The organism is Streptomyces sp. NPDC004610, from assembly GCF_040609715.1.
Classification (GTDB): Bacteria; Actinomycetota; Actinomycetes; order Streptomycetales; family Streptomycetaceae; genus Streptomyces.
The window spans coordinates 115343-173013 of the sequence record NZ_JBEXLA010000019.1 but is presented as its reverse complement, the minus strand read 5'-3'; the positions used below and the strand labels follow the sequence as shown (position 1 = coordinate 173013).

General features: G+C 71.9%; 47 protein-coding genes and 1 pseudogene (1 of these 48 cut by a window edge). 25 read left to right on the top strand and 23 right to left on the bottom strand.

Going from position 1 to position 57671, the window contains the following annotated elements:
- On the bottom strand, positions 1-941 hold the 5' portion of the coding sequence (locus ABZX40_RS22260) for a cytochrome P450 (protein WP_355740697.1). It extends 403 nt beyond the left edge of the window; 941 of the gene's 1344 nt are visible here — the first part of the coding sequence; its start codon is at positions 939-941; its stop codon lies beyond the left edge, outside the window.
- A gap of 319 nt (positions 942-1260) precedes the next feature.
- On the opposite strand from ABZX40_RS22260, the gene ABZX40_RS22255 reads away from it, so the two are divergent.
- Complete coding sequence (locus ABZX40_RS22255; protein ID WP_355740699.1) at positions 1261-2442, top strand: LLM class flavin-dependent oxidoreductase; 1182 nt, start codon at positions 1261-1263, stop codon at positions 2440-2442.
- 152 nt (positions 2443-2594) lie between these two features.
- Here the strand turns inward: ABZX40_RS22255 and ABZX40_RS22250 are convergent, their stop codons facing one another.
- From ABZX40_RS22250 to ABZX40_RS22235, 4 genes are read right to left on the bottom strand one after another with little or no spacing between them, the layout of a single operon-like run.
- On the bottom strand, positions 2595-3680 hold the full coding sequence (locus tag ABZX40_RS22250; RefSeq protein WP_355740701.1) for a hypothetical protein: 1086 nt from the start codon (positions 3678-3680) through the stop codon (positions 2595-2597).
- Positions 3681-3730: 50 nt separating this feature from the next.
- The gene (locus tag ABZX40_RS22245; protein WP_355740703.1) at positions 3731-4687 is read right to left on the bottom strand and encodes an N-acetylneuraminate synthase family protein; all 957 of its coding nucleotides are present in this window, start codon (positions 4685-4687) and stop codon (positions 3731-3733) included.
- Positions 4688-4703: 16 nt separating this feature from the next.
- A complete protein-coding gene (locus tag ABZX40_RS22240) occupies positions 4704-5954 on the bottom strand; it encodes an N-acylneuraminate cytidylyltransferase (RefSeq protein WP_355740705.1) in 1251 nt (416 codons plus the stop codon).
- A gap of 26 nt (positions 5955-5980) precedes the next feature.
- Positions 5981-7342, bottom strand: a complete 1362-nt coding sequence (locus tag ABZX40_RS22235) for a DUF6716 putative glycosyltransferase (RefSeq protein WP_355740707.1) — start codon at positions 7340-7342, stop codon at positions 5981-5983.
- Between the two features lie 198 nt (positions 7343-7540).
- On the opposite strand from ABZX40_RS22235, the gene ABZX40_RS22230 reads away from it, so the two are divergent.
- The 10 genes from ABZX40_RS22230 (at position 7541) to ABZX40_RS22185 (ending at position 20906) form a co-directional block, all read left to right on the top strand.
- Positions 7541-8527, top strand: a complete 987-nt coding sequence (locus ABZX40_RS22230) for a glycosyltransferase family 2 protein (protein ID WP_355740709.1) — start codon at positions 7541-7543, stop codon at positions 8525-8527.
- The gene (locus ABZX40_RS22225; protein WP_355740711.1) at positions 8527-9873 is read left to right on the top strand and encodes a polysialyltransferase family glycosyltransferase; all 1347 of its coding nucleotides are present in this window, start codon (positions 8527-8529) and stop codon (positions 9871-9873) included. Before ABZX40_RS22230 ends, ABZX40_RS22225 begins: the two co-directional genes overlap by 1 nt.
- Positions 9874-10168: 295 nt before the next feature.
- Positions 10169-11425, top strand: coding sequence for a hypothetical protein (locus tag ABZX40_RS22220; protein WP_355740713.1), 1257 nt, complete (start codon positions 10169-10171; stop codon positions 11423-11425).
- Positions 11422-13638, top strand: coding sequence for a polysaccharide pyruvyl transferase family protein (locus ABZX40_RS22215; protein ID WP_355740715.1), 2217 nt, complete (start codon positions 11422-11424; stop codon positions 13636-13638). The genes ABZX40_RS22220 and ABZX40_RS22215 overlap by 4 nt, the downstream gene beginning before the upstream one ends.
- Positions 13639-13788: 150 nt before the next feature.
- Complete coding sequence (locus ABZX40_RS22210) at positions 13789-14754, top strand: glycosyltransferase family 2 protein (protein ID WP_355740717.1); 966 nt, start codon at positions 13789-13791, stop codon at positions 14752-14754.
- Between the two features lie 3 nt (positions 14755-14757).
- On the top strand, positions 14758-16101 hold the full coding sequence (locus ABZX40_RS22205; RefSeq protein WP_355740719.1) for a polysialyltransferase family glycosyltransferase: 1344 nt from the start codon (positions 14758-14760) through the stop codon (positions 16099-16101).
- Between the two features lie 68 nt (positions 16102-16169).
- Positions 16170-17282 (top strand): acyltransferase, encoded by a 1113-nt coding sequence (locus tag ABZX40_RS22200; protein WP_355740721.1) that lies wholly within the window; start codon positions 16170-16172, stop codon positions 17280-17282.
- Positions 17283-17502: 220 nt separating this feature from the next.
- Entirely contained in the window at positions 17503-18432 is a 930-nt protein-coding gene (locus ABZX40_RS22195) for a class I SAM-dependent methyltransferase (RefSeq protein ID WP_355740723.1), read from the top strand.
- Positions 18433-18638: 206 nt separating this feature from the next.
- Complete coding sequence (locus tag ABZX40_RS22190) at positions 18639-19796, top strand: acyltransferase (protein ID WP_355740725.1); 1158 nt, start codon at positions 18639-18641, stop codon at positions 19794-19796.
- Positions 19797-19964: 168 nt separating this feature from the next.
- Positions 19965-20906: a class I SAM-dependent methyltransferase gene (locus ABZX40_RS22185; RefSeq protein ID WP_355740727.1), complete on the top strand. Its 942-nt coding sequence runs from the start codon at positions 19965-19967 to the stop codon at positions 20904-20906.
- Between the two features lie 9 nt (positions 20907-20915).
- Here the strand turns inward: ABZX40_RS22185 and ABZX40_RS22180 are convergent, their stop codons facing one another.
- Both ABZX40_RS22180 and ABZX40_RS22175 read right to left on the bottom strand, forming a co-directional pair.
- On the bottom strand, positions 20916-21491 hold the full coding sequence (locus ABZX40_RS22180) for a Uma2 family endonuclease (protein WP_355740729.1): 576 nt from the start codon (positions 21489-21491) through the stop codon (positions 20916-20918).
- Between the two features lie 92 nt (positions 21492-21583).
- On the bottom strand, positions 21584-23167 hold the full coding sequence (locus ABZX40_RS22175; protein WP_355740929.1) for a methylmalonyl-CoA mutase family protein: 1584 nt from the start codon (positions 23165-23167) through the stop codon (positions 21584-21586).
- A 179-nt stretch (positions 23168-23346) separates the two neighbouring features.
- On the opposite strand from ABZX40_RS22175, the gene ABZX40_RS22170 reads away from it, so the two are divergent.
- Positions 23347-24168 carry a L,D-transpeptidase family protein gene (locus tag ABZX40_RS22170; RefSeq protein WP_355740731.1) on the top strand — a complete coding sequence of 274 codons (822 nt, stop codon included), beginning with the start codon at positions 23347-23349 and terminating at the stop codon, positions 24166-24168.
- A gap of 253 nt (positions 24169-24421) precedes the next feature.
- Here the strand turns inward: ABZX40_RS22170 and ABZX40_RS22165 are convergent, their stop codons facing one another.
- The 3 genes from ABZX40_RS22165 to ABZX40_RS22155 all read right to left on the bottom strand — a co-directional run bounded on the left by ABZX40_RS22165 (position 24422) and on the right by ABZX40_RS22155 (position 27360).
- Positions 24422-25660, bottom strand: a complete 1239-nt coding sequence (locus ABZX40_RS22165) for a hypothetical protein (protein ID WP_355740733.1) — start codon at positions 25658-25660, stop codon at positions 24422-24424.
- The gene (locus ABZX40_RS22160; RefSeq protein WP_355740735.1) at positions 25660-26322 is read right to left on the bottom strand and encodes an RNA polymerase sigma factor; all 663 of its coding nucleotides are present in this window, start codon (positions 26320-26322) and stop codon (positions 25660-25662) included. Before ABZX40_RS22160 ends, ABZX40_RS22165 begins: the two co-directional genes overlap by 1 nt.
- Before the next feature lie 396 nt (positions 26323-26718).
- A complete protein-coding gene (locus tag ABZX40_RS22155; RefSeq protein ID WP_355740737.1) occupies positions 26719-27360 on the bottom strand; it encodes a hypothetical protein in 642 nt (213 codons plus the stop codon).
- A gap of 298 nt (positions 27361-27658) precedes the next feature.
- On the opposite strand from ABZX40_RS22155, the gene ABZX40_RS22150 reads away from it, so the two are divergent.
- Positions 27659-30343, top strand: coding sequence for an N-acetylmuramoyl-L-alanine amidase (locus ABZX40_RS22150; protein ID WP_355740739.1), 2685 nt, complete (start codon positions 27659-27661; stop codon positions 30341-30343).
- A gap of 19 nt (positions 30344-30362) precedes the next feature.
- On the opposite strand, the gene ABZX40_RS22145 is transcribed toward ABZX40_RS22150, so the two are convergent.
- From ABZX40_RS22145 to ABZX40_RS22130, 4 genes are all read right to left on the bottom strand, one after another.
- Positions 30363-30776 (bottom strand): hypothetical protein, encoded by a 414-nt coding sequence (locus ABZX40_RS22145; protein WP_355740741.1) that lies wholly within the window; start codon positions 30774-30776, stop codon positions 30363-30365.
- Between the two features lie 138 nt (positions 30777-30914).
- Positions 30915-31463 (bottom strand): hypothetical protein, encoded by a 549-nt coding sequence (locus tag ABZX40_RS22140; RefSeq protein ID WP_355740743.1) that lies wholly within the window; start codon positions 31461-31463, stop codon positions 30915-30917.
- 181 nt (positions 31464-31644) lie between these two features.
- On the bottom strand, positions 31645-32172 hold the full coding sequence (locus ABZX40_RS22135) for a hypothetical protein (protein ID WP_355740745.1): 528 nt from the start codon (positions 32170-32172) through the stop codon (positions 31645-31647).
- A 138-nt stretch (positions 32173-32310) separates the two neighbouring features.
- On the bottom strand, positions 32311-33891 hold the full coding sequence (locus ABZX40_RS22130) for a glycoside hydrolase family 20 protein (protein WP_355740931.1): 1581 nt from the start codon (positions 33889-33891) through the stop codon (positions 32311-32313).
- Between the two features lie 257 nt (positions 33892-34148).
- On the opposite strand from ABZX40_RS22130, the gene ABZX40_RS22125 reads away from it, so the two are divergent.
- The 5 genes from ABZX40_RS22125 (at position 34149) to ABZX40_RS22105 (ending at position 38282) form a co-directional block, all read left to right on the top strand.
- Positions 34149-34712 carry a 2-oxo-4-hydroxy-4-carboxy-5-ureidoimidazoline decarboxylase gene (locus ABZX40_RS22125; RefSeq protein WP_355740747.1) on the top strand — a complete coding sequence of 188 codons (564 nt, stop codon included), beginning with the start codon at positions 34149-34151 and terminating at the stop codon, positions 34710-34712.
- Positions 34713-34878: 166 nt separating this feature from the next.
- Positions 34879-35259: a succinate dehydrogenase, cytochrome b556 subunit gene (sdhC, locus tag ABZX40_RS22120; RefSeq protein WP_355740749.1), complete on the top strand. Its 381-nt coding sequence runs from the start codon at positions 34879-34881 to the stop codon at positions 35257-35259.
- A 5-nt stretch (positions 35260-35264) separates the two neighbouring features.
- Positions 35265-35747, top strand: a complete 483-nt coding sequence (locus ABZX40_RS22115; protein WP_355740751.1) for a succinate dehydrogenase hydrophobic membrane anchor subunit — start codon at positions 35265-35267, stop codon at positions 35745-35747.
- A 19-nt stretch (positions 35748-35766) separates the two neighbouring features.
- Positions 35767-37521, top strand: a complete 1755-nt coding sequence (gene sdhA, locus ABZX40_RS22110) for a succinate dehydrogenase flavoprotein subunit (RefSeq protein WP_355740753.1) — start codon at positions 35767-35769, stop codon at positions 37519-37521.
- Positions 37521-38282, top strand: a complete 762-nt coding sequence (locus ABZX40_RS22105) for a succinate dehydrogenase iron-sulfur subunit (protein ID WP_355740755.1) — start codon at positions 37521-37523, stop codon at positions 38280-38282. Before sdhA ends, ABZX40_RS22105 begins: the two co-directional genes overlap by 1 nt.
- A gap of 71 nt (positions 38283-38353) precedes the next feature.
- Here the strand turns inward: ABZX40_RS22105 and ABZX40_RS22100 are convergent, their stop codons facing one another.
- Together ABZX40_RS22100 and ABZX40_RS22095 are read right to left on the bottom strand one after the other, a co-directional pair.
- Positions 38354-40969 carry a DUF4132 domain-containing protein gene (locus tag ABZX40_RS22100; protein WP_355740757.1) on the bottom strand — a complete coding sequence of 872 codons (2616 nt, stop codon included), beginning with the start codon at positions 40967-40969 and terminating at the stop codon, positions 38354-38356.
- Positions 40969-41361, bottom strand: a complete 393-nt coding sequence (locus ABZX40_RS22095) for a hypothetical protein (RefSeq protein ID WP_355740759.1) — start codon at positions 41359-41361, stop codon at positions 40969-40971. Before ABZX40_RS22095 ends, ABZX40_RS22100 begins: the two co-directional genes overlap by 1 nt.
- A gap of 68 nt (positions 41362-41429) precedes the next feature.
- On the opposite strand from ABZX40_RS22095, the gene ABZX40_RS22090 reads away from it, so the two are divergent.
- From ABZX40_RS22090 to ABZX40_RS22080, 3 genes are all read left to right on the top strand, one after another.
- Entirely contained in the window at positions 41430-41867 is a 438-nt protein-coding gene (locus tag ABZX40_RS22090; RefSeq protein ID WP_355740761.1) for a VOC family protein, read from the top strand.
- A gap of 67 nt (positions 41868-41934) precedes the next feature.
- Positions 41935-42726, top strand: coding sequence for a TetR family transcriptional regulator (locus tag ABZX40_RS22085; RefSeq protein ID WP_355740763.1), 792 nt, complete (start codon positions 41935-41937; stop codon positions 42724-42726).
- 103 nt (positions 42727-42829) lie between these two features.
- Complete coding sequence (locus tag ABZX40_RS22080) at positions 42830-43441, top strand: Uma2 family endonuclease (RefSeq protein ID WP_355740765.1); 612 nt, start codon at positions 42830-42832, stop codon at positions 43439-43441.
- Here the strand turns inward: ABZX40_RS22080 and ABZX40_RS22075 are convergent.
- Positions 43434-45863, bottom strand: coding sequence for an MMPL family transporter (locus ABZX40_RS22075; RefSeq protein ID WP_355740933.1), 2430 nt, complete (start codon positions 45861-45863; stop codon positions 43434-43436). The two genes, ABZX40_RS22080 and ABZX40_RS22075, sit on opposite strands and share 8 nt — an antisense overlap.
- A gap of 159 nt (positions 45864-46022) precedes the next feature.
- Here ABZX40_RS22075 and ABZX40_RS22070 point away from each other — a divergent pair, with 159 nt between their 5' ends.
- Positions 46023-46712 (top strand): response regulator transcription factor, encoded by a 690-nt coding sequence (locus ABZX40_RS22070; RefSeq protein ID WP_355740767.1) that lies wholly within the window; start codon positions 46023-46025, stop codon positions 46710-46712.
- A 107-nt stretch (positions 46713-46819) separates the two neighbouring features.
- Positions 46820-48205, top strand: a complete 1386-nt coding sequence (locus ABZX40_RS22065) for a HAMP domain-containing sensor histidine kinase (RefSeq protein ID WP_355740935.1) — start codon at positions 46820-46822, stop codon at positions 48203-48205.
- A 54-nt stretch (positions 48206-48259) separates the two neighbouring features.
- Here the strand turns inward: ABZX40_RS22065 and ABZX40_RS22060 are convergent, their stop codons facing one another.
- The 3 genes from ABZX40_RS22060 to ABZX40_RS22050 form a co-directional block, all read right to left on the bottom strand.
- Positions 48260-49816, bottom strand: a complete 1557-nt coding sequence (locus tag ABZX40_RS22060; protein WP_355740769.1) for an ABC transporter substrate-binding protein — start codon at positions 49814-49816, stop codon at positions 48260-48262.
- Positions 49817-50111: 295 nt separating this feature from the next.
- Complete coding sequence (locus tag ABZX40_RS22055; RefSeq protein WP_355740771.1) at positions 50112-51581, bottom strand: metallophosphoesterase; 1470 nt, start codon at positions 51579-51581, stop codon at positions 50112-50114.
- Between the two features lie 106 nt (positions 51582-51687).
- Positions 51688-51927 carry a hypothetical protein gene (locus tag ABZX40_RS22050; RefSeq protein WP_355740773.1) on the bottom strand — a complete coding sequence of 80 codons (240 nt, stop codon included), beginning with the start codon at positions 51925-51927 and terminating at the stop codon, positions 51688-51690.
- A 91-nt stretch (positions 51928-52018) separates the two neighbouring features.
- Here ABZX40_RS22050 and ABZX40_RS22045 point away from each other — a divergent pair, with 91 nt between their 5' ends.
- Positions 52019-53320 (top strand): D-alanyl-D-alanine carboxypeptidase, encoded by a 1302-nt coding sequence (locus ABZX40_RS22045; RefSeq protein WP_355740775.1) that lies wholly within the window; start codon positions 52019-52021, stop codon positions 53318-53320.
- A 559-nt stretch (positions 53321-53879) separates the two neighbouring features.
- Here ABZX40_RS22045 and ABZX40_RS22040 read toward each other — a convergent pair.
- Positions 53880-54716 (bottom strand): annotated as a pseudogene (locus ABZX40_RS22040) (YihY/virulence factor BrkB family protein); the annotation flags it as partial.
- Positions 54717-55032: 316 nt separating this feature from the next.
- Between ABZX40_RS22040 and ABZX40_RS22035 the strand changes: the two are divergent.
- On the top strand, positions 55033-55788 hold the full coding sequence (locus ABZX40_RS22035) for an SDR family NAD(P)-dependent oxidoreductase (RefSeq protein ID WP_355740937.1): 756 nt from the start codon (positions 55033-55035) through the stop codon (positions 55786-55788).
- A 34-nt stretch (positions 55789-55822) separates the two neighbouring features.
- Here the strand turns inward: ABZX40_RS22035 and ABZX40_RS22030 are convergent, their stop codons facing one another.
- The gene (locus tag ABZX40_RS22030) at positions 55823-56404 is read right to left on the bottom strand and encodes a 2'-5' RNA ligase family protein (RefSeq protein WP_355740777.1); all 582 of its coding nucleotides are present in this window, start codon (positions 56402-56404) and stop codon (positions 55823-55825) included.
- Between the two features lie 250 nt (positions 56405-56654).
- Entirely contained in the window at positions 56655-57668 is a 1014-nt protein-coding gene (gene trpS / locus ABZX40_RS22025; RefSeq protein ID WP_355740779.1) for a tryptophan--tRNA ligase, read from the bottom strand.
- Between the last annotated feature and the right edge of the window lie 3 nt (positions 57669-57671).

The following is a 57671-nucleotide window of genomic DNA, read 5'->3' as shown; positions in this document are numbered from 1 at the left end:
GCCGGGGTCTGCACCCGCAGGGTCTCCCGGACGACCCGTTCGGTGAGGGGGAGGGAGGGGAGGTCGTCCCAGCCGGCGGCGCGGCCGTTCAGTACCTCGTCCACCTCGGCGCGCAGCGCGCGGGACACCTCGGGGTGGCGGTCCAGCAGATACAGCGCCCAGGTGAGCGTGGTGGCCACGGTCTCCGAACCGCCGGCCAGCATCGTCATGATCTGCTCCTCGATCTGTGTGTCGCCGAGCCCGGCGGCGATCAGCAGGGAGAGCAGGTCGCCGTGGTCCTCGTCGTCGCGCCGGTAGTCGGCGACGATCCGGCGCACGGTGCCGCGCAGGGCGGCCAGGGCCCGGCGGTGGCGCTGATGGGCGGGGAGCGGCAGCCGGTACAGGGCCTCCGGGAAGAACATCCACTGGAAGAAGCCCGCGCTCAGCGTCTCGAACGCCTCCCGCAGGGTCTCCACCGTCTCGTCGTCGGCGTGCGCCGCGAACTGGGTCCGGATGATCGTGCGCAGGGTGAGGCGGTTCATGGTGGCGTAGCAGTCGATGCGTTCGCCGCCGGACCAGGAGCGGGTGAGCTCCTCGATCTCCTCCTGCATGACGGCGGCGTACTGGGCGATCCGGCCGCGGTGGAAGGCGGGTTGGAGCATTCGACGCTGGGCGCGGTGCTCGGACTGCGGGCAGGTTCCGATGCTGTCGCCGAATAATTCCCTCGCCTTTTTGTAGAACGGGCCGCCCTTGTCGAAGGTCCGGTCGTCGGCCAGAATGCGCCGGACCAACTCGGGGTGGCAGGGCACATGCGCACGGGTCGGGCCGAGCCGCACCTCCACGAGATCTCCGTACTCCGACAGTGAGGCCAGGAATTCAACGGCGTTCCGCACCAGGGGCAGGGCGTGCCCGGCGATCGGAAGTGCGCCGGGCGCACGACCTCCGGTAAAGGGGGGCGTCATGGCAGAGGGCTCCTTGAGAGGGGGGTGGTGACACAAGTCGGGGCGCCTTGGGGTAGATCAGGGCAGGTCAGAGGCGCCAGTCGGTGGGAGAGGAGGGAATATCGTATTAATGGGCGGGGGATTTCGGCGAGTGCCATGCCGAGTGGCCAACCGGGCGGAACTCCCTGATCCTCTCTGCCGCCAAAAGGGTGGTGATCATCCCTCGGCACCGGAATGCTTCACCATTTCCCTCGGGAATCTTCACCGGAGATCAGGCCGAGTTCGGGCCGAGATCAGGCCCTCTTGTTCCGCAGGACCGGCGTCGATACGCTCGATCGTCGTGCGTAAATTAGATGTGCGGTGCGGGGTTTTCACGCCCCCCTGGTCGCTTCCGCTGACCGGTGATCCGGCTCTCGCGATCCGGCGGGAGATCGACCTCATCACCTTCCTGGACCGCCTCGGATATGACGAGGCATGGATCGGCGAACACCATTCCGGCGGAATGGAGATTGTCGGATCACCGGAATTAATTGTCGCGGCAGCCGCCGAGCGCACCCGGCGGATCAGACTGGGTACCGGGGTCATCTCGCTGCCGTTCCACCATCCCCTCGCCGTCGCCGACCGGATCGTCCAGCTCGACCATCAGACCCGGGGGCGCGCGATGTTCGGGTTCGGGCCCGGACTGCTGCCCGGCGACGCCCATATGTTCGGCGTCCCCGCCGGGGAGCAGCGCGCCCGGATGGCCGAGGCGCTGGAGGTCGTCGTACGGCTGCTGGACGGGGAGGTGGTGAGCGGGCGGACGGGTCCGTATGTGCTGCGGGACGCGCGGCTCCAGCTCGGGACCTACACCCGGCCCCGGCCCGAGCTGGCCGTGGCCAGCGCGATCACCCCCTCCGGCGGCCGGCTCGCCGGGCGCTACGGCATCGGCATGCTCTGCCTCGCCGCGGCCACCGGACCCGGCTACGACGTGCTCTCCGTGAACTGGGCGAACGCGCTCGCCGCCGCCGCGGAGCACGGCCGGATCATGGACCGCTCGGCGCTGCGCCTGGTCGCCCCGTTCCATCTCGCGCCCAGCCGGGACCAGGCCATCGAGGAGGTCGAGGCCGGTTTCCGGCGGTGGGCGGAGCATGCGGACGAGGTGATCGAGGGGGGCGCGGCGACGGTCGGGTACGGGGACTTCGACGCGTTTCTGGCCAGTCCGGGGGTGACGGTCGGCACCCCGGCCGACGCGCTCGACGCGCTGGAGCGGTACTGGGCCGCGTCGGGCGGCTTCGGCGCGATCCTGCACCAGATCACCCGGTTCGCCGACGATGCTGCGGGGCGGCGGTCGCTGGTGCTGTTCATGGACGAGGTGATGCCGGTCTTCACCGGCCGCTGCGCCGCCCGCCTGGCCTCCCATTCGTGGTCGGCCGCGCATCGGGGGGTCTGGTACGCCGGTACGTTCGCGGCGGCGGAGGCGGAGATCCGGGCGCATGAGGAGCGGGAGGGGCGGGAGGGGAGAGAGGGACGGTTGCGCGGCTGACGACAGTCACCTCAGGGGCGCCGACCGCCACCCTTTACGCCGGGCCCGCCTCGGCCGAGGAGACCCCTACGCCGGGCCCGCCTCAGCCGGGAAAGTCCGCCTGTGCCGGGCCCGCCGGTTACGCCGGGCCCGCCTCGGCCGAGACAACCCCCCTACGCCGGGCTCGCCTCCGTCGACAGTCGGTGGACGTCCCGGGCCGTCCCCGTCACCCCGGACAGGAAACCCTGGGCGCGTGGTGAGGCGTTCTCGGTCAGCCAGGCCGGGTCGATGTCGCAGACGGCGACCTTGACCTCCGTACCGGCGAGGGCCAGGGGGAGGGTGTGGACGACCGTGGAGGGGAAGCTGAGGATGGTGCGGCCCACCGGGCCCCGGCGGGCGATGAGTTCCAGGGGGAGTTCCGGGCGGACGATCTCCAGGCCGGTCTCGGCGTGGAGGCGGTGGAGTTTCTCGGCGCTCTCGCGGCGGTGGGCGAAGTAGCGGGCGGCGTGGTGGGTCTTGGCGAGGGTGCGGACGGCGTCCACATAGCGCTCGCCGTCCACCACCCCGGTCTCCACCAGGGAGGTGCCGACCAGGTCGGCGCCCTTGGTGATGCGGGGCGGGCCGAAGCGGGCCCGGGTCCAGGCGAAGTCGTTGGCGGTGACCGTGACCCCGTCCGGGATCTCCTCGATCGGCATGGAGGAGAAGATCTCGACGCGGCGGTCGGGTTCGGGGGTCAGTCTGCGTCTCGCCGCCGAGGACACCGGGGCGAACATCAGGTCCCTCGGGCCCTGGCGGCTGCCCTTGCGGTGCCAGCGCACCAGGCGTTCCCCGCGCGCCAGCTGGGTGACGAACTCCATCGTCGCCGTGCCGTCGTCGACCACGACGAGATCGCGGGCCCGGGTGATGGTCAGCAGGAGCTGGACATAGCGGGAGAAGGGGTCGCCCATGACGATGCGGTCCGCCTTGCGGAGGGGGCCCATCAGGCCGCCGACCGTCTGGAAGGGGGCCGTGCTGCCGCCCCTCGCCTCCTCCCAGCGGACCTCGTAGCCCTCGTCGCGGGCCAGCTCGGCCATCCGGCGGAGCTGACCCCGGGTCATGGGGTCGACCGGGGACAGCACGACGAGGGTGAGGCCCGCGCCGGGGGCGTGCCGGTGCGCCCACTCCAGCACATTGAGGAGCTGTACCGGGCTCTCGACGAACGCGAGTGTGCGGTGCTGCTCGGCGGAGCGGGGGCCGGGCACTGTGGCGCGGGGGCTCATCCTCGTACGACCGTCCAAGGGAGGAGGAAAAGGGGGAGGAGGTGAGTCTGTCAGACCTGGACGGGCTCGCCCGCCGCCGCCGCGATCTCCGCCTCGGCCACGACGCCCTGCACCCGGCGCAGCTTCTTCATCGGGCCCAGCTCGGACTCGTAGACCTCCTTGATGCCGTTGCCGAGGGACGCCTCGATGGTGCGGATGTCGCGGACCAGGCGCTGGAGGCCCTGGGGTTCGACGGAGGCGGCCTGGTCGGAGCCCCACATCGCGCGGTCCAGGGTGATGTGGCGCTCGACGAAGGTGGCGCCGAGGGCGACGGCGGCGAGGGTGGTCTGGAGGCCCGTCTCATGGCCGGAGTAGCCGATCGGGACGTTCGGGTACTCCTTCTCCAGGGTGTTGATGACCCGGAGGTTCAGCTCCTCCGCCTTCGCGGGGTAGGTGGAGGTGGCGTGGCAGAGCAGGATGTTGTCCGAGCCGAGGACCTCGACCGCGTGGCGGATCTGGCGGGGGGTGGACATCCCGGTGGAGAGGATGACCGCGCGGCCGGTGGCGCGCAGGGCGCGCAGCAGCTCGTCGTCGGTGAGGGAGGCGGAGGCCACCTTGTGGGCGGGGACGTCGAACTTCTCCAGGAAGGCGACGGCCTCGGTGTCCCACGGGGAGGCGAACCAGTCGATCCCCTTCTCCGTGCAGTACGCGTCGATCTGGCGGTACTCGGCCTCACCGAACTCCACGCGGTGGCGGTAGTCGATGTAGGTCATCCGGCCCCAGGGGGTGTCGCGCTCGATGTCCCACTGGTCGCGCGGGGTGCAGATCTCCGGGGTGCGCTTCTGGAACTTGACCGCGTCGCAGCCGGCCTCGGCGGCGGCGTCGATCAGCTTGAAGGCGTTCTCCAGCTCACCGTTGTGGTTGATGCCGATCTCGCCGCAGACGTAGACGGGGCGGCCGGGGCCGACCTCGCGGGTGCCGAAGGAGCGGACGCGGGAGTGGGCGGAGGGGGCGGGGATGATGCTCATGACAGGGGGGGGTTCCTTAGGTGTCGAGGGTGTCGAGAGAGGGACCGAGGATCCAGCCGGCGATCTCCCGGATGGCGCCGTCACCGCCGGGTAGGGAGGTGACCGCGCGGGCGGCGCCGCGCACGACGTCGTGGGCGCTCGCGACCGCCACCGGCCAGCCGACGAGGGCGAAGCACGGCAGGTCGTTGACGTCGTTGCCGACGTAGAGCACGCGCTCGGGCGCGATGCCCTGTTCCTCGCACCACTGCTTGAGGGCGAGGTCCTTGCGGTCGATGCCGTGCAGGACCGGGATCTTGAGCTTCCGGGCGCGGGCGGCGACGACGGGGTTCTGTTCGGTGGAGAGGACGAGGAGCTTGAGGCCGCTCTTGCGCAGGGCGGCGATGCCGAGGCCGTCACCGCGGTGCACGGCGACGAACTCCCGGCCGTCGGAGTCGATCAGCACCCGGTCGTCGGTCTGGGTGCCGTCGAAGTCGAGGACGACGGCATCGATGTCGTCGGCGGTGGGCAGGGCGCCGGGGCGGTCGGCGTCGAAGATCGTGGCGAGGGCGCGGGCGCGGGCCAGCTCGTGCGGGTCGTCGATCTCCAGCACCCGGGCGGGGTCGGTGCGGACCAGTTCGGTGCGGCCGAAGAAGCGGTGCTGGTGCTCGCGGAAGCCGGGGGCGGCCATGGCGTAGGCGGCGCCGGTCTCCAGGAAGTCCTGCGGGCGGTCCTGGCGGCGCGGCCGGAACGCCTTGTCGTGGTTGACGCCGTAGCCGCCGGTGGGCTCGGCGCCCAGGTCGGACGCCTCGTCGTCGGCGTTGCGCCAGATGAAGCCGTGGAAGGGGGCGACGGTGACGGCGGTGTCGGCGCCGTTGTGCAGGATCGCGCCGACCACGCCGTCGATGTCCTCACGGAGGAGGAAGGGGCTGGTGCACTGGACGAGGAGGACGACGTCCACCGGGGTGCCGTGCAGGGCCTCGTGGGCGTTCAGGGCGTGCAGGACGGCGGCCTCGGAGGTGGCGGTGTCCCCGGCGATGGCGGCCGGGCGCAGCACCACCTCGGCGCCGGCCTGGCGGGCGGCGGCGGCGATGGCCTGGTCGTCGGTGGAGACCACGACATCGGTGACCAGCCGGGCGCCGGCGCACTCGCGGACCGCGCGGGCCACCAGCGGGACCCCGCCGACGGAGGCGAGGTTCTTGGCGGGCACCCCCTTGGAACCACCGCGGGCGGGAATCACCGCGAGCACCCGGCGCTTCGTCGCGCCGTTGCCCGTCTGTGCCTGGGACATGGGTGTTGCTCCTTGATCGGTGCGGCTCACAGCTCCCCCATCCGCCGGATGACCGGAGCGACCCGCTGGACGCCGTGCCGGTAGGCGCCGCGTGCGGCGCGGCGCACTATCTGCCGGACGGGGCCGGGTTCCTTGTCGTGCGCCGGGGCGCCCGGCAGCGGGCTGCCGTCGGGGCCGAGGTGGTGGCGGGCGAGGATGCCGGGCAGATAACCGGGCGCGGTCGCGGGGGTGTAGTACGGCGTGAGGGGGGGGAGTCCGTCGGGGCGGGCGAGGAGCTTGGTGATCCGCTCGCGGGCCGCGTCGAAGGCGTGCGGGTAGCTGCCGTCGGCGCAGACGCCCTGCCGGGAGACCCAGTCCTCGTTGGCGGTGGGCCGGTGCCGGGCGTCGAGCTGGTCCCAGGAGGCGAGGCACCCGGAGCCGACGAAGTGGTGGTTGCCCAGGGTCTCGCGGACGCCGAGGTCGGTGAGGACGACGGTGGGGATCCGGCGGTGCAGCGACTCCAGGGCGGCCGTCGAGCTGATGGTGACCAGCAGATCGGTGCGGTCGAGGACCTCGCCCATGTTGCCGTAGACCAGTTCGAAGTTGGCGGGCAGTTCACCGAAGCGCTCGGCCAGCTTCTGGTAGGGGAGTTCCTCGATATGGGTGGTGTGCTCGCCGGGCCGGGAGCGCAGTTTCAGCAGCACCCGGCGGTCCGGGTGGGTCCGCGCGTGCCGGATCAGCCGCTCCAGCAGATAGGTGCGGTCGCGGCGGCTGTCGGGGACGGAGGGCTGGGCGGCGAAGACCACCGTGTACGGGTCGTGGTCGCCGGGGTGGGGGGCGCCGCCGAGGAACGGGAGGGCCACCTCGGTGACCGCGGAGGGGTCGGCGCCGACGCCCTCGTACACCGCGCGGAAGCGGTCGGCGTCCTGGCGGGAGTTGGCGAGGACGAGGTCCGCGCCGTGCCGCAGCAGCAGTCCGTCGGCGAGCTTCTCGTAGACGACGCCCACATAGCCGGTGACGACGACGGGCCGGTCGCGGCGGTCCGCCCAGGCCCGCCCGAGGCCGTGCAGCATCGCCTGGACGCCACCGCCGACCAGGGACAGCACCAGGATGTCGTACGGCTCCCGCGCCATGATTCTCAGGAACTCCACAGCCGTGACCTCGCGGAGCGAGTCGGCGGGTACTCCGACCTCGGCGAGCTGGCGCGCGGTGGGGGTCGCGCGGCCCCGCAGCAGGTAGCCGTCCAGGGTCGGCGGGACTTGCGGCCCGTCACCGCCTGCGGTTTCCATGGACGCGCCCGGCGCGATACGGCGCGCGGTCAGGGCACCCCACTTCCAGCGGGTGTCCGAATCGGCGAGTACTGCGATCCGTGGGGGCTTCGTTGTACTGAGTGGCGTACTTGGTGGCACAGCCAAGACGCTAGGAACCGATTCCGAGTTATAGCCCAACCGAGACATAACAAAAAGTTAACAGCAGCCCACCGTAAGCCGAACCAGCCCTCCACAGTTGAGAAAGTACACGGGATGCACCGTTCCGACACATCCAGTTCACCCTCCGTACCCGCACCGGAAAGTTACCCGGCAAAACGGTCTTCTAGGCTCTCGCAGGTGCCAAAGCTCTCCGTGATCGTGCCGTTCTACAACGTGCAGCAGTACGCCCCGGACACCCTCAGAAGTCTTCGCATGAACGCCAGGAGCGACTTCGAGTTCGTCCTCGTGGACGACTGCTCGAAGGACGAGACCCCGGCGATCCTCGAACGGGCGGCCGACGACCTCTCCGGCCTCGCCCAGGTCAGATTCATCCGCCACCAGGAGAACGGCGGACTCGCCACCGCCCGCAACACCGGGCTCGACGCCGCCACCGGCGAGTACGTCACCTTCCTGGACGGCGACGACTGGCTCGCCGAGGGGTATCTGAGCGACCTGGTGGGCGCCCTGGAGCACCTCGGCTGCGACTTCGTCCGGACCGATCACGTACAGGCCAAGGCGCGCGCCCGTTCCGTCCACCGCGTCCCCGTAGGGCTGCGCGACACGGTGCTGAACCCCCGCGAGGCGATCCTCCCCGCCGACCGCACCACCTCCGTCGATTACGCCTACGCCTGGGCCGGCGCCTACCACCGCCGGCTGCTGGACAAGGGCCTGCTGCACTTCACCGACGGACTGCGCACCGCCGAGGACCGGCCCTGGATCTGGCAGCTGCACCGCGAGGCGGAGTCCTTCGCCGTGGTCAATCTGCTGGGCGTCTTCTACCGCCGGGGGGTGGCGAGTTCGCTCACCCAGATCGGTGATGTCCGCCAGCTCGACTTCATCCGGGCCTTCGACGAGGTGATCGAGGAGACCGCCGCCGACCGCGACGCGGACAAGCTGCTGCCCAAGGCGGTGCGCACCTACTGCGCGATCATCGCCCACCACCTCTCCGAGATCGAGAAGTTCGAACCGCCGGTGGCCAAGCAACTGCGGGCGATGAGCGCGGCGGCCATAAAGCGGATGCCGCAGGAGATGCTGGGCGATGTGCTCGACACCATGGACCTGAACCGCTCGACCAAGCTGCGCCGGCTGCGGCGCCGGGTCACCTCCGCGAAGGCGGTCGCCTGATGTCCTCCCCCACCACCACGCCCCGGACCACGCAGATCTTCTGTGTCTCCACGCTGTACGGCGCGGCCACCCTCGCCGCCGCCGTCGAGTCGGACTGCTTCACCGAGCCGGACCGCCGGGTGCTGCTGGTCTTCAACAACTCGGCGACCCCGGAGACCACCCCGGCCGTGGACGAGATGCCCGGCTTCGCCTCGCTGCGCCCGCACTTCGACGAGGTGCTCGACTTCAACGAGGCGATCCGGCCGTTCCACCCCGGCGCCTGGGCCCCCCGGCAGGACGACATGCCGCTGCTGGAGCGGTACTTCCGGCTGCTGTGGGACATGGAGGACGACCGGATCACGCTGGTCATGGAGTCCCTCCAGGTCAACCCGGCGCTCTCCCTGGCCCAGATCTTCACCGGCTGCGCGGTGCACGCCTACGCCGACGGGCTGATGAGCTACGGCCCCACCCGCAACAAGATCGACCCGCTGGTCGGCACCCGGGTGCTGCGGCTGCTCCATCTCGATCTGGTGCCCGGCCTCAAGCCGACCCTGCTGACCGAGTTCGGCGTCCCCGCCGAGACCGTGCCGACCCCGGCGTTCCTCAAGGTGCTCGGCGAGCTGACCTCCGGTGAACTGCCCGACGTCCCCGACAACTCGGCGCTGCTGCTCGGCCAGTACCTCTCGGCCCTCGGCATCCTCTCCCCCGCCGAGGAGGAGCAGCTCCATCTGCGGATGATGCGGGGGGCGGTCGCGCGCGGGCACCGGTCGATCGTCTTCAAGCCACATCCGACCGCGCCCGCGAGTTTCGGTCTGGCGCTGGAGGAGGAGGCGGCGAAGCTGGACGTACGGCTGACGGTGGTCGACACCCCGGTCCTCGCCGAGGTGCTGTACGAGAAGGCCCGCCCGGCGCTGGTCGTCGGCTGCTTCTCCACCGCGCTGTTCACCGCGTCCGCGTTCTACGACCTGCCGGTGGCGCGGGTCGGCACCGAACTGCTGCTGGAACGGCTGGCCCCGTTCCAGAACAGCAACCGGGTGCCGGTGGCGCTGGCGCACGCGCTGGTACCGGCGCTGGACGGTCCCCAGGACGACGGCGAGGTGCTGCCGCCCGAGCGGCTCCAGGGGCTGATCGCCGCCATGAGCTTCGCGATGCAGCCGCAGGTCTACCCGGACCTGCGGGGAGCGGCTGAACGATTCCTCGGCAAGCACTACGGGCCCCGGCTCCAGCCGTACTTCAAGCGGCGCCGGCTGACCATGCTCGGACTGCCCGGCGGCATCCCCCAGCGGCTGTCCTTCCTGCCGCACAACTCCACCGCGCGGCGGGTGGTGCGACGGGCACGGGCCCTGAAGAAGGCGGTCAAGCGGTAGGGCACCGGCCCGCACCGGGAAGCAGCGCCGGGAAGCGGTGGGGCGGTGGCCTTCGGCACAGGGTCACCGCCCCACCGCTCACCCGTGTCCGGGCGCGGGCGCGGGTCCGTCTACGGGAACGGGCCGGGCAAACCCCGTCAACCCGCACAGCCCCCTCACTCCCCCACCCACCCCCGCTCCCTTGCGACCAGCGGGCCGTCCTGGAGAATTCATCCACCAGCCACCCGGAAGCCACCCGCGCCCCCTCACGTTCGGGCACATTCGGCCTCCGATTCGGAGAACGGTGGAACAGCGCATGACGAACCCGCTGGCGGGATTGTTCAAGGCACGGCAGAAGGAGACCGCCAGACGGGACCTGTTCGCCCGGTCGCTGCGGCGCTGCGGGGAGTACCTCGCGGCACAGGGCGAGCAGTCCACCGCCCGGCAGGTCCGGCTCGCGCAGGCCATCGGCGCCCTCGCCACCGCGCTCGACGGCCCGGCCGCCGACCCCTTCGACGCCCTGCTCACCGTGGGCGAGCGGGCGGTGGAGGCCGGTGAGGCCGGTGACGAGCGGGCCCTCGCGCTCGCCGAGGAGCTGGCGGGCACCGCGACCCTGCTGCGGCAGCGCTCCAAGGGCGCCTGGCGGCTGCACGCGCGGGCACTGGACGCCCAGGGCCGCGACACCGAGGCGCTCACCTCGTACGACCGGCATCTGGCGCTGCTCCAGGGCGGGGATCCGGCGCCCGGGGTCGCCCGCCGGATCGACACCCTGCGCCGCCGCCGGGCCGCCCTGGACGCGGCCGTCGCGCTGTTCCCCGGCGCGGAGGCACCCCGCCCCGACCAGCCCACCGCCACCCTCGCACCGGAGTTCGCCGCGTTCGTCCGCACCCGGATCGAGCAGTACGGCCCGGCCGACGCCAAGGTGCGGCGGCTGACCGCGCTGTACGGCGGCTACCGGCGGCTCAGCGAGCGGGACGCGCTGCCCTTCTCGTCGGTGGGCACGACCACGCCCCTCGGGGTCACCGGACTGCGCGGGCTGCTGGCCGGGCGGAGCGTGTGCGTGATCGCCGGGGGCACCGACCTGGGCGGCGGCGGCCGGGGCGCCCAGATCGACGGCTACGACCTCGTCGTACGCTGCGACGGCTTCCGGATCGACGCGCCCGCGACCGGCGCGCGCACCGACCTGCACGCGGTCACCCTGCGCGGCGCGACCCCCTGGGAGGGCCCGGCGTGGGGGCAGCGGGCGGGTGTGCGGCTGGTGTTCGGGGACCCGGCGGGGCCCTGGCGGCGGGCGGTGCGGCAGCGGCTGGTGCCCGGCGCGCAGGACCACCTCGGGGACGCCTCGCTGCGCCGCCCGCTGACCGACCCGGCGCTGCTCGGCGAGAGCGCCTGGCCGCCCGCCACGACCACCGCCTTCACCGTGCTGCGGCTGCTGGACTTCCTGGATGTCTCCCCGCGGCTGGACCTGATCGGGCCGGCACCGCTCGGCCGACTGCGGCCCGAGGAGGCCGACTGGGTCCGCTCCCGCGCCCCGCACGCCGACGACAGTGAGATAAGGATCGCCCTGCGATGACCCTGGCCTCCGCGGACGACCGCAGAACCATCACCGGCAAGCGCCGCACCGCCTTCGCCGTCCACACCGACGAGGAGCGGCTGCCGGAACTGGCCACCCTGGTGCGGAGTCTGGTGCTGACCAACCCGGGGGTGTGCGAGGACGTCGTCGTCCTGCACCCCGGGCTGCCCGAGAGCGCCTTCGACGCGCTGCGCCCGCTGCACCCGCGGCTGGTGACCCGCCGCAGCGACGGCCCGGGGGAGATCTTCCGGCTGGCGGGCTACGACACCGTCATCGCCCTGGACCCGTCGATGGTCGTCCTCGGCGATCTGGGCGAACTGCTACGGCTCCGGCACGGCGTGGCCGCCGTACCGCAGCCGGTGTGGGACGGGGAGCGGGAGCGGCGGCGGGTCCTGGCGGACGGGCTGCTGGTGGTGCAGCGGGCCGATGTGGACGACGCGCTCGCCGAGCGGCTGGCCGGTGCCGGGGATCTGGCGGCGGAGCTGGGGGATCTGCTGGTCCCGGTCGACGCCCGCTACGACTTCCTCACCCGGCGGCTGTACGACGACACCGAGGTGCCCGAGCGGGTGGCGGTGCTGCGCTTCACCGAGCCCGCGGGCACCCCGGGGTACGGTCCGGCCGCCGAGGCCCGGCGCCGGTTCGAGCTGGCCGACGACGCGTTCCGGGCCGCCTACCGCGCGCTGCCCGGCGGCAAGCACCCGGAACTGCTGGCCCACTTCGCGCCCCCGCTGCTCGCCGGGCGCCCCTCGCTGGACCTGGCCCGCACGGTCGCCGATGTGTACCGGCAGCAGGGCCGCTACGACGAGGCCGTACAGGTGCTGGCGCCGGTGCTGGCGGGGCGGCTGGACGCGCCGCGCTGCCACGAGACGCTGGGGCTGTGCCTGATGGCGCTGTCGCGCTACGAGGAGGCCGAGACGCATCTGCTGCTGTCGGCGTCCGCGCCCGACTCCGCGCCGCGCGCCTTCGCCCAGCTCGCCCGGCTGGCCTGGCTGCTGGGCCGCGAGGAGGACGCGCACGCCTACGCCCGGGAGGGCCTGGAGGCCGATCCGGCGGACGCGGGGTGCCATGCCTGGTTCGTCCGGACCCGGCCCGAGCGGGCCGGGTCCGCTGCCCCGCAGGCGCCCGCCGCCGAGCAGTTCGCGCATGTGGCGCTGTTCGCCGACGGGAACGAGAACGCGGGCGACAAGGTGCTGCCGGAGGCGGTGCGGATGTGCTTCGACGCCGACACCGGGCCGTACCGCTGGTATCAGCAGCCGGTGCACCGGCTGGTGGACGAGGCTGCGGTGGAGCGGCTCAACGCCCGGCGCGGGGTGATCGTGGGCGGCGGCGGGCTGTTCCTGCCGGACACCTCCCCGAACGGGAACAGCCACTGGCAGTGGAACGTCCCCGATGAGCTGCTGGCCCGGATATCCGTGCCGCTCGCGGTGTTCGCCGTCGGCTACAACGTGTTCGACGGGCAGCTCTACCGGCGGACCCGGTTCGCCGAGAGCCTCAGGGCGCTGGTGGAGCGGTCGGCGTTCTTCGGGCTGCGCAACCACGGTTCGATCGAGCGGGTGCGCGAGCTGCTCCCCGCCGAACTGCGCGACCGGGTGCGCTACCAGCCCTGTCCGACGACCGTGGCCCGGCATCTCATCGACGGCTGGACCGACCCGGTCACCCGTACCGACACTGTGCTGGTCAACGCGGCCTACGACCGCTCGGGGCTGCGCTTCGGCCATGACTACGGGCATTTCCTCGCCGAGCTGGCGGGGGCCCTGCGCACCCTGCGGGAGCGGGCGGACGTACGGTACGCGGCCCATATGCCGGCCGACGAGAAATTCGTCCACGATCTGCGCCGCGAGCACGGCATCACGCTGCCGGTGGAGCGGCTGTACGAGATGACGAACGACGAGATCCGCGAGCTGTACCGCACCGCCCGGCTGGTGATGGGGATGCGCGGGCACGCGGGGATGATCCCGTTCGGCTGCGGGACGCCGATCCTGAGTCTGGTGTCGCATCCCAAGCTGGCGTACTTCCTGTCGGACATCGGCCGCCGGGAGTGGGGGGTCTCGGTGCACGACCGGGAGCTGGGGGCGCGGCTGGTGGAGCGGGCGACGGCGGTGCTGGACGACCATCCGGCGGCGGTGGGCGAGGTGCACACCGCGCAGGACTTCCTGTGGAAGACCACTCAGTCGAACATCGATGAGCTGAGGGAAACGTTCACCAGGGGCTGAAGGTGCTTGAAGGGGCCTGAAGAACAAGAATTCATCTCAGTTACGACCGGACTTCATTGTTCCGCGGCTCCCTCGCTACCGTTGACCGCGAAAGCCTCGTTAACCTGTTCGCTCCCATCGGCAACCATCGAACGTGAGAGGCCGTCCAGCGTGCCCAAACTGTCCGTCGTGGTCCCCATGCACAATGTGGGGGCCTTCGCCGAGAGCACTCTGCGGAGTCTCGCCCAGAACGCGGACTCCGACTTCGAGTTCCTGCTCGTCGACGACTGCTCCCAGGACTCCACCCCCTGGGTGATCGACCGCTGGGCCGACCGGCTGCCCCGCACCACCGTCATCCGGCACGAGCGGAACATGGGCATAGCGCAGGCGCGCAACAGCGGTATCGACGCGGCGGCCGGCGAGTATCTGACCTTCCTCGACGGCGACGACTGGTACGGCCCCGGCCATCTCTCCGAACTGGTGTACGCCATCGAGGAGTTGGGCTGCGACTTCGCCCGCACCGACCATGTCCAGGCCACCGGCACCGAGCGGGTCATCCGGCGCCCCCCGGCCAGGCTGCGCAACCGGGTGATGGACCCGCGCGACGGCATCATGCCCGCCCACACCGAGACGATGGTCGACTACCCCTTCGTCTGGGCCGGGATCTACTCCCGTCATCTCTTCGACGACGGCGGGATGCGCTTCGCCACCGAACTGCGCACCGCCGAGGACCGCCTGTGGATCTGGCGCCTGCATCTGTTGGCCAAGAGCTACGCCTCCCTCGGCCTGAACGGCATCTTCTACCGCCGCGGCGTCGCCACCTCCCTCACCCAGGTCAAGGACGACCGGCAACTCGACTTCATCCCGGCCTACGACACCCTGATCCAGGACGTCCTGGTGGACCGCGAGGCCGACCGCTTCCTGCTCAAGGCCGTCCGCACCTACTGCGCGATGATCGCCTTCCACCTCCGCAAGGTGGACGAGTACGAACCCGCCGCCGCCCAGCGACTGCGCCGCGAGGCCCGCGACGCCCTGCACCGGATGCCGGAGCAGGCCCTGGAGGAGACCCTCCGCACCATCGACCACACCCGGGGCAGGCTGCTCAGCCGGCTGCGTGACGGGCGGAAGGCTGCCTGAGCGATGCACACCACCCAGATCTTCCAGGTCTCCACCCTGTACGGGGCCGCCACCCTCGCCGCCGCCCTGGACGCCGGGCAGTTCGGCCCGCGCGGCTCCGCCCGCCGCATCCTGCTGGTCTCCAACAACGCCGGCACCCCCGAGACCGCGCTGCGCCTGGACGAGATGCACGGCCACGGCCGGATAGCGACCCGCTTCGACGACATCGTCAGCTGGAACCACGCGATACGCCCGTACCACCCGAGTCTGTGGGGCCCGCGCGGCAACGATGTCGGTCTGTGGCAGAAGGCGTTCCGGCTGGCCTGGGGCATCGACGAGCACGATCTGATCGAGCTGGCCGTCGAATCCATCCAGGTCAACCCCGGCCGCGCGCTCTGCGCGATCTTCTCCGAGGCGTCCCTGCATGTGTACGCCGACGGCCTGATGAGCTACGGCCCCACCCGGGACCGGCTGCCGCTGACCCTCTCCAGCCGGATCCAGCGGCTGCTGCACCTCGATCTGATACCCGGTCTGACCCCGCTGCTGCTCTCCGAGTACGCGGTCGCCCCGGAGATCGTCCCCGACGCCGCCTTCCGGGCCGTCCTGGACGAGATATCCGAGGACACCGCCGGGGACCCGCGGCTCGCGCCCGTGCTGGAGCGGGCGCCGACGGCCGTACTGCTCGGGCAGTACCTCGCGGCGATCAACATCCTGAGCGCCGAGGAGGAGGAGAGCCTCCATCTGCGGATGCTCACCGGCGCCGCCGCGGCCGGGCACACCTCGGTGGTGTTCAAGCCGCACCCCACCGCTCCCGCCAGTTACTCGCAGGCCCTGAGCAAGGCCGCCGCCGAGGCCGGGGTCCGGCTCACCGTGCTGGACGCGCCGCTGCTCGCCGAGGCGCTGTACCACCACGCCCGGCCCGAACTCGTCGTCGGCTGCTTCTCCACCGCGATGGTGACCGCCTCGCACTACTACGGCACCCCGGTCGGCCGGGTCGGCACCGGACTGGTCATGGGGCGCCTCAAGCCCTACCCGAACAGCAACCGGGTGCCGCTGGCGATCGTCGACCATCTGGTGGCCGACCTGGAGCGCGGCGCCGCCCCGGCCCCCGTGGGCGCCGCCCCCGACTCCCTCTCCCCCCTGGTCCGGGCCATGGGCTTCTGCATGCAGCCCAACGCCTACGCCGCCCTGCGCGAACCGACGGCCGACTGGCTGCGCGCGCATCTCGACTCCGTACCGGCCGCCTACTTCCCCGAGGCCCGGCTGGCCGAACTGGGGCTGCCCGGCAGCAGCGCCCAGGCCCGCGCCAAGCACCAGGTGCGCCGGGCGAGGCGCGTGGTGCGCCGCGCGGTACGCCGCCCCGGCTGACCCTCCCCGGGCCAGGCACGCCTCCTCCCCCCCAACACTCCCTGACCGTTTCCTCTGAAAGGCGCGCGGTGCAGAACGAGACAGCGGTACGCCTGCCGCACCCCCAGCGGACCACACCCGCCCCGGACGCCCCCGAGGCCACCGGCGCACCGGACTCCGCTCCCCGGCGCGAACACCGCTTCGACGTCGATCTGATGCGGCTGCTCTGCTCGGCGACCATCATGCTCGGCCATGTCGGCGCCCAGTTCATCGACGCCACCGGCAACGACCCGGACAACGGCGCCGGGGTGTACTGGGCGGGCCATGTGGCCGAGGCGCTCAACCCGTTCGCGGTGCCGATGTACTTCGCCATCGCCGGGTGGGCCGTGCTGGTCGGGGCGCCGCCGAAGGACGGGGCGCGGATGTGGCAGCGGGTGGTGCGCAACATCGTGCCGATGTTCGCCTGGACGGCGATCTACCTGATGTGGGCGTATCTGCGGGACCGCAACGACCGGCCGATGACCGAACTGGCGGTGGACTCGCTGTTCGGGTCGGTCGAACCGGCGTACCACCTGTGGTTCATGTACAACTACATCCCGATCATCGTGCTGCTGGCGTTCGCCATGCTGATCAAGGCCGGGCAGCGGCCCTGGCGGCTGGGGATCGCGCTGCTCACCATCTCGGTGCTGCCCGGGGTGATGACCACCATCACCGAGGTCACCGGCCGGGAGACCCCCACCGTGGCCTGGGGCTTCGGCACCTACTCCCTGGTGTACGCGGTCGGCGGCGCCCTGTTGTTCGCGCTGCCCGCCGGGGTGGTGCGGTGGCGCTGGCCGCTGGTGGCGCTGTTCCCGGTCACCGCGGCGGCGGCCCTCTGGTACAACACCCAGGTCCACTATGTGCTCCCCAACGCCCATCTGTTCGTCGCGGCGATGGCGGTGTGCGTACTGCTGCTGGTCAGCCGGATCCGGGTGCCCGAGAAGCGCCGCCCGCTGCTGAAGCGGCTGGCGGGGGCGGCGCTGGGCGCCTACCTCGTGCATGTGCTGTTCGTGGAGGAAATCGTCGGCCGGGTGGTGGAGCCGGATCTCGGCGCGGTGGCGGCCGGGGGGCTGCTGGTGGTGATGGTGGCCGTGGTGATGGCCCTGTCCTTCGCGACGAGCCTGCTGTGGGGCCGCCTGAAGCTGCGGCGCTGGCTGGGCTGACACGGGGTCCGGAGGGGGCGTACGGGCATCCGGGCATCGGACACCCGTACCCGTCCCGGCGCCCCTGGACCACACCCTTCCGCCACAGGGAGTTCCGCAGGTGTTAACTCCCCGCTAAGGTCACATACCTTCCCCCCGGGAACGGCGCACCTAGCCTGTCTGGAACCCGCGAGCCGCACCATCCGACTCGAACACCCGACGGATCGAGGTCTTCGGTTCCATGAACAGCCGCTCCCTGCTCACCAGTTCGGCATCCCGGCGTCTGCTGCGCCCGGTGGCCGACCTCATCGACCGCCGTATCGACCGGCGGATCCGCGCGGCGAACGCGGCCCGGACCGCCGAGCACGACCAGCTCAAGGACGCGGTCGAGACGATGAAGCACCACCAGCTCACCGTCGAGCTGCTGCTCGGCCCGCGCGGACGGGGGCTCTCCCGGATCGTGGCCCACGGCCCCCTCAAGCGGCTGCACGGCGAGGTGGAGACCCTGGTCGGCAGCCGGGACGCCGCTCAGCGCAATGTCGCCGCCGCCTACCGGCTGCTGGTGGCGATGGAGTCGCTCGGGGTCGGCCGGATCGCCGGCGGCACCATGAACATCTGCGGAAAGCTCGGCACGATACCCCTGCTCGACCCGCCGAACGACGACATCCTGGAGATAGGCACCCTCTACGGCATGTTCTCCGCCGGGCTGGTGCGGATGATGGAGCGGGACGGCCGCAGCCCGAGCGTGACGATCGTGGACCCGTTCGCGGGCATCCAGCTCCAGCCGGGCACCCCCGAGCGGTCCGACCCGACCGGCGCCCCGGTGGACGAGCACGCCGTGCGCACCAATCTCACGCTGGCCGGCCCGGCGGGTGCGGCGGCCCGGATCCAGCGGGGTTTCTCCGAGGACCCGGCGACCCGCGAGGCCGTCTCCGACCGCCGCTACGGCGTGATCGTGATCGACGGCGACCACTCGGAGGCCGGGGTCCAGGCGGACCTGGACTGGGCCGAGGAGATCGCCGCGCCCGGCGCGATCGTCGTCCTGGACGACTACGGCGACGCGAAGTGGCCCGGCGTCAAGGACGCCCTGGACAAGCATCTGACGGGCGAGACCCGCTTCGCCTATCTGGGCAAGGCGTCCCACTCGGCGTTCCTGCGCGCCTCGGCCTGACCCCCACACCACCCGCCCATATCAGCCACTCGTATGACACACAGGTGAACCACGGCGGTCCGATCGGCGAATCGCCCCGGTGGTCACCGGAAGGTGGCACTCCACCCCCTTAGTGTTGACGCACGTCAGTTCCCCTCCGGCCGGTGCCGTGCGCTCCGGCCGGGTGGGGCCGCGCAGGCACCAGGGCAGTCGGCAGGGGTGAGAGTGTGACCGGGACGGTCGTCAGTACGGCACAGCCGAGGGCCGGTACGGATACCCGGCCCGGCCCCGTCGTACCGCCGCCGGAGCGGCCCGCGAAACCGGCCCGGGGCGGCGGACGGCTCCGGGCGCTGGACGGGCTGCGGCTGCTGGCCGCGCTGATGGTGGCGCTGTACCACTACGGCGGCCGGGGCGGCGATGTCACCCGGGCCTGGGGCACCTCGCCGCAGGAGCAGTTCCCCACCCTGCACTCCTGGTTCGCCTACGGTCCGCTCGGGGTGCAGATCTTCTTTGTGATCAGCGGGTTCGTGATCTGTATGAGCGGCTGGGGCCGCCCGCCGCGGTCCTTCTTCGCCTCCCGGGCGTCCCGGCTGATGCCCGCCTACTGGGTGGCCGTCGTGCTGGTGACGGCGGTGTTCGCGCTGCCCGGTGTGGTGTACGCGGCGGTGACCCCGAGCGAGGCGCTGCTGAATCTGACCCTGCTTCAGGAACCGCTGGGCGCACACCGGGTGCTCGGCGTGGACTGGACGCTGTGGGTGGAGATCCGATTCTACGCGCTGTTCGCCCTGTGTCTGGTCCTGCCGGGGGTGAACCGGCGCCGGGTGGTGCTGTTCTGCGCGGTGTGGACGCTGGCCGCGGCGATCGCCCAGGCGGCCGACGAACCGGCCCTGACCCTGCTGCTCATGCCCGAGCACGCCCCCTTCTTCATCGGCGGCATGGGCATCTACCTCCTCTACCGCGACCGTCATGACTCCCTCGCCTGGGGGATCGTCGCGGTGAGCTGGCTGACCGGTCAGTACCAGGCGGTGGAGGCGCTGTGGCACCCGAGCGATCCCGGCCAGTTCTCCTACCGCTCGGCCACGGTCGTCGTCCTGATCGTCACCCTCGGTTTCGCCGCGATCCTGGCCATCGCGCTGGGCCGGCTGAACTGGGCGAACTGGCCCTGGCTGACGGTGGCGGGCGCCCTCACGTACCCGTTCTACCTGGTCCACGAGCACCTGGGCTGGGTGGTCATCGACGTCCTCCACCAGGACCTCGGGGTGCCGTCCTGGGCGACGCTGGCGCTCACGCTGGGCGCGATGCTGGGGCTGGCGTGGCTGCTGCACCGGTATGTGGAGCGGCGGGCGACACCATGGCTCCGGGACGCGCTGGGACGGACGCGCTGAGTTCCACCGCCGTTCATCCACGGGTCGGTTTGCGGTGAACTGACGGGGCAGTGGCTGAGAATCCACCGGCATCCACCGGCATCCACACGCACCCCCACGCACCCACGCACCCACGCACCCACGCACCCACGCACCCACGCACCCACGCACAAGGAAGTACCGCTCTCCATGACCACCACCACAGCCCCCCACACCGTCCCCCCGCAGGCACCACCCCACCGGCTCGACGACATCAAGGGCTGGTTCCCGGTCCTCGACCAGACGCTGTTCGCCTGGCTCCTCGACCGGCAGCGGAACGCGGGGCTGCGCGGCGATCTGCTGGAGGTCGGGGTGTTCCTGGGCAAGAGCGCGATCTTCCTGGGCCACCACCGGCAGCCCGGCGAGGCGTACACCGTCTGCGACCTCTTCGAGGGCGACGCCCCCGACGGCGCCAACCGCGCCGAGTCCGCGAAGTCCTACGGCGCGCTCACCCGGGGCGCCTTCGAGTCCAACTACCTCGCCTTCCACGACGAACTCCCCCGGGTCCTCGCGGGCCCCAGCTCCCTCGTCCCGGGCGAGGTCGCCCCGGCCAGCTGCCGCTTCGTCCACATCGACGGCTCCCATCTCTACGAGCACGTCCACGGCGACATCGGCGCCGCCCGGGACGTCCTGCTCCCCGACGGGATCGTCGTCCTGGACGACTTCCGCTCCGAGCACACCCCCGGCGTCTCCGTCGCCACCTGGGAGGCGGTCCTCAGCCGCGGTCTGCGCCCGATCTGCCTCACCACCCAGAAGCTGTACGGCACCTGGGGGGACCCCGGGCCCGTCCAGGAGGAGCTGATCGCGATGGTCCGGGACCGCGACGACTGCGACCTGAGCGTCCAGCACGCCGCCGGACACCGCCTCGTCCGCCTCAAGTCCCGGCGCGGAATGCCCGCCCCCGGCTTCCCCCCGTCCCGCCACGCCCTGGCGGTACCCGCCCCGTCCCCCGACCCCCTCCCCCAGCAGCGCCGCCCCGCCACGGCCACCCCACCCCGCCGCCCCCGCGGCCGAGCCCGCCGCCTGGCCCACGACCTCCTGCCACCCCTGCTCAGCCGCGCGCTCCGCCGGGCGCGGGGGGCGGTGCGCTGACCGTCCCGGCTAGCCGTCGAGGAGGGTGTCGACCACGAACTCGGCCTCGACCCCGACACTCGCGGGCAGCGGCACCCTCCCGCCCCGCCCGAAGCACTCCCGCCCGCCGTACTTCCCGTCGGCGGGATCGGTGTAGAGGATCACTTCGTCGTGCTTGCGGTCGACGACCAGATAGACCGGGATGCCGGCCTGGGCGTAGCACTCGACCTTGGTGTGAAGGTCGTCCGACCAGTTGGACGAGGTCACCTCCACGACGAGGCGGAAGACGTTCGGGGCGTAGTAGTTCTTCTTGATGTGGGCGTCGCGGAAGTCGTCATCCACGACCGCCAGATCGGGAACGGCGAAATCCTCCGGCAGAGACGGTAGCCAGAGTCCGATGCCCTGGACATGCTCCGCTCCGCTGCCGACGATCCCGGCCCCGTCGAGGCCGCGTCCGATCTTGGTCAGCGACAGCGCATGCGAGCCGTCCGGCGATGGTGTCGCAGTGAGCCTCCCGTGGAGAATCTCCACGCGGTGGCCAGGCAGTGCGCGGGCGAGCCAATCGGCGGCCTCGCCGAGAGTCGGCACCTGCTGTAGTACGGCCATGGCGTCCTCCTTCTTCGGACCCACACTTCCTGAGCGCAACCGGCGCCGGGCACAATCGGCCCTCGATCACCCGTACGAGGTGTCACCGCAGGTCAGAACCGCTCACTCGGCGCGTACTCCCCCCACACCCCCCGCAGCGTCCCGCACACCTCCCCCACCGTCGCCCCCGCCCGCAGGGCCTCCTTCATGGGGTAGAGGACGTTGTGGTCAGTGCCCTCGGCCGTCGATCGGAGGGCGTCGAGGGCCGAGCGCACCGCGGCGGCGTCCCGGGTCGACCGGAGGCGGGCCAGGCGTTCGCGCTGGCGGGTCTCGATCGCCGGGTCGACGCGGAGCGGCTCGTAGGGCTCCTCCTCGTCCAGGGTGAAGCGGTTCACGCCGACCACCACCCGCTCCCCGGCGTCCGTCTCGCGGGCGATGCGGTAGGCGTTGCGTTCGATCTCGCCCTTCTGGAAACCCCGCTCGATCGCCGCCACCGCCCCGCCCAGATCCGCCACCCGCCCCATCAGCTCCCGTACCGCCGTCTCCATCGCGTCCGTCAGGCTCTCCATGGCGTAGCTGCCCGCGAAGGGGTCGACGGTCGCCGTCACATCCGTCTCGTACGCCAGCACCTGCTGGGTGCGCAGGGCGAGCCGGGCGGCCTTGTCGGTCGGCAGGGCGATGGCCTCGTCGAAGGAGTTGGTGTGCAGGGACTGGGTGCCGCCCAGCACCGCGCCGAGCGCCTGCACCGCCACCCGCACCAGATTCACCTCCGGCTGCTGGGCCGTCAGCTCCACCCCGGCCGTCTGGGTGTGGAACCGCAGCATCAGCGACTTCGGGTCCCGCGCCCCGAACTCCTCCCGCATCACCCGCGCCCAGATCCGCCGCGCCGCGCGGAACTTGGCGACCTCCTCCAGCAGCGTCGTCCGCGCCACGAAGAAGAAGGACAGCCGGGGCGCGAAGTCGTCCACCTCCATCCCGGCCGCCAGCGCCGTACGGACGTACTCGATGCCGTCGGCCAGGGTGAACGCGATCTCCTGCGCGGGGGACGCGCCCGCCTCGGCCATGTGGTAGCCGGAGATGGAGATGGTGTTCCAGCGCGGCAGCTCGGTCCGGCAGTAGCCGAAGATGTCGGCGGTCAGCCGCAGCGACGGCTGCGGCGGGAAGATGTACGTCCCGCGCGCGATGTACTCCTTCAGTACGTCGTTCTGGACGGTGCCGGTGAGCCGGTCGCCCGGCACCCCCTGCTCCTCCGCCACCAACTGGTACAGGAGCAGCAGCACGGCCGCCGGGGCGTTGATCGTCATGGAGGTGGAGACCTCGCCCAGCGGAATGCCGTCGAACAGCACCCGCATGTCCTCGATCGAGTCGACGGCCACCCCCACCTTGCCGACCTCGCCATGGGCGAGCGGGGCGTCGCTGTCATGGCCCATCTGGGTGGGCAGATCGAACGCCACCGACAGTCCGCTGCTGCCGTGCCCGATCAGCCGCCGGTAGCGGGCGTTGGACTCCGCCGCCGTACCGAAGCCCGCGTACTGGCGCATGGTCCAGGGACGGCCGGTGTACATCGTCGGATAGACCCCCCGGGTGTAGGGGTACGCGCCCGGCTCGCCCAGCCGTACGGCCGGGTCCCAGCCGGTCAGCGCGTCCGGCCCGTACACCGGCTCGATCGGCGGTCCGGACTCCGATTCACGCGCCACCATCCTGTGCCTCGCCTTCCACCGACGCTCACCACCAGGTCCGCACCCCGCCAGAAGCGTGGTTCCTCCCGCTCCCCACCATGCCGTGCCGTTCGTGGCCTGTCGTGCGCGGGGAACATCACAGATGACCCGGAAACACCCGGGTGGACGGCCGGGGCAGTGGAGCGAAGGGACCGCGCATGCGGAGGTACGGCAAGGGGTGGGCGCTGCTCACCCCGGTGGCGGCGCTGATGGCGGTCGGGTCCGCCTGCACCGTCCAGACGACGGACGCCGACGGCAAACCGGTCTCCCCACCGGTACGGATCGACGCCCCCGAGGACGACGCCCGCCCCTCCCCCTCCACCCCGTCCTCCCCCTCCTCCACCCGCGCCCCGGTGCTGTGGACCCGGGGCGACACCGGCCGGGACGTCCGCGAACTCCAGGCCCGGCTGCGCCAGGTCGCCTGGCTGTTCGACGGGCCGACCGGGACGTACGACGAACTGACCGAGCGGGCCGTCGAAGGGTTCCAGGGCAAGCGGGGACTGCCCCGGACCGGCGAGACCGACACCGTCACCTGGCAGCGGCTGCGCGCGATGACCAAGGACCCCGGCCGGTGGGAGCTGTATCTGATGGGCGGCCAGGAGGCCGATGCCCCCGACCCGCGCTGTACGACCGGCCGGGTGCTCTGCATCAGCAAGTCCAGCCGGACACTGCGCTGGATGGTGGACGGCCGGACCCTCGCCACCACCGAGGTGCGGTTCGGCTCCGAGTACACCCCGACCCGCGAGGGTGTCTTCGAGGTCTACTGGAAGTCCCGCGACCATGTGTCGACCCTCTACGACTCCCCGATGCCCTACGCGATGTTCTTCAGCGGCGGCCAGGCCGTGCACTACTCCGCCGACTTCGCCGCCCAGGGGTACGCCGGTGCCTCGCACGGCTGTGTCAACGTCCGGGACGAGAACCTGCTCGCCCAGCTCTTCGCCCAGGTGCGGAACGGGGACAAGGTCGTCGTCCACTGGTGAGGGCGGCGTCCGCCGGGGGAGGGGAGGGTACGGGAAGGGAGGGGATGGGGCGCGGACGGGACCGGGGGAACGTGTCCCGCCCGCGCCGAGTGCACGTGCCGCAGGTACGGGGGGAACCCCGGCACTGTGCAGAGGGCCGATGACCAGTCGGCTCACCTACTACTGCGTCACTCCGGCCGAAAGTGTCACACCAGGGGCGAGGGAACGTTCCTGCCGGAGGCCGAGCCCCTGCCGGGGAGGGGGAAAGGGCTGGTCAGGGGGTGGGTGGGGGGTGGTCGGGGAGCTGGTCGTTGCTCTCGCCGTTGTCGTGGCCATTACCGTGGCCGCTGCCGTGACCACTACCGTCGCCGTCGCCATGGGCGTTTCCGTCGCCCCAGTCCTGACCCTGACCCCAGCCCTGCCACTGCCCGTGGCCCCAGCCCTGCCACTGCCCCTGCGCCGGTTGGCCCTCCTCGTCGTCCCCGTCGGTCTTCGGGGACTTCGGGGACTTCGGCGGCTTGGCGGACTTGGAGGGCTTCGGGGACTTGACGGGCTTGGCCGGCTTCGCCGGCTTCGCCGACTTGGTCGGCTTGGCTGACTTGGCCGGCTTCGCGGACTTGCCGCTCTTGGGTGTCGGGCTGCCCTCGACCTGGCCCTCGCCCTGGGTCTCCGTGCCCGGCCCCGTGGTCTTGTCCTTGCCGCTCGCCGTGCCGTTGCCGCCCGTGGAGGTCATCACCCGGCAGAAGTCGGCCACCCGTGCGGAGCCGCCCGCCAGGTCCTCCAGGGCCCGGCGGCGGTCGTCGGTCAGGGATTTGCCTTTGCTCAGGTCGCGGCACGCCTTGACCGCGTCCTTCCAGGCGGCGGTGGACGGGGCGGACGGCTGGACCGGCGTGGACGGGGTGGGGGCGTCGGCGGACGGGGTGGGGGTGGAGCCGCCGACCAGGGCGCCGCCGGGGGCCGCGCCGTCCTCGGCGTCCCCCTGGCCGGGGGCGGGGGAGGGCCCGGAGGTGCCGGTGGGCGGCCGGACCGGGGCGGAGGCGGCCGGGCCGGGCGGGACCTCGTCGTCGAAGGGCGTCGGGAGCACCCCGGTGCCGGTGGCGGCGGCGATCCCGCCGATCATCACGACGGCCAGCGCGGCGGCGAGGCCGAGCCGCAACTGACGGCCCCGGAACGGCCCCGCCCTGGCGGCCCGGCGGGGCGCTCGCCCGGACCCGTGACCGCCGATGCGGATCAGTCCGGCGTCGGAGGCGCGGGGGGTGGAGAGATCGCCGGTGAACGGACAGTCGGCCTCGCCGGGATCGGCGCGGACCTTGCGGAACGCGGCCAGCGCGGCGGCCTCACCGGGGAGTTCCTCGCCGGTGGGGGGCGGCGGCGGTACGGAGAGTGCGCCCAGTGCCTGGGCGAGCCGGTCGGCCTGATCGCGGGCGTCGTCGTCGAGAGCTTCCAGTGGCTCCCCGCGCAGCAGACGCTCCGCCGTCTCACGGTCCAGCCATCGGTGGTGCTCGTCGGCCATCACATGTCCTTCTGCGTCCGCGAAAGCGAATGCGTCACACTCGCGGACGTCACCGCACGATCATGCGGTTCCCGCTGGGCGGGCAGGGCGTCGAGGGCTTCGGCGGATTCCGGATCGTCGCCGATGAGTTCGGCGAGCCGTTTCAGTCCGCGATGCGCGGCGGTGCGGACGGCGCCCGCGCGTTTGCCGAGTGTCTCGGCGGCGGTCTTGGCGTCGAGTCCCACGACGACCCGCAGGACGACGGCCTCGGCCTGGTCCTGCGGCAGCCGGGCGATGAGGGAGAGGGCGCGGTCGGTGGCGAGGGCCTCGATGGCCTCGCCGGCGGTGTCGGAGTCGGCGGGGCGGCCGGTCAGTTCGGCCTCGTCGCCGCCTATCGCGGGGCGGCGGCCCCGCATGCGTATGTGGTCCAGGGCGCGGTTGCGGGCTATGCGGGCCGCCCAGCCGCGGAAGCGGTCCGCGTCGCCGCTGAACCGTTCCAGATCGCGGGCTATCTGGAGCCATGCCTCGGAGGCCACGTCCTCGGCGTCGGGATCGCCGACGAGTGTGCGTACGTATCCGAGCAGCCGCGGGTGCACCGCGCGGTACACGGTCCGGAACGCGGTCTCGTCCCCGTTCTGCGCCGCAAGCACGGCGGCCGTCAGCTCGGCGTCGTCCCCCAGCACACGCGCGCCCTCTCTGCGCCTGGCCCCGTGCCGCCGCCCGCGTGGTGAGCGCGGTGGGTGCGGCGGTGCGGGTGCTTGCCGTCGTGGTGGTCGGTGGGTGGCCGCGGCACGGGACCCCGGCCGGTTGCGTGGGTCCTCGGTCTGCGGTCCTCGGCGATCGGCGCGAATGGCACGTTACGTCTTGAAACCGTGCCCCGTCCATGACCGTAGAAGATGCAACTAATCCGTGACGAGGTGGGGTGTGACAGAAAACGCAGCGGTGGCGCTGAAGGGAGTACGGGTCGCCGCGCGGCCCGTACCGCGCGACGGCCGGGGCCTCTCCTGTGGGGGGTGGCGGCCCCGGTCGTCTCCGCGGCCCCCCTCCCCGCAGCTGGATCCCATCCCGGCCGAGGTAGGTCAGCCGACGGCGCCCGTGCTCCTGGTCCCCACCAGTTCGAACCGGCGGTCCGTGCCCGGGAAGGGCGGGATCTCCTTGGCCGAGTAGAGACGGTCCTCCGGGCCGTGGGCGATCAGCAGGGCCGTCACGAAGGCCGTACCCGCGCCGTAGGTGTGCATCCGGGTGTCGCAGTGGACCTCCCAGGAGGTCTCGAAGCCCTCGCCCCTCTTCGGGTACGGCAGCCGGGTGAGCAGTGAGCTGTCGTTCGCGTCTCCGGCGGCCGGGTCATTGGTGTGGCAGCCGGACGCCCCGCCGAGTCCCCTGGTCACCGGCCGGGCCACGACCGGGCGCCATTGCAGTGCGTCGCTCCGCGCGGTCCGCCGCTCCGACTCCTCCATGTCCTCGTCCCGGAGGGAGGCGGCGGGGATCTGGCGGGCCTCGGCCACGGCACCCCTGATGTACACCTCCATATCGGCCTCGGGGCTCAGCAGATGGGCGATGAAGGAGATGTCGGTGACGGGCTCGTCCGCCAGGTACTCCATACGTGCCGTCAGCACCCCGAGGCCGACGGTCCTCGGGTACGCCGACGGCAGGTCCTCGCGGGGCTCGAAGGTCAGACGGAAGCTGCTCCTGCCGTCCGCATGGCTCAGCAACTCGGGCATCGAGTCACATCCTTCACTCACAGAACAGTCCAGGGCGGATCACCGCGCACCGGGATGGACAAGGACAAGAGTGCTCAGTCGATCTTGAGATCGGAGAGCGCGTTACCGGCCAACAGATGGCCGGTAACGGCTTTCGGCGCCTGCGATTTCCCACCGTTTTTGCTGCTGTGACGTTTCCGCCCCGACCGACGCTGTGTGAGTGTGCGCTGCGGGGCCGCCGGGGCCGCTGAGGCCCTTGAGACAATGCCCGGCATCGGAGATGCAGAGCACCGCGGAACTGAACCTAGAGGTGGGGTAGTTGAGTCCTCGCAGGACCCACGCGTACAAGCCGCTGAGCCTGAAGCGGCGTGCCTGGCTGACCATCGGCGCGGTCGTGCTGGGCGGGGCGGGAGCGGTGACCTACGCGGTCGCCGACCAGTCCGCCGACCCCGCCGACGGCAAGGGCGGCACCCGCAGACCGGCCATCCACACCCTGAGGCTGAGCGACGAGGGCGGTGGCCGCAAGGGGCTGGAGCGCCGCGCCACGAAACGGTTCAGCGCGGTCCAGCTGACCTGGAACGACCCGGACGTCCAGGCCAAGGGCACCCCCGAGGTCCGTACCCGGGACACCGACTCCGGCACCTGGTCGGCGTGGCAGCGGCTGGAGCAGGAGCCGAACCAGGCCGAGGGCACCGAGCGCGAGCGCGCGGGGCTGCGCGGCGGCACCGAGGCCCTGTGGACCGGCGACGCGAACGGCGTCGAGGTCCGTCTCGTCCGCGCCGACGGCACCGAGGCACCCGGCCAGCCCACGGGGATGGACGTCAAGCTCCTCGACCCGGGCGCGGTCCCCACGGACCCGGCGACGGCCCTGGAACCGGCCGCGTTCACGGCGGAGACGGGCTCCCCCGTACCGACGGAGACCACCACGCCGACCGAGACGGCCACCGCACCGACGGAGACCGCCACCCCGACCGAAACGGCCACCACGCCGACGGAGACGGCCACCACACCGACGGCCGGGCCCTCGGAGACGACCCCGACCCCCACCCCGACGCCCACCATCCCCGCCCCCCGCCCCTCCACCGTCGTCAAGCCGCCCGTCATCTCCCAGGCCGAGTGGGGCGCGTCGACCGACTACGACGGCACCCCCGGCTACGGCACGGAGATCAAGGCCGCCGTCGTCCACCACACCGGAATGGACGCCGACAACGCCCTCTCCTGCGCCGACTCGCGGGCCTACCTCCGCACGCTCCAGCAGAGCCACTTCGCCCGCGGCTACTACGACATCGGCTACAACTTCGTCGTCGACAAGTGCGGCCAGATCTTCGAGGGCCGCAGCGGCGGGATGGATCTCCCGGTCACCGGCGCGCACAACGTCGGCTTCAACACCAACACCCTCGGCATCTCCTACATCGGCAACTACGAGACCGCCAAGCCCAGCCGGGCCGCGCTGGACTCCATCGCGCGGATCGTGGCCTGGAAGTTCGGGATGTACGGCATCGACCCGACCGGCAAGGTGACCCTGACCTCGGGCGTCGACAAGGGCGTGGACGGCAACAAGATCGCCAAGGGCGCGTCGGTCACCCTGCCCCGGGTCTTCGGGCACCGGGACACCAACGCCACCCTCTGCCCCGGCCTCAACCTCTACCCCAAGCTCGCGCTGATCGCCCAGCTCGCCAAGACCCCGGGCATCTCGCACACCCTGCCCACCGCCGACCTCCAGCGGGACGGCGTCGCCGACCTCGCCCTCGGCACCCCGACGGCCAACCGGGTGACCGTGGTCCCGGGCGGGACGGGCGGCCCGGTCCCGGCCCAGCGGACCGGCCTCACCCAGAACAGCGCGGGTGTCCCCGACAGCACCGAGTCCGGTGACGCCTTCGGCACCGCCACCGCCTGGGGCGATGTCAACGGCGACGGCCACGCCGATCTCGCCGTGGGCGTCCCCGGCGAGGACGACACCGCCGGGACGGACCGGGGCCAGGTCACGGTGATGTACGGGCCGGGTCTGAAGACCGGGTACTCCTTCACCACCACCGGCAGCGTCACCGCCAAGGGCGCCCGGCTCGGCTCCGCGGTCGCGGTGGGCGACTTCAACGCCGACGGCCGCGCCGATGTCTTCGCGGCCGGTACCGGCCGGGGCGGCAACTGGCACGTCCGGCTCACCGGCGGTGCCTCCACCTCCGGCCGGATCACCACCGCGACCGCCTCCGTCGCCCATCTGGACACCGCGACCGGCGACTTCAACCGGGACGGCTACCAGGACGTGGCCCTGAACTACCGGGACGCCGGGGGCATCGGCCGGGTCGCCCGGTTCGCCGGCTCCAAGAACGGTCTGACCCTCGCCGGGGTCCTCTCGGTCCGCGGCGGGCGCGCGGTCGCCGCGGGCGACATCGACGCCAACGGCTACGACGACCTCGTCATCGGCCAGCCGTCCACCACCGAGTCGGGGGCGCGGACCGGCGGTCAGATCACCATGCTCTTCGGGACGGCGAGCGGGTTCACCACCACCGGGATGCGGGTCATCCACCAGGACACCACCGGAGTGCCGGGCGCCGGTGAGGCGGGCGACGCCTTCGGCAGCTCGGTCTCCGTCGGCGACGCCAACGCGGACGGTCTCGCCGACGCCCTGGTGGGCGCCCCGGGCGAGGATCTGACCCGGGACAAGGCCAACCGGGCCGACGCGGGCGCGGTGACCCTGCTCAAGGGCACCTCCACCGGCCTCACCGGCACCGGCGCCACCCTCGTCTCCCAGGACACCTCGACCGTCCCGGGCTCCACCGAGAGCGGCGACCGGCTGGGCTCGGCGGTCTCGCTGGCCGATCTGTCCGGGTACGGCCGCGCCGATCTCGCCCTGGGCGCGGACGGCGAGGACGCCACCGACGGGATCGTGCTGTATCTGCCGAGCACCGGCGGCGGCATCGGCTACTCCCGGGCCGCGCTCTACAGCAAGTCGACGGTGGGCACCCCGACCGACGGCCGCCTGGGGCAGGTCCTCGCGCCGTAGCACGGGGTGTGACGCGGGGTCAGGGCCGCCCGGTCGTCGCGTCCCGGCACAGCAGCCGCAGGGAGCCGTCTCCCTCGAAGCAGCGCCGGGCCTCGTCGACCGGGTCCCACAGCCGCCCGTCCGGCGTACGGACCCAGTGGTCGCCGCCACCGGCCCACCACTCGGCGCCGGTCTGACGCACGATCACCTCCCCGGCGTACGCGCCGAGTCCGCGCAGCACCTGCTCGGCGGCGGCTAACGGGGTGCCCTCCCGGCGCAGTTCGGCGATCAACCGGTCCGCGCTCCACAGGGACTGCGCCGAGTAGTCCAACCGCAGCCGGGCGCCCTCGCGCAGGGCGCACACGATGTCGGCGGCCCACCGCACCGGCTTGGCGGCGGCGGAGGGCCGGGCCGCCGCCGTACGGTCGGGGCCGTCGCCCGGGGTCTCACTCATCGCACTCGTCACATTCAGAAGAGCGCTGCGGCCAGGCATTTCGTCACAGTGATCATGGGGCGGCGGCGAACCGGCGCAGGACCGCCGCATCCCGCCCCGGACGGGAACGGAACGCACACCGTGTCCGCACCTTCGGGCTCACCCGTGGCGGGCCCGCCGGGACACCACCGCGCGCAGCACCCGCCGTCCCTCGGTGGACACCTCGTGCGCCCGGCGCAGCCCGCCCCCGCCGTGCTCGCCGAGCAGTTCCAGCACGGTGATCTGGCGGCGCAGTTCGGCGGCGACGAGCGGGGCGAGGGTGTCCGTACCGTCGTCGTGGCGCGGCTCGGCCGGGTCGAGCAGCCGGTGGATCCGCAGGGCGGCCACCGAGCAGCCGTCGGCCCAGACCCGGGCCTCGGCGGCGGAGCGCACCGCCGGGGCGGCGGCCAGCATCCGGCGCACCAGCAGCGCGGCCTCGTCCTCGGCGGCACCGGCGTCCATCTCCTCGGCGGCGCCGAGCCGGTGGCGGACGGTGTCCACCAGCGTGCCCCAGGCGCTGGCGTCACCGTCGTCGGCGAGGTTGGCCCACAGCGGGCGCAGCACCTCGTCGTCCCCGCCGAGCAGCGGTACGCAGCGGTCCAGACAGGCCAGCCCGCTGACGGCGAGTCCGCGTTCGTCGGCCTGAGCGATCAGCTCCACCAGGCTCATCCACGCCTCCGGGTCCGGGGCGCCGCGCCTTGCGGAGCCCGCACTTCCCCCCTGCGTGTACTGCGTACGACCGGGCCGCGATGTCACAGCGGCCCGGTCGCCGCGGGACGGCCACAGAGGGTCGGCCGCAGTGGGACGGCCACAGAGGGTCGGCCAAAGAGGGTCGGCCACAGTGGGACGGTTATAGCGGGACGACCCCGAGCCGGTCGAGGAGTTGGAAGAACAACTTCTCCGCCGCCCCGGAGCCGGAGCCGCCCTCCAGCGCGTCGGCGTCCGCCGTGAAGATCTCCACCAGCGCCTCCGCCTCCACCGTGTGCCCCGCCTCCGCCGCCCAGGCCACCGCCCGCCCGGCGGCGTCGCGCGGCTCCAGGAAGTAGTCCTCCAGCGTGAGGCCCTCCGTCTCCGCGCCGAGGTACCCGGCCATCGCGGCCCGCACCAGACAGCTGCTCCACGCCCCGCTCTCCGGCGCCGCCGCCTCCACCACCACACAGGCGCTGTCCATCACATACCCGAACAGCGCGGGCGCCCCGCTCTCCAGGGCGAGGGCGTTCATACTGCCGACCTCGCCGTCCCCGCCCGGGTACTCCCACACCTGCCAGCCGTCCGGCGCCGACGCCCGCGGCTCCAGCCCCGGGACGCCCGCCAGCGCCTCGTACTCCCTGAGCGGCCGGTCACCGCGCCCCACGACGAAGTACCCCCAGTAGCCCATGTCAGCGATTCCCCGTTCCCCGCCTCGGTCGTGCGCTTCGTGCGCTTCGTACGCGTACGGGTCCATCTCAGCCCAGCGGCCCGCGGGTTCGCAGCGGATCGGGCCAATCCGGGCCCGGCGGTGGGGCAGCCGGGGGGCTCAGCCGAGGCGGTCGGCCAGGGCACGGAACTCGGGCCAGGACAGCTCCGGCCGCTCCGGGTCCCACAGCTTCTGCACGGTCGCCCGCAGCGGCATCCGGATCCCGGCGGCGACCTGGTCCTGGGTCTGGGCGTTCGCGAGATCGCACCAGACGGCGAACGACCCGCCCGCTATCTGCTCCTCGTAGCGGGCCGCGACCGCGCCGGTGCCGCGCAGCACCCGCGGGCTCCACCGCTCGTAGATCCGCTGCCCGGTCGGATAGACGAAGGTCTGCGGCTCGCCGAGGACGTAGTAGAGGAACTCGTCGTTGTAGTTGATCAGCCGCCGTCCGGCGCGCAGATACTCCACGGGTTCGCGGGCGCCGATCTCCTTGCCGGTCCAGTAGGCGACGACGATGTCGTCGTCGGGGGTGACGGAGGGGTCGCCGGAGAGCCGGTAGAAGCCGTCGTTCCAGGCGCGCGGGGTGCGGTCGTGGGCGCGGACGGTGGCGGCGCGGTCGTTCAGCCAGCCGGTGGCGAGGTCGGCGACGGTGCCGCCGGGCCCGTACTCCGCGCGCGCCGCGGCGGCCAGCCCCGGGTAGGACGCCTCGGGGTCGGCGACGGCCAGCGCCCGGTACTCGTCCCCGCCCAGATGCCACTGCGACCCCGGGAACAGCCCGGCGTACTCGTTCAGCAGCTCGTCCACCAGGTCCGCCGCGGCCGGGTCGGCGATGTTCACCGCGCCCCTGGCCGCGACCCCGTTCGCGTTGCGCAGCTGGAGACCGGGGTGGGCGGCCAGGACCGCGCCGAGATGTCCGGGCGAGTCGATCTCCGGGACGACGGTGATGTGGCGGCTCGCGGCCAGGGCGACGATCTTCCGCACCTGGGCCTTGCTGAGATGGACCTTGGAGACGATCTCGGGGTGGGTGTCCGAGGCGATCCGGAAGCCCTGGTCGTCGGAGAAGTGCAGCCCCAGCTCGTTGAACTTGAGATCGCCCAGCTCGCGCACCCGGGCCTCGATCCAGTCCGCGGTGAACGGCTTACGCGCGATGTCCAGCATGAACCCGCGCCGCTCCTTGGCCGGCTCGTCGCGCACCACGCCCTCCGGCGCCGTCCCCCCGTCCGCGACCTCCTGCTTCAGCGTCCGCGTCCCGTAGAACACCCCCGCCTCCCCCGGCCCGCTGATCACCACCCGCCCCCCGCCCACCGTCATGGCGTACGACTCCGGGTCCGCCCCCTCGTCCCCGCCGAGCGCCAGCCGTACGTCACCGGCGCGGGTGTCCGTCCGCTCTCCCGCGTAGGTCAGCCCCAGCTCCCCGGCGAGCAGCCGGCCCTCGTCGGCCAGCGCGGGGGCGTCGACCACGACCCGGTGCCCGGGGGCGGGGCGCCAGCCGGGGCCGCGGGCCGGGGTGTGGGAGCGGACCGCGGGTATGGTCCGGGGCGGCTGGGACAGGGGGTAGGTGCGGGTGGGGCTCGGGGCGGTGCTGGGTGTGACCCGGGCGGAGACCTCCGTACCGGTGCCGTCGGCGGGGGCGTCGCCGCCTCCCGTGGCCCACAGTCCGAGTCCGACGCCGAGGACCACCACGGCAGCGGCGATCAGCAGCGCACTGCGCCGCACGATCCGCTGGTCCGCCTCGGCCTCGGCCGGGCGCCGGTGCTCGCCCACCTCGTCAACGTAATACCGATGCGTCCACCACACGTTCCGAAACTCTCCCGTCCGAGTGAAATTCGGATAACCGTCGGACAGGGATGACCCCACTCGATAGCGTGGCGGCACATCCTTCACACCGTTCGCACCCGCACCGTCGGCCCCACACCGGCCATCGCCCGCACCACGCCACCCTCTGCCGACACCTCGACGTGAATCGCCTTCTTCCCGAGCAGACCCGCACCGAGCCGCCCGACACCCTCCGGTGCTTCAACGACACCCCGGCCGCCGCCGCGCACCGCGCCCTGCTGGAGTGCCTCCGCAGCCCCCGCTGGGCCGAGCGCCTCACCGCCCACCGCCCCTACCCCGACCTGGACGCCCTCCTCGCCGCGTCCGACGAGGCCGCCTACGACCTCACCCCGGCCGAACTGGCCGAGGCGCTGGCCGGTGAGCCCCTGCCGACCCTGCCGGACGGCACCTACTCCGCCGCCCACACCGCGCTGAGCGCGGCCCACGCCGCCTACGAGTCCCGCTTCGGCCATGTCTTCGTGGTCTGCCTGGACCACGTACCGCCCGCGGAGGCCCTGGACCAGTTCCTCACCGCGATCCGGTCACGATTGACGAACGATCCCGAGGACGAACGGGTGACAGCGGCCGAGGAACTCCGCCGCCTGGCGAGGGGACGGCTGGTCCGTCGCCTCAGGGGCGCGGAGGACTGCGCGAGCAACCACCACGAACCCGCACTCGGCAAACCACAGCAAACCCACCCTCAGTAGCCGCAATCCCCCATCCGCGTGCCACTTTGATCACACAGCCACACCCCCGCTCAGCGCGGAGCGCAACCGTGGATACCATGCTGAGGGCCGGTGGACCGTACCCGGCCGGGCCCGACCGACAGCACAAGCCGGCGCGGCTCCAATCCCCGCTCCCGGAGGAACTTCCGTGCCGGCTGGAACGCTGTACCGCGGCCGGGAAGGAATGTGGTCCTGGGTGGCTCATCGAGTCACCGGCGTCCTCATTTTCTTCTTCCTGTTCGTACACGTGCTGGACACCGCTCTCGTGCGTGTCTCCCCCGAGGCCTACGACGATGTCGTGGCCACGTACAAGACGCCGATCGTCGCCGTGCTGGAGTACGGCCTCGTCGCCGCCATCCTGTTCCACGCGCTCAACGGCCTGCGTGTCATCGCCGTCGACTTCTGGTCGAAGGGCGCGCGCTATCAGAAGCAGATGCTCTGGACGGTCGTAGGCATCTGGGTGGTGCTGATGCTCGGGGCGATCTACCCCGTCCTCGGCCACGCCGCTCGTGAAGTGTTCGGGAGCTGACGCGTATGTCCACGACTGAGAAGACCGCCTCCGGGATCGGCCCCGTCGAGAGCGCGCCCGTCTATACGGTCGACAACCCCGCGCCGCTGATCGAGCCGCCGCGCCAGCGCACCAGGAAGACCCCGCGCTCCACGCGCGGCAACTTCGAGATGGCGGCCTGGCTGTTCATGCGGCTGTCCGGCATCGTGCTGGTCGTCCTGGTCATCGGCCATCTGCTGATCCAGCTGGTGCTGGACGGCGGTGTCTCCAAGATCGGCTTCGCCTTCGTGGCCGGCCGCTGGGCGTCCCCGTTCTGGCAGGTCTGGGATCTGCTGATGCTCTGGCTCGCGATGCTGCACGGCACCAACGGTCTGCGCGTGGTCATCAACGACTACGCGGAGCGCGCGGGCACGCGGCTGTGGCTGAAGGGCCTGCTGTACACCGCCACGGTGTTCACCATCCTGCTGGGCACGCTGGTGATCTTCACCTTCGACCCGAACATCCGCTAGGCACGGGGTTACGAGACTCATGAAGATCCACAAGTACGACACCGTCATCGTCGGCGCCGGTGGCGCGGGCATGCGCGCCGCCATCGAGTCGACCAAGCGCAGCCGCACCGCCGTGCTGACCAAGCTCTACCCCACCCGCTCCCACACGGGCGCCGCGCAGGGCGGTATGGCCGCCGCGCTGGCCAATGTGGAGGAGGACAACTGGGAGTGGCACACCTTCGACACGGTCAAGGGCGGTGACTACCTGGTCGACCAGGACGCCGCGGAGATCCTGGCGAAGGAGGCCATCGACGCCGTCCTCGACCTGGAGAAGATGGGCCTGCCGTTCAACCGGACCCCGAACGGCACCATCGACCAGCGCCGCTTCGGCGGGCACTCCCGCAACCACGGCGAGGCCCCGGTCCGCCGGTCCTGCTACGCGGCCGACCGCACCGGCCACATGATCCTCCAGACGCTGTACCAGAACTGCGTCAAGGAGGGCGTGGAGTTCTTCAACGAGTTCTACGTCCTGGACCAGCTGATCACCGAGGTCGACGGCGTCAAGCGGTCCTCCGGGGTGGTCGCCTACGAGCTGGCCACCGGCGAGATCCATATCTTCCAGGCGAAGGCCGTGATCTACGCGTCCGGCGGCACCGGCAAGTTCTTCAAGGTGACGTCGAACGCGCACACCCTGACCGGTGACGGCCAGGCCGCCGTGTACCGGCGCGGGCTGCCGCTGGAGGACATGGAGTTCTTCCAGTTCCACCCGACCGGCATCTGGCGCATGGGCATCCTGCTGACGGAGGGCGCCCGCGGTGAGGGCGGCATCCTGCGCAACAAGGACGGCGAGCGCTTCATGGAGAAGTACGCGCCGGTGATGAAGGACCTGGCGTCGCGCGATGTCGTCTCCCGGTCCATCTACACGGAGATCCGGGAGGGCCGCGGCTGCGGTCCCGAGGGCGACCATGTCTACCTCGACCTCACCCATCTGCCGCCGGAGCAGCTCGACGCCAAGCTCCCCGACATCACCGAGTTCGCCCGCACCTATCTGGGCATCGAGCCGTACACCGACCCGATCCCGATCCAGCCCACCGCGCACTACGCGATGGGCGGCATCCCGACCAACGTCGAGGGTGAGGTCCTCTCGGACAACACCACCGTCGTCCCCGGGCTGTACGCGGCCGGCGAGGTCGCCTGTGTCTCGGTGCACGGCGCGAACCGGCTGGGCACCAACTCGCTCCTGGACATCAATGTGTTCGGGCGCCGGGCGGGGATCGCGGCGGCCGAGTACAGCCAGGGCGCGGACTATGTGGAGCTGCCCGAGAACCCCGAGGCGTTCGTGGTCGAGCAGATCGAGCAGCTGCGCGCCTCGACCGGCAGCGAGCGGGTGGCGGTCCTGCGCCGGGAGCTCCAGGAGACCATGGACGCCAACGTCATGGTGTTCCGTACCGAGCAGACCATCAAGACGGCCGTCGAGAAGATCGCGGAGCTGCGCGAGCGCTACCGCAATGTCTCGATCCAGGACAAGGGCAGGCGGTTCAACACCGACCTGCTGGAGGCCATCGAGCTGGGCAATCTGCTGGAGCTGGCCGAGGTCATGGCGGTCTCCGCGCTGGCCCGCAAGGAGTCCCGCGGCGGTCACTACCGCGAGGACTACCCCAACCGCGACGACATCAACTTCATGCGCCACACCATGGCGTACCGCGAGGTCGGCGCCGACGGCAGCGAGACCGTCCGGCTCGACTACAAGCCGGTCGTGCAGACCCGCTACCAGCCGATGGAGCGTAAGTACTGATGGCAACCCCCGTTCTGGACAAGGTGGAGGCGGAGTCCGCGGCGTCCCCGTACATCACGGTGACGTTCCGTGTCCGCCGGTTCAACCCCGAGGTCTCGGCCGAGGCGATCTGGGAAGACTTCCAGCTGGAGATCGACCCCAAGGAGCGGGTCCTCGACGGTCTGCACAAGATCAAGTGGGACATCGACGGGACGCTGACCTTCCGCCGCTCCTGCGCCCATGGCATCTGCGGCTCCGACGCCATGCGGATCAACGGCAAGAACCGGCTGGCCTGCAAGACCCTGATCAAGGACATCAACCCGGACAAGCCGATCACGGTCGAGCCCATCAAGGGCCTCACGGTCCTGAAGGACCTGGTCGTGGACATGGAGCCGTTCTTCCAGGCGTACCGGGACGTGATGCCGTTCCTGATCACCAAGGAGACCAACGAGCCGACGCGTGAGCGCTTCCAGACCGCCGAGGACCGGGAGCGTTTCGACGACACCACCAAGTGCATCCTGTGCGCGGCCTGCACGTCGTCCTGCCCGGTGTTCTGGAACGACGGCCAGTACTTCGGCCCGGCGGCCATCGTCAACGCCCACCGCTTCATCTTCGACTCGCGGGACGAGGCGGGTGAGCAGCGGCTGGAGATCCTCAACGACCGCGACGGGGTGTGGCGCTGCCGGACCACCTTCAACTGCACGGACGCGTGCCCGCGGGGTATCGAGGTGACGAAGGCGATCGCCGAGGTGAAGAAGGCGCTGATCACTCGGCGGTTCTGACGCTCCCTTCCGGTCGGTGTCCGGCCGGTCCCTCGGGCCCCGTCTCCTGGTGAGGCGGGGCCTTCGGGTTGCTACAGCTGGCTGAGGATCGTCGGGTCGGTGATCTCCGTGTCCGCGGCCAGCATCGTCGCCTTGCTGAGGATCACGGCGAGCAGCCGGTCCCCCTCGAAGGGGAGGTAGCCGGAGTCCGGGGTGGCCGAGGCGCTCTTGGGGACGATGCACAGGTACTGGTCGTTGGGGGTCATCAGGATGTTCCCCGAACCGAGGTGGATCTTGTACGTGTGGCGCTCGCCCTTGACGTGCAGGAAGCGGCCCTCCAGATGGCAGCGGTCGGCTATCGCGAGCCGCGGCACGAGCCGCTCCAGCAGCGCGCGGCGGGTCTGCGCGGTCTGGTTCAGCTCCCCGAAGCCGTACGACGTCCAGTAATCGCGGTAGCGGCCCTCGGGGCCGCCGTCCTGCCAGGTCGGGTCGTTGCCGACGCTGGCGACGCCGACGAACAGATCCACGTCCCGCAGCACCTCGGACAGGACCAGGGGCGGGATCCCGGCCAGCGGCAACGCCTCGACCGGCTCGGCCCCCTGGCGCAGCCACATCCGGTACTCGCCACCGCAGCAGTGCGCCGAGTTCTCCGGGGCGTCGATCGGGTAGAAGCGGACCTGGTCGGTACGGAGCCGCAGAAAGCTGCCGGAGTCGGTGGTGTCGGTGCCGTACTCCATGCCGTCGCCGGCGATCCAGTACTCGGCGCGCAGGCCCCACTGGGGCAGGTCCCGGGTGGCCGGCGGGGCCTCGTCGTCCACGCAGAGGCGGAGCTTGTTGCGCCAGCCGCGGATCGCGGTGAGGGAGTGGAACTGGTGCTGGCGCAAAATGTGCGCGGCGAACCGGTTGGAGTAGGTGCCGGTGGCGCGCTCGGCGTCGGTGAGGAGGTACACCTCGCGGTGGGCCTGCTTGAACGGCTGGGTGATGCCGTGCCGCTCCAGCCAGTCGCGCCAGGCGACGATGGTGGCGGGCTCGGCGCCTACCGGGTGCCAGAGGGCGACCTCGCTGCCCTCGGTGACGGGGGTGTCGGCGAGGGTGCGCAGCTCGCCGTCCGCGAACCCGGCGGTGGTGCCGTCGACGGTCCAGAGCAGACGGCGGGCCAGGGTGCCGACCAGGGGGTGGTCGAGGTAGCGCTCGCGCCAGGCGGTGAAGGACCAGGTGCGGCGGGCGAGGAACTGGCGGTCCAGGCGCTCGCTCTGGGCGGAGAGCATCTTGTCGATGTCCTTGACCGCCGCCTTCAGCTCCTTCAGCTCGTCGGCATGGTCGCGCCGGACGGCCGCGGGGACGCCCTTGACGGTTTTCCCGGCGGCGTTGCGCCAGGTCAGCACGGCCTTGGTGCCGTGCACCTCCAGGAGGGCGGTGGACTCGCCCAGAGCGTGTTCGGCGCGGCCGACCCCGGTCAGGCCATAGCCCGGGACGGCCAGCTCCTCGATCTCCTCGCGGCTGAGGCCGAGCGCCTGGGCCCGGGTGTCCAGGGCGGCGTCGACCAGCTTGAGGGTGCCCTTGTAGGTGACCCGGGTGGCGAGGCGGGCCAGCTCGGCGAGGGCCGACTCGTGCTCGATCCGGGCGAGGGCGTTGACGGCGGCGTTGGCGACCTTGGGGTTGACCGGGCCGATCCCGGGGGCGCGACGGAGGGAGGTCTCGGCGAGGAAGGCGAGGGTGCGGGTGGTGGCGGGGGTTGAGGTGGCGGGCGCTGCGGTGGCGGGGGTTCCGGTACCGGGCGCTGCGGTGGCGGGGGTTTCTGTGGCGGGGGTTGCGTCGGGGACCGTGCCCGTGCCCGGATCCGTGCCCGCGTCCGGGGTGGCGGTCGGCAGGAAGGACAGCAGCCAGATCAGGCCCCGCAGGGCCGTCGCGTTGTACGGGTCGAAGGTGGCGTTGGGGTCACCGGCGTACTGCGCGGGCAGCAGCGGCACCGTACGGGGGCGGCCCACCAGGCGCAGCCAGTCCAGCACCCGGCCGCGCACCTCGTCGGCGCCCACGGTGTCGATCAGGGCGCGGCCGGTGCGCTCCCACCTGGCGGACGGGCGGGCGGAGGTGGCCGTGGTGGTGTGCGCGACCAGCTTCCGCCAGTCCTCGCCCAGGTCGGTGAGGTCGGCGAGCGCCCGGTCGGCCCATGCCTCGCCGGGGTTGAGGACCGGGGAGGTGGGGGCGATGCGCTCGACCAGCGGGCCCAGCTCCTTGCTCGCCTGCCACACCGAGAGCCAGGAGCGGCGGATCAGGGCGACGAACATGCCGGGCAGCACCCGCCCTTCGTCCAGCTCCAGCTCGGCGAGGCGCACCAGATGCGCGGTGTCATAGTTCACCTCTTGCTGGGCGGCGAGTTCCATCAGGGCCGCGCGGGTGTCGAGGGGCTGGTCGGTGACGAGGTCCCGGGCCCGGAAGTTGCCGAGCAGGACGACGATGTGGCGGCGGTCTGCGGAGCCCGTCGCCGCGCTGTGGTAGTGGGCCGTGAGCTGCCTGACCAGCTCGGACCTGAATGCCTGGTCGGTGCTGTGGAGGGCGGCGACGACCTTGGCGGCCTCCCAGCCCCAGTGGTCGTCGATGACTTCGGCGAGGCGCAGCAGCTCGGGCAGCAGTCCGTCGAGCCGCCCGGCGGTGATCAGGCGCAGACTCGGGCCGACCTCGTCCGCGAACCGGCCGGTGCCGGTCATCAGCCACCCACCAGGGGGACGAGCTTGAGGAAGGTGACCTCGGTGCCGAGGGACAGCTCTATCTCCTGGTCCGGGTCGGTGACCTGGCGGTCTCCCACCAGCACCAGGAAGCCGTTGCCCGCGAACGCCCTGAGGGCCAGCTCGGACTGGGCCTCGGGGTCGATCCGGCGGGGGCTGCGCAGCGCGTATCCATTGAGCGTGCGCTCGGTGTCCGTGGGCTGCACCAGGCCCTGGAAGACGCCCGGGGTGCGGGCGTTGAACTCGGCCACCTCCTGGAACACCCGGCGCCGGATCAGCTCACGCACGGTGAGCCGCTCCTCGGCGATCTCCAGTCCCCAGGACGCCGTACGGTCCCCTGTCGTCGTCTCGTCGACGAACGTCACCATTCCCATGCCGACGACAGTACGGGGCGGCACTGACAATGCCGGGTCGCGGCCGATGATCGGCCTACGCTGACGGTATGTCAGACAACCAGTCGTACGAGCTGCTCGGCTTCGACAACGTACTGCTGCCCGTCGGGGACCTCGGCGAGGCGGTGGCCTTCTACGAACGAGCGGGGTTCACGGTCGGGTTCCGCTTCGACGAGGCCGGGATCGCGCTGCTGAGGGTCGGCGCCGAGGCGCCGGGGGTGCTGCTGCGGCACGAGGAGGGCGTGGGGCACCGGCCGCCGCCGTGGCCGTCGCCCCGGACGTGGCTGGAGGTGCCGGACGCGCGGACCGCCGCCGACCGGCTGGCCTCGGCCGGGATCGCGCCGCTGGACCCGCCGTTCCCGGTGGCCACGGGGTGGACGGTGGAGATCGCCGACCCCTGGGGCAACGTCATCGGCTTCACGGACTACTCCAAACGCCCCGAGCTGGGCCGGGCGGGGCAGGGAGCGGGGCAGCGGACGGGAGCCTGACCCCGGCCGGGGTGGAGAGGGGCCGGGATGGAGAGGGGCCGGGCGGGGGTCGTTAGTCTCTCTCCCCATGCCCGAGAAGACCGATGGCGACGACAGCGGCGAGAACGGCGAGAACGGCGAAGGCACCGGCGGGTCCGGGGGCTCCGGGTTGGTCGGCGGGTCCGGGGAGCCCGGGGAGCGCGTTGCCCTCAGCAAGTCCGAGCAGACCCGGGCGCTGATCCTGGAGACGGCCATGCGGCTGTTCCAGGAGCGGGGCTACGACCGCACCACCATGCGGGCCATCGCCCAGGAGGCCGGCGTCTCCGTCGGGAGCGCGTACTACTACTTCGACGGCAAGGAACACCTCATCCAGGGGTTCTACGACCGGATCGCCGCCGAGCACCAGCGCGCGGTGCGCGAGATCCTGGACCGGGAGACCGCCCTGGAGGCCCGGCTCACGGGCGTGCTCACGGCGTGGCTGGACGTGGCCACGCCCTACCACGAGTTCGCGGTGCAGTTCTTCCGGAACGCCGCCGACCCCGACAGCCCGCTCAGCCCGTTCTCCCCGGAGAGCGAGCACGCGCGCGTGCAGGCGATCAGCGTCCACCGGGAGGTCCTCGCCGGTTCGGCGGCCAAGGTCCCCGGGGAACTGCGCGAGGCGCTGCCGGAGCTGATGTGGCTGGCCCAGATGGGGCTGTGCCTGTACTGGATCTTCGACCGCACCCCGGGCCGCGAACGCAGTTACCGCCTCGCCGCGCGCGGGGCCCGCCTCACCGCCCGGGGCGTCTCCCTGGCCCGCTTCCGGGTACTGCGCCCGCTGGTCAGAGAGGTGCACGAGCTGTTCACGGACTTCCTGCCGGGGATGACGAAGGAGGGGTGAACCCCGCCGGTCATCCCCTTCGGGTGAACGGAGTGGGAGAGGACATGCCGTGAACGGCCTGCCTACGATGATGCTCTCGACACCAGCCCCCAGGAGGCACGTGATGTCCGCCGCTTCCGCTGAAGAGCCCTTCGACGAGCCGTTCTCCCTCACGGCCATCGCCGACGAGATCATGGAGCGCCATCCGGGCTACCGCGTCGAGATCGTCGGAGGCCACCTCCTCGTGACCCCAGCACCGGATGCCCCCCATGCCCGTGCGCTCACCAATCTCATGATCCCGTTCATCGCCGCCGGACTGCACGGCGGGGAGACCGAGGTTCTCCAGAACGTCGGCGTCTGGCTCCCCACCGGCGTCGAGGACTACGCCATCCCCGATCTGGTGGTGGTGGACGCCGATGTCGACGACCATGTCGTGGAGCGGAACGCGTACGACCCGGTCTGCTTCCGCCTCGTGCTGGAGGTCACCTCCAGCAACTGGCGGGACGATCTGAAGACCAAGGCCACGGCCTATGCCGAGGCGAGGATCCCCGTCTATCTCGTGGTCGACCGCAAGCATCAGCGCCTGCATCTGCTCACCGAGCCGGACGGGGGCGCGTACACGAACCACCGTGTGCACGCCCCCGGTGACACGGTCGTCCTGCCCGAGGTGATCGGCGGGCAGGTCGTCCTGGACGTGGAGCAGATCATCAAGGACGGCCGACGGAAGCTCAGTTGACCAAGTTCACCCCGTCCTCGGACTCCGCCTCCGCCCCCAACTCCACATCGAACACCACCGCCCCCTCCCCCACCCGCACCCGCCGCGCGCGGGACGTGTACGGGTGGGCGGTGGCCGCCAGCAGATAGGTGCCGGGGCCCGGGACCGCCAGGATGTACGAGCCGTCCGCCAGGGAGACCACCCGGTCGAGCTGATGGCCGTCCGGGGTCAGCAGGGTCACCGCCGCGTCGGTCACCGGTTCGCCGTCCGGGGTGCGGATGAAGCCGTGGATCACCGACGCCGGGCCCTCGGGCGCCGTTCCCGCCGCTGTCGGCTGCTCGCGCGGCTCGACCGCGAGATGCGGCAGCCGCTTCTCCAGGCCCGCCGGGAGCCACCAGTTGGACCGGCCCAGCAGATGCATCGCCGCCGGGACCAGGGCCGTCCGCAGGACGAACGCGTCCAGGGCGACCGCCGCGGCCAGGCCGATGCCCGCCATGGCGCCCTCCAGATCGCCGCTGAGGACGAAGGCGGAGAAGACACAGATCATGATCAGCGCGGCGCAGTTGATCACCCGGCTGGTCTCGGCCAGCCCGACCCGTACCGCGCGGGCGTTGTCCCCGGTGTGCACCCACTCCTCGTGCATCCGGCTGACCAGGAACACCTGGTAGTCCATGGACAGCCCGAAGAGCAGGGACAGCATGATGACCGGCAGGAACGCGGTGATCGGGCCCTCCTTGCCGATGCCCAGCAGTTCCGTGCCCCAGCCCCACTGGAAGATCGCCACCAGGACTCCGAAGGACGCCGCCGCCGCGATCAGGTTCATGACCGCCGCGGTCAGCGGCACCACCAGCGACCGGAACGCGACCATCAGCAGCAGAAAGCCCAGCGCGATGATCGTCGCCACGAAGTACGGCAGCCGCTCCCCGGTGACCGAGGCGAAGTCCTTGAACACCGCCGTCACCCCGCCCACATGGGCCTCGGCCCCGGACGCCGGGATGACCTCGTCACGCAGCCGGTCGATCAGCCGGTCCGTCCCCTCGGACTGCGGGGAGGTCTCCGGCACCACCTGGAGGACCGTGACCCCGCGCGCGGGCGGCGCCGCCGCGACCTGGGCCACGCCCTCCGTCGCCCGGATCGCCTCGGTGAGCGTGGCGGGCGCCGTGCCGTCCACCACCACCTGGAGCGGGCCGTTGAAGCCCGGCCCGAAGCCCTCGGCGAGCAGGTCGTACGCCTGCCGGGTGGTCGTGCTGTCCTGGTGGTTGCCCTGGTCGGTGGCGCCGAGCCGCAGCGACAGCACCGGCAGCGCCAGCACCGCCATCACCACCAGCGCCGCCGCCGCGATCGACCGGGGCCGCTTCTGCACAGCCGACGCCCAGCGCGCGGCGAGTCCGTTCGCCTCGGCCGGTTCCGGGCCCGTCGCGCGCAGCCGGGCCCGCTGGCGCCCGCTGAGCACCCGGAGGCCGAGCAGGCCCAGCAGCGCGGGCAGCAGGGTGACGGCGGCCAGCACGCTCAGGACGACGGTCAGCGAGGTCGCCACCACGACCCCGTCCAGGAAGCGCAGATTCATCACCAGCATCCCGGCGAGCGCGATGCACACCGTGCCGCCCGCGAACAGCACCGCCCGCCCGGAGGTGTTGAGCGCGGTCACCGCCGCGTCCTCGGGCTCCATCCCGCGCAGGATGCCCCGCCGGTGCCGGGTGACGATGAACAGCGCATAGTCGATGCCGACGCCGAGCCCGATCAGCGAGCCCAGCAGCGGCGCCACCTCGGGCACATCGACGGCATGGCTGATCAGCATCGTCGCCAGCATCCCGGTGCCGACCCCGGCGACGGCCACGACGATCGGCAGCAGCATCGCGAACAGCGAGCCGAACGCCAGGAACAGCACGATCGCGGCGGCCACGATCCCGACCAGTTCGGCCGTGCCGGTCGGCGGCTCCTGGATCCGGGTGATGGCCTGTCCGCCCAGCTCCACCTGGAGTCCGGGCCCCCGCGCCGACTGCGCGGTGTCCACCACGTCCTCGATCAGGGCCTTGGGTATCGAGTCGGCCTGCTCGGCGAAGGTGATCTGGGCGTACGCGATCCGCCCGTCGCCGCTGATCCGGGCCGCCCCTTCACCGTCGTCGCCCGCATAGGGCCCGGCGACCGCGCCGACCCCCTCCATCCGGCCGATCTCGGCGAGCACCGGCTCGATCCGGGACCGTACCCCCGCGTCCCCGACCGAGCCCTCGTCGGTCTTCCACACCACCGTGTCGGTGTCCCCGGCGCTGGCCGGGAACGCCCTCTCCATCAGCTCGTAGGCCGTCGTGGAGTCCGTGTCGGGCAGGGAGAACACATTCGCGTAGTCGGTGCCCGTCGCGCCGGCCGAGAAGCCGAGGCCGACGAGCCCGCCCACCCACACCAACAGGACCACCAGGCCGCGTCGATAGCACCATCGTGCCAATGCCGCCACGCTCAAACTCCTTCACTCGGTCCGTCCCCCGGGTCCGGGCACCAGAATTGGCGACGGCACCGGTCCGGCGACATCGCCCGGCCATGACTCTCAAGGAACTCCAAAGCGCGCGCCGGGCCCGTTGTCAGTGCCCGGACCGATACTGGGGGCATGTCGACGGCTCCTGGCACCGTGCTGGTCGTGGAGGACGAGGAATCCATCGCGGACGTCCTCGCCATAGCGCTGCGCTTCCATGGCTTCGAGGTGATGATCGCGGGCACGGTCCGTGAGTCCCTCGCGCTCAGCGAGCGCGTCCGCCCCGATGTGGCCCTGCTGGATGTGATGCTCCCGGACGGCGACGGCCGCGCCCTCGGCCGTGAGCTGCGCGCCCGCCGCCCCGGCCTCGCCCTGGTCTTCCTCACCGCCCGCGACTCACCGGCCGAGATCGTCGGCGCCCTCGCCTTCGGCGACGACTACATCACCAAGCCGTTCAACATCGACGAGGTGGTCGCCCGGATCACCGCGGTCCTGCGCCGCACCCTCCCGGCCGACGTCCTCCCCGAGCGCCCCCCGCTGCGCCACGGCGACCTGGAGCTGGACGAGACGACGTACTCGGTGCGCCGCGCGGGCCGTACGGTCGAGCTGACGCCGACCGAGTACGCGCTGCTGCGCTTCCTGGTGCGCAACGCGGGCCGGATCGTGCCCAAGGAGCAGCTTCTGCGCCATGTCTGGCAGTACGAGCACGCCCCGCCCGAGTCGACGGTCGTGGAGACCTACATCAGCTATCTGCGCCGCAAGCTGGACACCCTGGGACCGCCGCTGATCACCACCCGGCGGGGCGTGGGATACGGGCTGGAATGACCGCGCCCACCACCGCCCTGGCGGCGAAGCTGAAGACACTCCGGCGGCCCCGGCTCCCGGGGCGCGACCGGCGCTCCCTGCGCCTGAAGCTCACGGCGGCCAATGTGATGCTGCTGGCGCTCGGCATCGTCGTCGCGACGGCCGTCAGTCTGATGACCGCGCGCCACTATCTGCTGGACAAAGTGGACTCCGAGCTGGTCAGCTCGCGCACCTCGCTGGAGACCGCCGGATTCGACCTGGGTCAGATCGAGTCGCTCAGCCAGGTCGGCATCGCCCTGGACAAGTTCGGCGCCACCGGGGGGCACGAGTCGCTGCCGGGCCCCAACTCGGTGTTCGTGGTCGTCGATGCCTGGGGCCGCCCGACCGCGGTCGGCTCACTGGAGCCCACCGCCCGCCAGCGCGCCATCGCCGCGGCCGTGCCCGACGCGGTGGCCGTCGCCGCCTCCCCCACCCCGCGCGACCTCGAATTCGAGGGTGAGCGCATGCGCCTGATCGGCGTCCAGCTCTCCGACGGCGCGGTCGTGCTGATCGCCATGTCCGTGGAGGCGCTGGACGAGGGCATGCAGCGCGCCCTGCGCACGGACCTGGCGGTGGGCGCGCTGCTGCTGCTGGTGCTGGGCTGTGTGACGATGTGGTCGGTGCGCCGCCATATGCGGCCCCTGGAGGACATGGTGGAGACCTCCACGGCCATCGCCGAGGGCGATCTCACCCGGCGGGTCCCCTCCCGCCGCGATCCCACCACCGAGGTCGAGCAGTTGCGCCTCGCCCTCAACTCCATGCTCCACCAGGTGGAGTCGGCGTACCGCACCCGTGAGGACAGCGCGGCCCAGCTGCGCCGCTTCGTCGCCGACGCCTCGCACGAACTGCGCACCCCGCTGGCCGCGATACGCGGCTACCTCCAGCTCTACGACAAGGGCATGCTGCGGGCGCGCGAGGACCGCAGACGCGCCTGGGACCGGATGATGGCGGAGGCCGACCGGATGGGCCGTCTGGTGGACGAACTGCTCACCCTGGCCCGTCTCGACCAGCAGCCCGAACTCCGCTTCAGGAACGTCGATCTGAGCGGGCTGGTCCGGGACGCGGCGGAGGATCTGCGGGTGCAGCAGCCGCAGCGCCCGATATCCGTCGGCGCGGACGGGGCGCTGCTGGTCCGCGCCGATGAGTCGGGGCTGCGCCAGGTGCTGGGCAATCTGCTGGCCAACGTACGGATCCACACGCCCGCCGAGGTGCCGGTGCGGCTGGCGGTGGAGCGGGTGGAGGGGGTGGTGCGGCTGTCCGTGACGGACGCGGGGCCGGGGCTGGACGAGTCGGACGCGGCGCGGATCTTCGACCGGTTCTTCCGGGCGGGCGGCGGCGCGGGCAGCGGCCTGGGCATGGCGATCGTGCAGGGCGTGGTCCGGGCGCACGGCGGCGAGGTGAGCGTGCGGACGGCGCCGGGGGAAGGGCTGGCGGTGACGGTGTCGCTGCCGGGGCGGGTGCCGGTGGAGGTGTGAGGGGGATGTGGGCTCAGGGGTGCGTCGGGCGCTGGCGGGGTGGGTGCGGTGCGGTCAGATCCAGTCCAGCCGCCACAGCCGGAAGACCCCGGTGCCGTCCGTGAGGTCCTGGCCGCCGCCCACCGCCTCGTCGGCCACCACGTACTCCTTGCGCTGCCACAGCGGGATCACCGGGGCGTCGCGGGCGACGAGGTCCTGGAGGTCGCTGAAGTCGTCGGCGGCGCGGCCCCGGTCGGCGTACCGCTGGCCCTCCTTGATCAGCCGGTCCACGGTCTTGTCGCTGTAGCCGGTGTTCATGCTGGAGCCGGTGCCGACCAGGGGGGCGCCGAAGGTGTCCGGGTCGGGATAGTCGGCGACCCAGCCGACGGCGTACGCGTCGAGTTTGCCGCCCGCCCACAGCTCCTGGAACTCGGTCCACTCATGGCCCTTGACGGTGACCCGGAACAGTCCGTCGGCCTCCAGCTGCCGCTTCAGTTCGGCGGCCTCCTCGGCGGCGGCGCCGCGGCCCTGCCCGTAGGAGAGGGTGAAGGCGACCGGCAGGGAGACATCGGCGTCGGTGAGCAGGTCGCGGGCCTTGCGGGGGTTCTGGGTGGGGTACTGGTCGAAGAAGGACGTGGTGTGGCCGTTGATACCGGCCGGGATGAGGGAGTACAGCGAGTCGACGGTGCCCTTGTAGACATCCGCGGCCAGCTTGTCCCGGTCGATCAGCCAGGCGAGCGCCTGACGGACCCGTTCGTCGTGCAGGGGGGAGCCCTCGCGGGTGTTGAGGTACAGATTCCGGGTCTCGGAGCTGTCCGCCTCGAAGACCCGCTGGTCGGGGTCGCTGGCGGAGAGCCCGGCGACGGTGTCGGGCGGCAGCTGGCGGGTGGCGACCTGGACCTCGCGGGACTGGTAGGCGCGGTCGAGGGCGGTGGAGTCGGTGTAGTAGCGCAGTTCGACGGGGCTGCTCGAACGGTCCACGGCACCCCGGTAGTCGCTGTTGGGCGTGAGCGTCGCGCTCCTGTCCTTGGTGTACGACGACAGCAGATACGGCCCGGAGCCATCGGCGCCGGGGCCGGTGCGCAGCGCGTTCGCCGGGTACGCGTCGGCGTCGACGATGGCGCCCGCGCCGGTCGCCAGCCGGTAGGGGAAGGTGGCGTCGGCCGCGGAGAGCCGGAAGGTGACCGTCTCCCCGCGCGCGCTGACCCCGTCCAGGGTCCCGAAGAGAGGGGCGGGGCCGACATCGGAGTTGATCCGCAGCACCCGCTCGATGGAGAACTTCACATCGTCGGCCGTCATCTCCCGGCCGCTCGGGAAGGTCAGCCCGGAGCGCAGCTCACAGCGGTAGGTGCGCAGCCCGGAGTCGGTGAATTCGCAGCTCTCGGCGGCGTCGGGGACGGGTGAGGTGCCACCGGGCTCGAAGGTCAGCAGCGACTGGAAGAGATTGCTGAACAGCGCCCAGGACCCGGCGTCATAGGCCCCGGCCGGGTCCAGCGAGGTGACCGCGTCGGTGGTGCCGACGGTGATCGTGCTGCCGTGGTCCTCCTCCGACGGCACCAGTTGCCAGGCGGCGGCCCCGACGGCCACCAGCACCAGTACCAGCGCGAGAATCCGCATCCGGACGGATCGCATCGCCCAGCCCTCCCCAGAGCCTCGGCGCGTCAGCGCCCGATCGCCTCGGGCACGTCGGCGTCTGATTGCCTCGGCACGTCGGCGCCCGATTGCCTCGGCGCGTCAGCGCCTGATCGCCTAGGCGCCCGGCGTCCACAGCAGCTGAGCGCCTCAGCACCCGGGCGCTTGAGTGAGAAGCCACCTCCCCCGGTGGCGAAGTCACCCAATCACAGCGTGTTCCGGCGGGGGAAGGGGCTTCGGGGCGGCATGGCAGAAACTTGAGAGAGGGGGCGCCGGTGGGGGGTGCGCCCCGCGCTCATGCCTCGCGGGCCGCCAGCTGGATCACCGTGATGTCCGACTCGGCGCCGACCCGGGTCGGCGGGCCCCACGCGCCCGCGCCCCGGCTGACGTACAGCTGGGTGTCGCCGTACCGCTCCAGACCGGCCACCGTCGGGTTGGCGGCGCCGGCGAGGAAGGTGCCGGGCCAGAGCTGGCCGCCATGGGTGTGACCGGAGAGCTGGAGGTCGACGCCGTGGTCGACGGCATCATGGATCTGCACCGGCTGATGGGCGAGCAGCACACAGGTACGGCTGCGGTCCCGGTCGCCGAGTGCCTGGACGAAGTCCGGGCCCTGTCCCTCGTCCTCCCCGGCCACGTCGTTGACCCCGGCGAGGTCGAAGTGGGGCAGTTCGGTGCGGGCGTTCTCCAGGGGGGTCATCCCGAGCCGCCGTACCTCGTCGACCCACTGCTCGGCGCCGGAGAAGTACTCGTGGTTGCCGGTGACGAAGTAGGTGCCGTGCCGGGCGCGGAGTCCGGCGAGCGGGGCGGCGGCCGGGCCGAGGTCCTTGACGCTGCCGTCGACCAGGTCACCGACCACGGCGATCAGATCGGGCTGGGTGGAGTTGATGGTGTCCACGACCCGCTGGGCGAAGCCCCGGCCGAGCACCGGGCCCAGATGGATGTCGCTGACCACCGCGATCCGGAAGCCGTGCGCCGCGCGCGGCAGCCTGGCCAGCGGGACGGTGACCCGCCTGATGCTCGGCCCGTTCAGCACGCTGGCGGTGCCGTACCCGACGGTCCCGACAGCCGCCGCGGCGGCGGCACCGGCGACCACCCGGGACACGAACAGGCGCCGGGAGGGGGCGGCCACGAGGCGCGGGGTGGCCGTTCCGTCGGCGTGTCGCGGCGTGTCGTCACCGCCGGTGAGCGGTTCGGAGGGCATTCCCGGCGTGTCGGCGGCGGGGCGGGTGCCCTGTAGTAGGGCGTGGGCCTCGGTGTCGACGGGGACGGCGACGGGGGCGGGGCGGGTGCCCTCCGCGGCAGGGGCTCCGGTGACGGGGCGGGTGCCCTCCGCGGCAGGGGCTCCGGTGGCGGGGCGGGTGTCCGCTGTGCCGGGGGCCTCGGGCACGGTGGCGGGGCGGGTGCCCCCCGCGGCAAGGGCCCCGGTGGCGGCCTCGGGCACGGAGGCGGGGCGGCGGCGCTCCAGGTAGCGGCGCAGCAGGGGCCGTACGATCTCGCCCGCGAGGACCGCGAGCAGCAGATAGAGCGAGAGCGCGAGCCACAGGAAGCCCGGCCAGGCCAGGATCTGCTGGACCACGAACGGGGCACCGGCGCGCTCCGCCATGAGCGCGGCGATGGCCAGGACCCAGCCGCCGGCTATCAGTAAGGCGCCGCCTCGGCGCAGCCATCCGGGGCCACTGGTGGTGTCGCGGACCAGGCGGCGCCAGAGATACCAGTTCGCCGCCACCAGGACGCCCAGGACGGCGAACACGAAGACGAAGACCACGCTGTTGTTGTCCCTTGCTGTGCGGCGCCCCAAGGGGCGCTCTCGGGGGGTGCGCCCCCGGGGCGCGCTGCCCGCTGCTCTGGCACGCCTGCCGGGGGATGACCGCTTATGACGTGTGACGCAGTGTGCGCACCGAACGCAACCCGACCCCTCCGACAACCGTCCCCAATACGAAGGAGACGATCGCCAGGGACAGGTGCACCCAGAAGTACGCCGTGGGCCGGCCGTCGTCGAACGCGAGCCCGCTGCCGTCGTTGATCAAGTTTTTGACGAAAGTGACCCAGATGACCCAGCTCCACACCCCGAACGCGAGCAGGAACCAGGAGAGGGGGCGGCTGAGTTTCATATGTTCAGTATCACCGCCGGGTGTCCGGTTCCGCTTTCGGGGTGAGGGCGGGGGTGGGACTTCCACAGGTCGCCCCTGTACGTTCTCGGTCGTGTCCGCTCACCAGCAGACCGCCAGGCGAAGCCTGTTGGTCACTTCCGCCGTTCTGTTGACCCTGTCGCTGACCGCTCCGGCGGCGGTCGCGGCGCCGAGTCCGTCCCCGAGTTCCTCCCCGAGCCCCTCGGGCACCCCCTCCGGCACTCCCTCGGCGACCCCGCCGGCCACCATGTCGACGGTCGGCGGCGAGCGGCTCGGCCGGCCCGGCACCCAGGTCGAGCTGGCGCCCGGTGTCCCGGTGATCCCCAAGGATGTCTCCGCGCGGTCCTGGATCGTGGCCGACGCCGAGTCCGGCGAGGTGCTCGCGGCGCACAACGCGCACTGGCGGCTGGCCCCGGCGAGCACCCTGAAGATGCTGTTCGCGGACACGCTGCTGCCGAAGTACCCCAAGGACCAGGAGCACAAGGTCGCCCCCTCCGACCTGGCGGGCATCGGGGCGGGCTCCAGCATGGTGGGCATCAAGGAGGACGAGACCTACACCGTCCACGATCTGTGGCTCGGTGTCTTCCTGCGCTCCGGCAACGACGCGGTGCATGTGCTGTCGGCGATGAACGACGGTGTGGAGAACACCGTCCGGGAGATGAACGAGCACGCCGAGGAGCTCCAGGCGCTCGACACCGAGGTGGTCTCCCCGGACGGCTATGACGCCCCGGGCCAGGTCTCGTCCGCCTACGATCTCACCCTGTTCGCCCGCTCCGGGCTCCAGAAGAAGGACTTCCGCGAGTACGCGGCGACGGCGACCGCCGACTTCCCCGGTGAGACAAAGAAGGACAAGAAGGGTAAAACCACCCGCGAGTCCTTTGAGATCCAGAACACCAACCGGCTGCTGACCGGGGACACCGGACTCGCCCAGTACGAGGGGATAGCCGGCGTCAAGAACGGCAACACCACCAACGCGGGCGCCACCTTCACCGGCGTCGCCGAGCGCGACGGCCGGGTGCTGCTGGTCACCGTCATGAACCCGCAGACCGAGGCGGGCAACCAGGTCTACAAGGAGACGGCGAAGCTGTTCGACTGGGGCTTCAAGGCGGCGGGCAAAGTCGAGCCGATCGGCGAGCTGGTCGCGCCGAGGGGCGCGGCGCCTCAGCCCGGCGGGACCGCCTCCGGCGACAGCACCGGTGACAGCTCCGGCGAGGCGGGCGGCGGCGACGCGGCGGGCGCCCCGGTCGCCGCCGACACGACGAGCGGCGGCTCGGGCGGGATGGGCGTGGCCCTGGGCATCACGGGCGGTGTCCTCGCCCTGCTGGGGGGCGCGGCGTTCTTGGTCAACCGGCGGTGGCCGCTGCGGAGGCGGTGACGGGGGGTGGGGTTCCCTGCGGGGGCAGGGGGCAGGGGGCTGTGGTGGGGTGGGGTGGGGTTCCCTGCGGGGCGGGTTTCCCGGCGGGGCGAGGGGTTCGGTCGACGGGGGCGGGTTTCCCAGCGGGGCGGGGGCGAGGGCCAGCTTTCGGGCGAGGTCTGTGACGTGGCCGGGGCCTCCAGGAGGGTCGGAGTGCCGTCAGGGCGGAGTGCCACCAGCGCCGGAGCGCCGGCAGGCGGTGGGGTCAGTTCCGGTCCTTCTGTGGGTCCGGGCCGCCTGGCTCGTCTTCGCCTCCCGGTGACACCTGGCCGTCCCTCGGGCCGTCGTCCGCGACCCCTTCTTCCGTCCGCTCTGACGCCTCCGCGTCGCCCTTCCCCGGGGCCTCCTCGGGCACCTCGGCCCGCCCAGCCCTCTCAGGCACCTCGGCCCGCCCCGTGCCAGACGCCCCCGCCCCCGCGGATGCCTCCGCCGTCCCCGTCCCCGCCGTCCGCACCCCCTCCGACACCCCTTCCGCCTCCCCCGCCTCACCAGCGACCTCCGCACCCTCCTCCCTCCTCCCCGTAGCCGTCCAAGCCGCGCAGAACAGCACCAGCTTCGCTGTGAAGTTGATCCAGAGGAGCAGGGCGACCGGCACACCGAAGGCGCCGTACATGCTCTTCGCGGCGACGCCCTGGATATAGCCGCTGAGCAGCAGCTTGAGGAGTTCGAAGCCGACCGCGCCGATCAGCGCGGCCTCGATCAGCCGGCGGCGCGGCGGTTCGACGCCGGGCAGCAGGGTGAGGACGTACAGCAGGAGCAGGAAATCCGCGAGGACGGCGATGGTGAACGCCGCCGCGCGCAGCAGCACGCTGCCCCAGCCCGCCTCGTCGATGCCGAGCCGGTCGACGATCCAGCCGACCAGCGCCGAGCCGACGGTGGAGGCGGCGACGGTGATCAGCAGCGCCCCGCCGAGCCCCAGCAGGACCCCCGCGTCCTTGCCCTTGCGCAGGACCGGGTTCTCGTCGGCGTCCGGCAGCTCCCACACCGCGCGCAGACAGTCCCGGGTGGAGCCGACCCAGCCGATGCCGGTGAGCAGCAGCACCGCACCGGCGACGAGACCGACGGTTCCCGCGTTGTCGACCAGGCCGCCGATGTTGAGCTGGTCGGAGATGCCGGGCACCTGGTCGGCGATCTTCTCCTCCAGCTCGGCCCGCCGACTGTCGCTGAGCGCGGCTGCGGCAATCGCGGCGACCACGGTGAGCAGCGGAAACAGTGCGATGAAGCTGATGAACGTCACCGCCGCGGCCAGTCGCGTCCACTTCACCCGGTCGAGGCGCTCGTACGACTGCCAGGCGTGCGTGGTCATCAGGCGCGCGATGATCGGCCCGATCAACGGGAGCTTTTTCAGCCAGTCCATGATCCGACTGTGCCCCTGTTGTGGCCGCCCGATGTCCGAGCACGCCGAAAACGCGCCACCCGAACTCAGGCGCCGCGGACTGCCCTACGCACCGCACAACACACCACACAACGGACCGCACAACGAACTGCACCACGGACCGCACGACGAACTACACAACCAACTGCACCACGGACCGCCGACATCCCACTAATCACCCGTTTCGGGGAGGGTCGTCACGGATCACCGCGTCGACCAACTGAACTCCGGCATATAGGGCGATACGGTCACCGACATGCTTGCCGACACCGCGCGCCTCCCCGTCTTCCGGAGCCTCATGAGGGAACACCCCGACCTTCCCCGGTCCCTGCTCGTCCTCGGCGGCACCTCCGGGATCGCACTCGCCACCGCCCGCCGGCTGATCGCCCGCCGCACCCGCACCGTATGGCTCGCCGGACGCCCCTCACCGTCCCTGGAACAGGCGGCCCAGGAGCTGCGCGCGCTCGGCGCGGAGGTCCGTACCGTCCCCTTCGACGCCCTGGACCCCGGCTCCCACGAGGCCGTGCTCGGCAAGGTCTTCGCGGAGGGGACCGTCGACATGGTGCTGCTCGCCTTCGGCGTCCTCGGCGACCAGGCCCGCGACGAGCGCGAACCCCTCGACGCCGTGCGGGTCGTCCAGACCAACTTCACCGGCGCGGTCTCCGCGGGCCTGATCAGCGCCCGCGCCCTCCAGGACCAGGCGCACGGCTCCCTGGTCGTGCTCTCCTCCGTCGCCGGGGAGCGCGCCCGGCGCTCGGACTTCATCTACGGCGCCGGAAAGGCCGGCCTGGATGTCTTCACCCAGGGCCTGGGCGACGCCCTCCACGGCACCGGCGTCCACGTCATGGTCGTCCGCCCCGGATTCGTCCGTACGGGATCCACCGCCGCGCGGGAGCCGGTTCCCCCGGTGACCACCCCGGAAGCCGTGGCCACGGCCATCGAACTGGGCCTGCGCCGCCGTTCGGAGACCGTATGGGTACCGGGCGCGCTGCGGATGATGATGGCGGCGCTGCGGCATCTGCCCCGGGCGGCCTACCGGAGACTGCCCCTGTGAGGCGCGGCGCCTGAGACCCGCCCCCAGGGGGCCGTCAGTGCGCGGGCAGCGTTCCCCGCTCGGCGGGTGCGGACGCCTGCGGCGGGACCACGGGGGCACCGAAGGCGAACTCCCGGAGCTTGCGCCACACCCCGTCCGGGCCCTGCTCGTAGAGGGCGAACCCGGTGCAGGGCCAGAGTGCCTCGTAACCGGACAGCTCCTCGAAGGCGCGGTCCATGGCGGCCTCGTCGATCCCGTGCGCCACCGTCACATGCGGGTGGTACGGGAACTGCAGCTCGCGCGCGACCGGCCCGGACGCGTCCCGCACCTGCTTCTGGAGCCACGCGCAGTCGTCGGCCCCCTCGACCACCCGGACGTACACCACCGGGGAGAGCGGGCGGAAGGTGCCGGTGCCGGACAGCCGCATCGGGAAGGGCCGCCCGGTGGCCGCGACCTGGACGAGATGCGCCTCGATCGCCGGGAGCAGCGCGGCGTCCACCTCGGTCGGCGGCAGCAGGGTGACATGGGTGGGAATACCGTGCGCCGCGGGGTCGCCGAAGCCCGCGCGCCGCTGCTGGAGCAGGCTGCCGTGAGGCTCCGGGACCGCGATCGACACGCCGATCGTTACGGTCCCCACGTCGTCTCCTGTCGTCGTGCCGGACATGCCGGCTGTGCCGGATACATCGAGTACACCTGTGCGCCGCGCCCCCGGCGGTTGCCCCGTACCCGCCCGGCTCCACGGTCCCCACGCGCGCGGGTGGCCACTGGCGCGGCCATCCGGATATCGACTGTACGACCACGGCGGGGCCCTGGGCAGGCGCAGGCATGGTGATATGCAGCGCTGTACGGGGGTACGGGGCACACGCCCCGCTCACCCGGCGCCCGGCTCAGTGCTTGGCCGGAAGAAACCCCACCCGGTCGTACGCGGAGGCCAGCGTCTCGGCGGCCACCGCGCGGGCCTTCTCGGCGCCCTTGGCCAGGATCGCGTCCAGCGTCTCGGGGTCGTCCAGATACTGCTGGGTGCGCTCCCGGAACGGTGTGACGAAGTCGACCATGAGCTCGGCGAGGTCCGTCTTGAGCGCGCCGTACCCCTTGCCGACGTAACGCTTCTCCAGCTCCTCGATGTCCGTGCCGGTGAGGGTGGAGTGGATGGTGAGGAGGTTACTGACACCCGGCTTCTGCTCGGCGTCGTAGCGGATCACGGTGTCGGTGTCGGTGACCGCGCTCCTGACCTTCTTGGCGGTGGCCTTGGGGTCGTCGAGCAGATTGATCAGGCCCTTCGGCGTGGACGCCGACTTGCTCATCTTGATCGACGGGTCCTGGAGGTCGTAGATCTTCGCCGTCTCCTTGAGGATGTACGGCTTCGGAACGGTGAACGTGGCGCCGAATCGGCCGTTGAACCGCTCGGCGAGGTCCCGGGTCAGCTCGATGTGCTGGCGCTGGTCCTCGCCCACCGGCACCTCGTTGGCCTGGTAGAGCAGGATGTCGGCGACCTGGAGGATCGGGTACGTGAACAGGCCGACGGAGGCGCGGTCGGCGCCCTGCTTGGCGGACTTGTCCTTGAACTGGGTCATCCGGGACGCCTCGCCGAAGCCGGTGAGGCAGTTCATGACCCAGGCCAGCTGGGCGTGCTCGGGGACATGGCTCTGGACGAAGAGCGTGCAGCGCTCGGGGTCGAGACCGGCGGCGAGTAGCTGCGCGACGGCCAGCCGGGTGTTCGCCCGCAGGTCCTTCGGGTCCTGCGGGATCGTGATCGCGTGCAGGTCGACGACCATGTAGAACGCGTCGTGGGTCTCCTGGAGCGCCACCCACTGGCGGACCGCGCCGAGGTAGTTGCCGAGATGGAACGAGCCTGCGGTGGGCTGGATCCCGGAGAGCACGCGGGGACTGTCAGAGGCCATGCC

What these genes read in the sequence shown, in the direction of transcription:
- ABZX40_RS22205 (WP_355740719.1), top strand. Translation starts at nt 14,758, where the DNA reads ATGCACACCACCCAGATCTTCCAGGTCTCCACCCTGTACGGGGCCGCC.
- ABZX40_RS22050 (WP_355740773.1), bottom strand. Translation starts at nt 51,927, where the DNA reads ATGAAACTCAGCCGCCCCCTCTCCTGGTTCCTGCTCGCGTTCGGGGTG.
- ABZX40_RS22090 (WP_355740761.1), top strand. Translation starts at nt 41,430, where the DNA reads ATGTCAGACAACCAGTCGTACGAGCTGCTCGGCTTCGACAACGTACTG.
- ABZX40_RS22080 (WP_355740765.1), top strand. Translation starts at nt 42,830, where the DNA reads ATGTCCGCCGCTTCCGCTGAAGAGCCCTTCGACGAGCCGTTCTCCCTC.
- ABZX40_RS22085 (WP_355740763.1), top strand. Translation starts at nt 41,935, where the DNA reads ATGCCCGAGAAGACCGATGGCGACGACAGCGGCGAGAACGGCGAGAAC.
- ABZX40_RS22220 (WP_355740713.1), top strand. Translation starts at nt 10,169, where the DNA reads ATGACGAACCCGCTGGCGGGATTGTTCAAGGCACGGCAGAAGGAGACC.
- ABZX40_RS22180 (WP_355740729.1), bottom strand. Translation starts at nt 21,491, where the DNA reads ATGGCCGTACTACAGCAGGTGCCGACTCTCGGCGAGGCCGCCGATTGG.
- sdhA (WP_355740753.1), top strand. Translation starts at nt 35,767, where the DNA reads ATGAAGATCCACAAGTACGACACCGTCATCGTCGGCGCCGGTGGCGCG.
- ABZX40_RS22105 (WP_355740755.1), top strand. Translation starts at nt 37,521, where the DNA reads ATGGCAACCCCCGTTCTGGACAAGGTGGAGGCGGAGTCCGCGGCGTCC.
- ABZX40_RS22225 (WP_355740711.1), top strand. Translation starts at nt 8,527, where the DNA reads ATGTCCTCCCCCACCACCACGCCCCGGACCACGCAGATCTTCTGTGTC.
- ABZX40_RS22245 (WP_355740703.1), bottom strand. Translation starts at nt 4,687, where the DNA reads ATGAGCATCATCCCCGCCCCCTCCGCCCACTCCCGCGTCCGCTCCTTC.
- ABZX40_RS22195 (WP_355740723.1), top strand. Translation starts at nt 17,503, where the DNA reads ATGAACAGCCGCTCCCTGCTCACCAGTTCGGCATCCCGGCGTCTGCTG.
- ABZX40_RS22095 (WP_355740759.1), bottom strand. Translation starts at nt 41,361, where the DNA reads ATGGGAATGGTGACGTTCGTCGACGAGACGACGACAGGGGACCGTACG.
- ABZX40_RS22035 (WP_355740937.1), top strand. Translation starts at nt 55,033, where the DNA reads ATGAGGGAACACCCCGACCTTCCCCGGTCCCTGCTCGTCCTCGGCGGC.
- ABZX40_RS22060 (WP_355740769.1), bottom strand. Translation starts at nt 49,816, where the DNA reads ATGCGATCCGTCCGGATGCGGATTCTCGCGCTGGTACTGGTGCTGGTG.
- ABZX40_RS22250 (WP_355740701.1), bottom strand. Translation starts at nt 3,680, where the DNA reads ATGAGCCCCCGCGCCACAGTGCCCGGCCCCCGCTCCGCCGAGCAGCAC.
- ABZX40_RS22240 (WP_355740705.1), bottom strand. Translation starts at nt 5,954, where the DNA reads ATGTCCCAGGCACAGACGGGCAACGGCGCGACGAAGCGCCGGGTGCTC.
- ABZX40_RS22070 (WP_355740767.1), top strand. Translation starts at nt 46,023, where the DNA reads ATGTCGACGGCTCCTGGCACCGTGCTGGTCGTGGAGGACGAGGAATCC.
- ABZX40_RS22135 (WP_355740745.1), bottom strand. Translation starts at nt 32,172, where the DNA reads ATGGGCTACTGGGGGTACTTCGTCGTGGGGCGCGGTGACCGGCCGCTC.
- ABZX40_RS22100 (WP_355740757.1), bottom strand. Translation starts at nt 40,969, where the DNA reads ATGACCGGCACCGGCCGGTTCGCGGACGAGGTCGGCCCGAGTCTGCGC.
- ABZX40_RS22155 (WP_355740737.1), bottom strand. Translation starts at nt 27,360, where the DNA reads ATGCCCGAGTTGCTGAGCCATGCGGACGGCAGGAGCAGCTTCCGTCTG.
- ABZX40_RS22215 (WP_355740715.1), top strand. Translation starts at nt 11,422, where the DNA reads ATGACCCTGGCCTCCGCGGACGACCGCAGAACCATCACCGGCAAGCGC.
- ABZX40_RS22185 (WP_355740727.1), top strand. Translation starts at nt 19,965, where the DNA reads ATGACCACCACCACAGCCCCCCACACCGTCCCCCCGCAGGCACCACCC.
- trpS (WP_355740779.1), bottom strand. Translation starts at nt 57,668, where the DNA reads ATGGCCTCTGACAGTCCCCGCGTGCTCTCCGGGATCCAGCCCACCGCA.
- ABZX40_RS22170 (WP_355740731.1), top strand. Translation starts at nt 23,347, where the DNA reads ATGCGGAGGTACGGCAAGGGGTGGGCGCTGCTCACCCCGGTGGCGGCG.
- ABZX40_RS22140 (WP_355740743.1), bottom strand. Translation starts at nt 31,463, where the DNA reads ATGAGCCTGGTGGAGCTGATCGCTCAGGCCGACGAACGCGGACTCGCC.
- ABZX40_RS22145 (WP_355740741.1), bottom strand. Translation starts at nt 30,776, where the DNA reads ATGAGTGAGACCCCGGGCGACGGCCCCGACCGTACGGCGGCGGCCCGG.
- ABZX40_RS22065 (WP_355740935.1), top strand. Translation starts at nt 46,820, where the DNA reads ATGCTGCTGGCGCTCGGCATCGTCGTCGCGACGGCCGTCAGTCTGATG.
- ABZX40_RS22165 (WP_355740733.1), bottom strand. Translation starts at nt 25,660, where the DNA reads ATGGCCGACGAGCACCACCGATGGCTGGACCGTGAGACGGCGGAGCGT.
- ABZX40_RS22115 (WP_355740751.1), top strand. Translation starts at nt 35,265, where the DNA reads ATGTCCACGACTGAGAAGACCGCCTCCGGGATCGGCCCCGTCGAGAGC.